This is a genomic window from Carnobacterium sp. AT7, assembly GCF_000171855.1.
Lineage (GTDB): Bacteria > Bacillota > Bacilli > Lactobacillales > Carnobacteriaceae > Carnobacterium_B > Carnobacterium_B jeotgali.
Map to the genome: position 1 here is coordinate 1 of NZ_ABHH01000016.1, position 57671 is coordinate 57671.

Annotated in this window: 54 protein-coding genes, 3 pseudogenes and 1 riboswitch (1 of these 58 running past the window's edge); of the genes and pseudogenes, 21 read left to right on the forward strand and 36 right to left on the reverse strand. The window is 35.0% G+C overall.

Going from position 1 to position 57671, the window contains the following annotated elements:
• On the reverse strand, window positions 1-549 hold a 549-nt coding region (locus CAT7_RS07235), incomplete at its 3' end, for a redox-sensing transcriptional repressor Rex (RefSeq protein WP_007723880.1).
• 318 nt (window positions 550-867) lie between these two features.
• Between CAT7_RS07235 and CAT7_RS07240 the strand changes: the two genes are divergently transcribed.
• Window positions 868-2814, forward strand: coding sequence for an ABC-F family ATP-binding cassette domain-containing protein (locus CAT7_RS07240; RefSeq protein ID WP_007723882.1), 1947 nt, complete (start codon window positions 868-870; stop codon window positions 2812-2814).
• A 297-nt stretch (window positions 2815-3111) separates the two neighbouring features.
• Here the strand turns inward: CAT7_RS07240 and tsaD are convergent, their stop codons facing one another.
• From tsaD to tsaB, 4 genes are read right to left on the reverse strand one after another with little or no spacing between them, the layout of a single operon-like run.
• Window positions 3112-4131 carry a tRNA (adenosine(37)-N6)-threonylcarbamoyltransferase complex transferase subunit TsaD gene (gene tsaD / locus CAT7_RS07245; protein WP_007723886.1) on the reverse strand — a complete coding sequence of 340 codons (1020 nt, stop codon included), beginning with the start codon at window positions 4129-4131 and terminating at the stop codon, window positions 3112-3114.
• A gap of 30 nt (window positions 4132-4161) precedes the next feature.
• Window positions 4162-4638: a ribosomal protein S18-alanine N-acetyltransferase gene (gene rimI / locus CAT7_RS07250; protein WP_007723888.1), complete on the reverse strand. Its 477-nt coding sequence runs from the start codon at window positions 4636-4638 to the stop codon at window positions 4162-4164.
• Window positions 4639-4649: 11 nt separating this feature from the next.
• Window positions 4650-5225 carry a ribosomal protein S18-alanine N-acetyltransferase gene (rimI, locus tag CAT7_RS07255; protein ID WP_007723890.1) on the reverse strand — a complete coding sequence of 192 codons (576 nt, stop codon included), beginning with the start codon at window positions 5223-5225 and terminating at the stop codon, window positions 4650-4652.
• Window positions 5209-5931, reverse strand: a complete 723-nt coding sequence (gene tsaB, locus CAT7_RS07260; protein WP_007723893.1) for a tRNA (adenosine(37)-N6)-threonylcarbamoyltransferase complex dimerization subunit type 1 TsaB — start codon at window positions 5929-5931, stop codon at window positions 5209-5211. The genes rimI (CAT7_RS07255) and tsaB overlap by 17 nt, the downstream gene beginning before the upstream one ends.
• Before the next feature lie 247 nt (window positions 5932-6178).
• Here tsaB and CAT7_RS07265 point away from each other — a divergent pair, with 247 nt between their 5' ends.
• A complete protein-coding gene (locus CAT7_RS07265) occupies window positions 6179-6376 on the forward strand; it encodes a CsbD family protein (RefSeq protein ID WP_007723895.1) in 198 nt (65 codons plus the stop codon).
• A gap of 83 nt (window positions 6377-6459) precedes the next feature.
• On the forward strand, window positions 6460-7209 hold the full coding sequence (locus CAT7_RS07270) for an NAD-dependent epimerase/dehydratase family protein (RefSeq protein WP_007723897.1): 750 nt from the start codon (window positions 6460-6462) through the stop codon (window positions 7207-7209).
• 321 nt (window positions 7210-7530) lie between these two features.
• On the opposite strand, the gene CAT7_RS07275 is transcribed toward CAT7_RS07270, so the two are convergent.
• Window positions 7531-8016, reverse strand: coding sequence for an AI-2E family transporter (locus tag CAT7_RS07275; protein ID WP_007723898.1), 486 nt, complete (start codon window positions 8014-8016; stop codon window positions 7531-7533).
• Between the two features lie 171 nt (window positions 8017-8187).
• Entirely contained in the window at window positions 8188-9648 is a 1461-nt protein-coding gene (locus CAT7_RS07280) for an NCS2 family permease (protein ID WP_007723899.1), read from the reverse strand.
• A gap of 164 nt (window positions 9649-9812) precedes the next feature.
• A riboswitch (purine riboswitch) is annotated at window positions 9813-9913 on the reverse strand.
• A 255-nt stretch (window positions 9914-10168) separates the two neighbouring features.
• Between CAT7_RS07280 and CAT7_RS07285 the strand changes: the two genes are divergently transcribed.
• Complete coding sequence (locus tag CAT7_RS07285; RefSeq protein WP_007723900.1) at window positions 10169-10396, forward strand: hypothetical protein; 228 nt, start codon at window positions 10169-10171, stop codon at window positions 10394-10396.
• A 149-nt stretch (window positions 10397-10545) separates the two neighbouring features.
• On the opposite strand, the gene gorA is transcribed toward CAT7_RS07285, so the two are convergent.
• From gorA to CAT7_RS12695, 5 genes and pseudogenes are all read right to left on the reverse strand, one after another.
• The gene (gene gorA / locus CAT7_RS07290; RefSeq protein ID WP_007723901.1) at window positions 10546-11898 is read right to left on the reverse strand and encodes a glutathione-disulfide reductase; all 1353 of its coding nucleotides are present in this window, start codon (window positions 11896-11898) and stop codon (window positions 10546-10548) included.
• Between the two features lie 163 nt (window positions 11899-12061).
• Complete coding sequence (locus CAT7_RS07295; RefSeq protein ID WP_007723902.1) at window positions 12062-13405, reverse strand: uracil-xanthine permease family protein; 1344 nt, start codon at window positions 13403-13405, stop codon at window positions 12062-12064.
• A gap of 70 nt (window positions 13406-13475) precedes the next feature.
• On the reverse strand, window positions 13476-14780 hold the full coding sequence (locus tag CAT7_RS07300; RefSeq protein ID WP_007723904.1) for a glycosyltransferase: 1305 nt from the start codon (window positions 14778-14780) through the stop codon (window positions 13476-13478).
• Window positions 14770-16815, reverse strand: coding sequence for a glycosyltransferase family 4 protein (locus tag CAT7_RS07305; protein ID WP_007723905.1), 2046 nt, complete (start codon window positions 16813-16815; stop codon window positions 14770-14772). Before CAT7_RS07305 ends, CAT7_RS07300 begins: the two co-directional genes overlap by 11 nt.
• Before the next feature lie 436 nt (window positions 16816-17251).
• Window positions 17252-17362: pseudogene (locus tag CAT7_RS12695) on the reverse strand (LicD family protein); the annotation flags it as partial.
• A 234-nt stretch (window positions 17363-17596) separates the two neighbouring features.
• On the opposite strand from CAT7_RS12695, the gene CAT7_RS07310 reads away from it, so the two are divergent.
• Genes CAT7_RS07310 through CAT7_RS07320 form a run of 3 tightly spaced genes read left to right on the forward strand, consistent with a single transcriptional unit; the run spans window position 17597 to window position 19482 of the window.
• A complete protein-coding gene (locus CAT7_RS07310; RefSeq protein ID WP_007723907.1) occupies window positions 17597-18172 on the forward strand; it encodes a chromate transporter in 576 nt (191 codons plus the stop codon).
• Window positions 18173-18742, forward strand: a complete 570-nt coding sequence (locus tag CAT7_RS07315) for a chromate transporter (RefSeq protein WP_007723909.1) — start codon at window positions 18173-18175, stop codon at window positions 18740-18742.
• A gap of 32 nt (window positions 18743-18774) precedes the next feature.
• Window positions 18775-19482, forward strand: a complete 708-nt coding sequence (locus CAT7_RS07320) for an MgtC/SapB family protein (protein WP_007723911.1) — start codon at window positions 18775-18777, stop codon at window positions 19480-19482.
• An 80-nt stretch (window positions 19483-19562) separates the two neighbouring features.
• Here the strand turns inward: CAT7_RS07320 and CAT7_RS07325 are convergent, their stop codons facing one another.
• From CAT7_RS07325 to CAT7_RS07340, 4 genes are all read right to left on the reverse strand, one after another.
• The gene (locus CAT7_RS07325; protein ID WP_007723915.1) at window positions 19563-22313 is read right to left on the reverse strand and encodes a YfhO family protein; all 2751 of its coding nucleotides are present in this window, start codon (window positions 22311-22313) and stop codon (window positions 19563-19565) included.
• A 5-nt stretch (window positions 22314-22318) separates the two neighbouring features.
• Window positions 22319-22726 carry a GtrA family protein gene (locus tag CAT7_RS07330; RefSeq protein WP_198008049.1) on the reverse strand — a complete coding sequence of 136 codons (408 nt, stop codon included), beginning with the start codon at window positions 22724-22726 and terminating at the stop codon, window positions 22319-22321.
• Between the two features lies 1 nt (window position 22727).
• A complete protein-coding gene (locus tag CAT7_RS07335) occupies window positions 22728-23729 on the reverse strand; it encodes a glycosyltransferase family 2 protein (protein WP_007723922.1) in 1002 nt (333 codons plus the stop codon).
• A gap of 217 nt (window positions 23730-23946) precedes the next feature.
• Window positions 23947-24732 (reverse strand): glucose-1-dehydrogenase, encoded by a 786-nt coding sequence (locus tag CAT7_RS07340; RefSeq protein ID WP_007723924.1) that lies wholly within the window; start codon window positions 24730-24732, stop codon window positions 23947-23949.
• A 203-nt stretch (window positions 24733-24935) separates the two neighbouring features.
• Here CAT7_RS07340 and gpmA point away from each other — a divergent pair, with 203 nt between their 5' ends.
• Window positions 24936-25622: a 2,3-diphosphoglycerate-dependent phosphoglycerate mutase gene (gpmA, locus tag CAT7_RS07345; protein WP_007723929.1), complete on the forward strand. Its 687-nt coding sequence runs from the start codon at window positions 24936-24938 to the stop codon at window positions 25620-25622.
• A 317-nt stretch (window positions 25623-25939) separates the two neighbouring features.
• On the opposite strand, the gene CAT7_RS07350 is transcribed toward gpmA, so the two are convergent.
• Complete coding sequence (locus CAT7_RS07350) at window positions 25940-26389, reverse strand: hypothetical protein (protein ID WP_007723933.1); 450 nt, start codon at window positions 26387-26389, stop codon at window positions 25940-25942.
• Between the two features lie 314 nt (window positions 26390-26703).
• On the opposite strand from CAT7_RS07350, the gene ndk reads away from it, so the two are divergent.
• Together ndk and CAT7_RS07360 are read left to right on the forward strand one after the other, a co-directional pair.
• Complete coding sequence (gene ndk, locus CAT7_RS07355) at window positions 26704-27105, forward strand: nucleoside-diphosphate kinase (RefSeq protein ID WP_007723936.1); 402 nt, start codon at window positions 26704-26706, stop codon at window positions 27103-27105.
• Between the two features lie 267 nt (window positions 27106-27372).
• Window positions 27373-27828, forward strand: a complete 456-nt coding sequence (locus CAT7_RS07360) for a hypothetical protein (RefSeq protein ID WP_007723938.1) — start codon at window positions 27373-27375, stop codon at window positions 27826-27828.
• Window positions 27829-27935: 107 nt separating this feature from the next.
• Here CAT7_RS07360 and CAT7_RS07365 read toward each other — a convergent pair whose 3' ends face one another.
• Entirely contained in the window at window positions 27936-29474 is a 1539-nt protein-coding gene (locus CAT7_RS07365; RefSeq protein ID WP_007723940.1) for an ATP-binding cassette domain-containing protein, read from the reverse strand.
• Window positions 29475-29902: 428 nt separating this feature from the next.
• Complete coding sequence (locus CAT7_RS07370; protein ID WP_007723941.1) at window positions 29903-30700, reverse strand: nucleotidyltransferase domain-containing protein; 798 nt, start codon at window positions 30698-30700, stop codon at window positions 29903-29905.
• Between the two features lie 513 nt (window positions 30701-31213).
• On the opposite strand from CAT7_RS07370, the gene CAT7_RS07380 reads away from it, so the two are divergent.
• A complete protein-coding gene (locus CAT7_RS07380; protein ID WP_035019510.1) occupies window positions 31214-31708 on the forward strand; it encodes a hypothetical protein in 495 nt (164 codons plus the stop codon).
• 155 nt (window positions 31709-31863) lie between these two features.
• On the opposite strand, the gene guaA is transcribed toward CAT7_RS07380, so the two are convergent.
• Window positions 31864-33414 carry a glutamine-hydrolyzing GMP synthase gene (guaA, locus tag CAT7_RS07385; RefSeq protein ID WP_007723943.1) on the reverse strand — a complete coding sequence of 517 codons (1551 nt, stop codon included), beginning with the start codon at window positions 33412-33414 and terminating at the stop codon, window positions 31864-31866.
• A 116-nt stretch (window positions 33415-33530) separates the two neighbouring features.
• Window positions 33531-34454, reverse strand: coding sequence for a type I pantothenate kinase (coaA, locus tag CAT7_RS07390; RefSeq protein ID WP_007723944.1), 924 nt, complete (start codon window positions 34452-34454; stop codon window positions 33531-33533).
• A gap of 216 nt (window positions 34455-34670) precedes the next feature.
• Between coaA and CAT7_RS07395 the strand changes: the two genes are divergently transcribed.
• The 6 genes from CAT7_RS07395 to fni are packed head-to-tail and all read left to right on the forward strand — an operon-like array spanning window position 34671 to window position 40503.
• Entirely contained in the window at window positions 34671-34916 is a 246-nt protein-coding gene (locus CAT7_RS07395) for a hypothetical protein (RefSeq protein WP_007723945.1), read from the forward strand.
• Between the two features lie 26 nt (window positions 34917-34942).
• Window positions 34943-36301, forward strand: a complete 1359-nt coding sequence (locus CAT7_RS07400) for a tripartite tricarboxylate transporter permease (protein ID WP_007723947.1) — start codon at window positions 34943-34945, stop codon at window positions 36299-36301.
• A 51-nt stretch (window positions 36302-36352) separates the two neighbouring features.
• Window positions 36353-37297: a mevalonate kinase gene (gene mvk / locus CAT7_RS07405; RefSeq protein ID WP_007723949.1), complete on the forward strand. Its 945-nt coding sequence runs from the start codon at window positions 36353-36355 to the stop codon at window positions 37295-37297.
• The gene (gene mvaD / locus CAT7_RS07410; RefSeq protein WP_029277856.1) at window positions 37290-38276 is read left to right on the forward strand and encodes a diphosphomevalonate decarboxylase; all 987 of its coding nucleotides are present in this window, start codon (window positions 37290-37292) and stop codon (window positions 38274-38276) included. The genes mvk and mvaD overlap by 8 nt, the downstream gene beginning before the upstream one ends.
• Before the next feature lie 43 nt (window positions 38277-38319).
• Window positions 38320-39396, forward strand: coding sequence for a phosphomevalonate kinase (locus CAT7_RS07415; protein WP_007723952.1), 1077 nt, complete (start codon window positions 38320-38322; stop codon window positions 39394-39396).
• A gap of 39 nt (window positions 39397-39435) precedes the next feature.
• On the forward strand, window positions 39436-40503 hold the full coding sequence (gene fni / locus CAT7_RS07420; protein WP_007723953.1) for a type 2 isopentenyl-diphosphate Delta-isomerase: 1068 nt from the start codon (window positions 39436-39438) through the stop codon (window positions 40501-40503).
• Window positions 40504-40616: 113 nt separating this feature from the next.
• Here the strand turns inward: fni and CAT7_RS07425 are convergent, their stop codons facing one another.
• The gene (locus CAT7_RS07425; protein ID WP_007723954.1) at window positions 40617-41201 is read right to left on the reverse strand and encodes a TetR family transcriptional regulator; all 585 of its coding nucleotides are present in this window, start codon (window positions 41199-41201) and stop codon (window positions 40617-40619) included.
• A gap of 166 nt (window positions 41202-41367) precedes the next feature.
• Here CAT7_RS07425 and CAT7_RS07430 point away from each other — a divergent pair, with 166 nt between their 5' ends.
• Window positions 41368-42414: an LLM class flavin-dependent oxidoreductase gene (locus CAT7_RS07430; protein ID WP_007723956.1), complete on the forward strand. Its 1047-nt coding sequence runs from the start codon at window positions 41368-41370 to the stop codon at window positions 42412-42414.
• A 1-nt stretch (window position 42415) separates the two neighbouring features.
• Window positions 42416-43072, forward strand: a complete 657-nt coding sequence (locus CAT7_RS07435) for an NADPH-dependent F420 reductase (protein ID WP_007723958.1) — start codon at window positions 42416-42418, stop codon at window positions 43070-43072.
• A gap of 203 nt (window positions 43073-43275) precedes the next feature.
• Here CAT7_RS07435 and CAT7_RS07440 read toward each other — a convergent pair whose 3' ends face one another.
• From CAT7_RS07440 to CAT7_RS07450, 3 genes are all read right to left on the reverse strand, one after another.
• Window positions 43276-44058, reverse strand: a complete 783-nt coding sequence (locus CAT7_RS07440; protein WP_007723960.1) for a GNAT family N-acetyltransferase — start codon at window positions 44056-44058, stop codon at window positions 43276-43278.
• Between the two features lie 105 nt (window positions 44059-44163).
• Window positions 44164-44487, reverse strand: coding sequence for an AzlD domain-containing protein (locus tag CAT7_RS07445; protein ID WP_007723962.1), 324 nt, complete (start codon window positions 44485-44487; stop codon window positions 44164-44166).
• On the reverse strand, window positions 44480-45199 hold the full coding sequence (locus tag CAT7_RS07450) for an AzlC family ABC transporter permease (RefSeq protein ID WP_007723963.1): 720 nt from the start codon (window positions 45197-45199) through the stop codon (window positions 44480-44482). Before CAT7_RS07450 ends, CAT7_RS07445 begins: the two co-directional genes overlap by 8 nt.
• A gap of 182 nt (window positions 45200-45381) precedes the next feature.
• On the opposite strand from CAT7_RS07450, the gene CAT7_RS07455 reads away from it, so the two are divergent.
• Window positions 45382-45591: a hypothetical protein gene (locus CAT7_RS07455; protein WP_007723965.1), complete on the forward strand. Its 210-nt coding sequence runs from the start codon at window positions 45382-45384 to the stop codon at window positions 45589-45591.
• A 51-nt stretch (window positions 45592-45642) separates the two neighbouring features.
• Here the strand turns inward: CAT7_RS07455 and CAT7_RS07460 are convergent, their stop codons facing one another.
• The 11 genes and pseudogenes from CAT7_RS07460 to CAT7_RS07515 all read right to left on the reverse strand — a co-directional run bounded on the left by CAT7_RS07460 (window position 45643) and on the right by CAT7_RS07515 (window position 57079).
• Window positions 45643-46944 (reverse strand): pyrimidine-nucleoside phosphorylase, encoded by a 1302-nt coding sequence (locus CAT7_RS07460; protein WP_007723967.1) that lies wholly within the window; start codon window positions 46942-46944, stop codon window positions 45643-45645.
• A 146-nt stretch (window positions 46945-47090) separates the two neighbouring features.
• Window positions 47091-47762 carry a ribose-5-phosphate isomerase RpiA gene (rpiA, locus tag CAT7_RS07465; protein ID WP_007723976.1) on the reverse strand — a complete coding sequence of 224 codons (672 nt, stop codon included), beginning with the start codon at window positions 47760-47762 and terminating at the stop codon, window positions 47091-47093.
• Between the two features lie 379 nt (window positions 47763-48141).
• Entirely contained in the window at window positions 48142-49215 is a 1074-nt protein-coding gene (locus CAT7_RS07470; protein WP_007723978.1) for an ABC transporter substrate-binding protein, read from the reverse strand.
• Window positions 49212-50045 carry an ABC transporter permease gene (locus CAT7_RS07475; protein ID WP_007723980.1) on the reverse strand — a complete coding sequence of 278 codons (834 nt, stop codon included), beginning with the start codon at window positions 50043-50045 and terminating at the stop codon, window positions 49212-49214. The genes CAT7_RS07470 and CAT7_RS07475 overlap by 4 nt, the downstream gene beginning before the upstream one ends.
• On the reverse strand, window positions 50042-50857 hold the full coding sequence (locus CAT7_RS07480) for an ABC transporter permease (protein ID WP_007723982.1): 816 nt from the start codon (window positions 50855-50857) through the stop codon (window positions 50042-50044). Before CAT7_RS07480 ends, CAT7_RS07475 begins: the two co-directional genes overlap by 4 nt.
• A 10-nt stretch (window positions 50858-50867) precedes the next feature.
• On the reverse strand, window positions 50868-51962 hold the full coding sequence (locus CAT7_RS07485; protein WP_007723984.1) for an ABC transporter ATP-binding protein: 1095 nt from the start codon (window positions 51960-51962) through the stop codon (window positions 50868-50870).
• A gap of 65 nt (window positions 51963-52027) precedes the next feature.
• Complete coding sequence (locus CAT7_RS07490) at window positions 52028-52570, reverse strand: helix-turn-helix domain-containing protein (RefSeq protein ID WP_007723985.1); 543 nt, start codon at window positions 52568-52570, stop codon at window positions 52028-52030.
• Window positions 52571-52829: 259 nt separating this feature from the next.
• Window positions 52830-53728, reverse strand: a pseudogene (gene murB / locus CAT7_RS07495) (UDP-N-acetylmuramate dehydrogenase).
• Window positions 53729-53974: 246 nt separating this feature from the next.
• A complete protein-coding gene (locus tag CAT7_RS07505) occupies window positions 53975-54646 on the reverse strand; it encodes a potassium channel family protein (protein WP_007723988.1) in 672 nt (223 codons plus the stop codon).
• 12 nt (window positions 54647-54658) lie between these two features.
• A complete protein-coding gene (locus tag CAT7_RS07510; RefSeq protein WP_007723989.1) occupies window positions 54659-56038 on the reverse strand; it encodes a TrkH family potassium uptake protein in 1380 nt (459 codons plus the stop codon).
• Between the two features lie 141 nt (window positions 56039-56179).
• The gene (locus CAT7_RS07515; protein WP_007723990.1) at window positions 56180-57079 is read right to left on the reverse strand and encodes a Gfo/Idh/MocA family protein; all 900 of its coding nucleotides are present in this window, start codon (window positions 57077-57079) and stop codon (window positions 56180-56182) included.
• A 408-nt stretch (window positions 57080-57487) separates the two neighbouring features.
• Between CAT7_RS07515 and CAT7_RS07520 the strand changes: the two are divergent.
• Window positions 57488-57671, forward strand: a pseudogene (locus tag CAT7_RS07520) (exodeoxyribonuclease III); its annotated part runs 421 nt beyond the window's last position; the annotation flags it as partial.

The following is a 57671-nucleotide window of genomic DNA, read 5'->3' on the forward strand; positions in this document are numbered from 1 at the left end:
TACAGAGATTCTAAAAGGTGTAAAGTTCAAAATCCCTCTTACATTTGCTTCAACTAATCGGTCAGTTGTTTCTTGTGCTACATTTGATGGAATCGTGATAATAACAATTTCAATTTGTTGAACTTTCAGTTGTTCAATCATATCATCCATATGGTAAATAGGAACACCACTTAAAATGGTACCTACGATTTCTTTATTTATATCAAACGCGGCACTGATCCGCATATTATTGCTTTGATGGAAGTTATAGTTCAATAAAGCATGTCCTAAGTTCCCTACTCCAATTAGAGCAACATTTGTTAAGCGATCTTGTTTAAGCGTTTTGCTGAAGAAGTTCATCAAATCCTCAACATCATAACCGTATCCTCTTTTTCCTAAAGCACCAAAATATGAAAAGTCTCTTCGAATTGTTGCACTATCTACTTTAATAGCCTCACTCAATTCAGTTGAAGAAACACGTACTTTTCCGGAATCGTGTAAGAATCGCAAATAGCGATAATAAATAGGCAATCGCCTAGCCGTTGCATTGGGTATTTTTTTTTCTACCATTCTTTTTCCTCCATCAGTTATAATCAAATTTCTTCAATTGATTTGCTGTTTCAAATTTCACAAGCAAACAATTATATATTTTCCTTCACAATCTTTTTTCAAGTGAACGGTATTATTATATCACTTCCCTATTATATTACTACCACTTTTTTTGTTTTTTTTATAATTTCATATACTTACTATTAGTTATATTACTAAAATTCACATGAATCCTTGTGAATTCACTTCTGAAAAGTTAGCCTATAATGGATAGTAATTTCCCTTGAACTAAATCTATGCTAAACTACTATTGAGAATGATGAAATGAGGACCAAGACTATGATTCTATTACAAGCACAACATGTTGCCCGTTATTTTGGAGCAGAAGTGTTGTTTGAAAATATTTATTTAGAAATTCAAGAAAACTCTCGTATCGCTTTAGTTGGAAGAAATGGTACAGGTAAATCGACTCTTTTAAAAATGATTGCAGATATCGAGCAACCTGACTATGGAAAAATTGTTAAAGGCAAACAAGTCACTATTGGGTATTTGGCTCAAAATACTGGTTTAGCCTCTGAAAGAACTATATGGGATGAAATGTTACTAGTTTTTGAACCTGTTATCCAACTTGAAAAAGATTTGCGTACTATTGAAAAACAACTTGGAGATCCAGAACTGCTTTCTAATGAAGAACTATACCACGCAACATTAAATCGCTATGATCAGATTCAGCACCGCTTTCGTGAGGAAAATGGCTTCGGATATCAATCTGAGATTCGTTCTGTCTTACATGGTTTTCGTTTTTATGAAGAAGATTATACTAAACAAATCAACCAACTTTCTGGTGGCCAAAAAACGCGATTAGCTTTAGCAAAATTATTGTTAGAAAAGAAAGACTTACTGATTCTTGATGAGCCAACAAACCATTTAGATATCGAAACATTAAGCTGGCTGGAAAGCTATTTGCAATCTTACAAAGGAGCATTGCTGATTGTTTCTCATGACCGTTACTTTTTAGACAAAGTCGTGAATGAAGTTTATGAGATTAGCCGTAAAAAGATTTCTCATTACAAAGGAAATTATTCAAGGTATTTAGATCTGAAAGCTGCACAACTTGAACAAGAATGGAAAGAATTCGAGAAACAACAAGGCGAAATTGCTAAATTAGAAGATTTCGTCAACCGTAACCTAGTCCGTGCATCAACAACGAAACGAGCGCAAAGCAGACGGAAACAGCTAGAAAAAATGGATCGGATTGATAAGCCTCAAGGAGACGAAAAATCAGCTCATTTTTCATTTAAATCAGAAAAAGAAAGCGGCAATATGGTATTGTCTTTAACTAACGGTGCAATTGGTTACGACGATACTATTTTATCTAGCCCTATTGCATTAGATGTGCGTAAATATGATTCTATTGCGTTAGTTGGACCAAATGGAATTGGAAAATCCACGTTATTAAAATCACTCATTGGACAACTTCCATTAATCCAAGGCGAAAAACAAATGGGTACAAATGTATTATTGGGTTATTATGATCAAGAACAATCTGATTTGAATTCAACTAAATCGGTTCTAGCAGAGCTTTGGGATGATCACTCAACTACTCCTGAAAAAGACATTCGTTCTATTTTGGGCAGTTTCTTATTTTCTGGAGCAGATGTTGAAAAATCAGTTTCATCCTTAAGTGGTGGTGAAAAAGCACGTTTGGCTTTAGCTAAACTGGCTATGAATAAAGACAATTTCCTCATGTTGGATGAGCCTACGAATCATCTAGACATCGACAGTAAAGAAGTATTGGAAAATGCTTTAATTGATTTTGATGGGACATTGTTGTTTGTCTCTCATGACCGTTACTTTATTAACCGAATAGCGACAACCATCATTGAACTCTCTGAAAATGGCAGTACTCTTTATTTAGGAGATTACGACTATTACATTGAGAAGAAAGCTGAACAAGAAGAGTTGCGTTTGATAGCTGAAGCTGAGACCGCAAAAACAGACAAAAGCGAACCCGTACCAACGATAAAAGCAAATCGAGAAATCAATAAAGAAGAGCAAAAATTGCTACGCCAATTGACGCGTCGAATTGAAGCGATTGAATCAGAAATGGAAGAATTTGAAACGATCATTACAAATTGTGAAACGCAATTAATTGATCCAGAAGTATTCGGAGATCATCTGCGCGTGCAAGAATTAAACGTAGAACTTAACGTTGCCCAAGAGAAATTGGACAATTTAGTTAATGAATGGGAAGAAAAAAGTCTACAATTAGAAGAATTGCAATAAAAGACAAAAAATTTTATTCAACAAATTCTATGGATGCTTTTAAAAAATTTCTTATGAAATAGACGGATTCGCTTGTATAGAGCCCTGGCACCGTCTTAAGCCTAAAGTCTTAAGATCTTTCAAACCTCAAACACAGCCTAATCGCTAGAGCGCTAATGCCGAGTCATTCGCATTGAATACTCAATAGGCTACAAGCAATTCTATTCCTCCAGAAATTCATTTTTTTACAAATGAACCCATCTATCAATCATAAAAATCAAAAAAAAGAAATTGGAATAATCCAATTTCTTTTTTGCTTTAATTAAAAGTTAATCCTGGTTTAGCATTCAACGCATAATCGGTGAATTGGTCTTTTTGGTATTGAATAAATGCGGCTGCTCCAATCATAGCTGCATTATCCCCGCAGAGCGACAAAGGCGGAATAATCATTTCTACATCTGGCAATTCTTCAGCCATTACTTTTGTAAAAGTATCACGCAACCCTTTATTTGCAGCTACTCCTCCTGCTAAAAGCAATTGTTTCACATCATATTCTTTAGCTGCTCTAAGCGTTTTTGAAACCAATACTTCAGTCACACTTGCTTGAAAACTAGCAGCTAAATTGATGTCATTTAAGGGTTCCCCTTTTTGGTTAGCATTATGAACAGTATTAATAAAAGAACTTTTTAGTCCGCTGAAACTAAAATCATAATTATCTTCTTTTAGCATCGCTCTTGGAAAATGATAGGTATCTTCTCCAAGGTGGGCCATCTCATCAATTTTCTTTCCACCTGGATAAGGCAAACCTAGTACTCGTCCAATTTTATCATAAGCTTCCCCAGCTGCATCGTCTCTGGTTTCCCCAATAATTGTGTAGTCACCATCTTCTTTCATATAAACCAGCTCAGTATGACCGCCACTAACGACAAGCGCTAGAAGTGGAAAAATAAGCGGTTTAACCAATCGATTGGCATAAATATGTCCTGCCATATGATTGACAGCAATCAACGGCAATTGGTGAGCATACGCAACAGCTTTCGCTGCATTAACCCCAATTAAAAGAGCGCCTACTAAACCTGGGCCTTGAGTAACCGCTACTGCAGATAAGTCATCATAGCCAACTTCAGCTTCCGTTAAAGCTTCTTCGATACATTGGGTAATTTGTTCAACATGGTGTCGGCTGGCAATTTCAGGAACAACACCGCCAAAACGCATATGGCTTTTTATTTGTGACGCAACTATATTTGAATGAACGATAGTTCCATCTTCAACTACAGCCACACTTGTTTCATCGCAACTCGATTCAACAGCTAAAATTAAATTTCTCTTTGCAGACATGCTTTTCACTCTTTCTCTAATGAACTCTTTTTATATGCTCAATTGCATAATCAAGGCATGGTCTACTGGACCATGGTAATAGTTTTTACGAACAGCAATCGTTTCAAAGCCTAGTTTTTTATATACAGTGATAGCCGCTTTATTTTGCTCTCGGACTTCTAAAAATAATTTCTTTATTTCTTTGGCTTTTAAATATTCTATAAAGGAGCGCAAAAACAACTGACCAATTCCTTGATTTTTAAATGGCGTCAAAATACCAAATGTTGTTATTTCGGCTTCATCAAAAAGCTGCGTATACCCGATGAATCCTATTTTTTTATTTTTGTGTAAAGCAATCCCATATTCATTATAAGTTCCTGTCAATTCACTCTTATAGATTTCAACAGACCACGGACTTCCATTTGGATAACTATTTTCAGCTAATTGATACAATTCCTGTTCGGTTAACGCTGAACTTTGATTAAACAAAAAAACAATTTCTCGATCTGTTGTACGCTGATTATCCATCCCTCAAACCCTCATATAAATTTACTCATTTCCAGTGCATCTTCTTTATCACCAGTATAGTAATCTATTTTTATTTTTCCTTTTTGAAACCCCAACTCAGCATAAAGGCGTTGCGCAGTGTCATTTGAAATGCGAACTTCTAAACTTATTTTTTGCATACCCTCATGCTCAGAAATTTTTTGTAGTTCAGAAATCAAGAACGTAGCGATTCCACGCTTTTGATAATTTGGAATAACAGCTACATTTGTAATATGCGTTTCTTTTTCTACTAACCAGGCACTAATAAACCCGATAGCCTTATTAGACTCCCGAACAATCAAATAAATAGCCCGGTTATTGGTTTTGATTTCCTGTTCTAGCGCTTTTTTATTCCAAGGCGTTTTACCATTGTAACAAAGTGTTTCTATTTCTAAAATATCTGAAATATCTGATACTGACGCAATTGATGCTTTCAAAAAAGAACCGTCATTCAACTGAATCATTTCTCGCTCTAGTCTTGTCCGTTTAGCTAAATTTCCGCTAAAAAAAGGGCGTATAAGCGAATCAATTTCTTCAATGCTAAACCACTGTTTAAATTTTCTCAACATACGCTTCCTCCAGTTGATCTGGATGTTCTTTGCGCCAATTTTCCTCCGCTTCTGCTAGTTTCAAGTAATCAGGCGTAAACGTGTGAGCATCCACAGGTTCTTCCTTTAATCCTAATAGGCCTAAAACACTTGCTTTTGGAAGGTGGTCTTTTAATGGAGCTTCATACACCCGGTTCATTAAATAACGTTCAAATGTGTCTTTAAATATAGCTTGATCTTCGCCAATCAATTCAAATGTTCCTTCTTTTTTACTTAAGTATTCAGCCCACTGTTCAGCCGAAATGTGTTTGTCTTCTTCGATTTGAATCAATTTCCCATTTTGCCATTGGTATAAACCCGTATAAATATTTTTTCGACGAGCATCAAATAAAGGTACAAGATAATGCGGTGAAGATTCACAGTTTCCAGCTAAGATTTTTAAACTAGAAATGCCTACTAATTCAACTCCCAGAGTCCAAGCCAACGTTTTGGCAACCGTGACACCAATTCGTAAACCTGTGTATGAGCCTGGCCCTTTAGCTACTACTATTCGATTTAGTTCACTGGATTGCCATTGTACATCCTTCATTAATTCATCAATAGCAGGCATCAAGCGTTCGCTATGATTACGTTTGATGTTTGTTGTGATTTCTCCTATAACTTTCTCATCATCTAATACCGCAATACTCATTGCTTGATTCGATGTATCTATTGCTAATACCTTCATGAAACGGCTCCTTTTTGTCCAACTTAATTCTAGCTTTATTTTAGCACATATCTCTTGAAAACTTAAATTCCTAATTTTTAATTAGTCTTATGAAAGCGTATTAGTTGATTTTTTATTTTTAAGAAGTTATGCTTTATTTGTAAGATAATTCTTATCACTTTTCCAAATACTCAACTCTATACGTGATGTATTTGGTCAGTTAAAATTATCGCCGTAAAAAAATCTAGTCTCATAGGAGGAATTGTTCATGGATAAAGATAACGGAATGAAAGATAAAGCTAAAGGTATTAAAGATAAAGTTGTCGGTGAAGCTAAAGACTCATACGGTGACGCAACAAACGACCACAGCAAACAAGCTGAAGGTAAAGCTCAAAAAGCTAAAGGCGAAGTAGAAAAAAAAGTCGGTAAAGTAAAAGACGATTTTAATGATAAGAACAATAAGTAAGAATTAACTTTGTTTCCCCCTAAAGAGTACTGCTAACGTGGTACTCTTTTTAACTTAATTTATTTTTTTAAGGAGGTAATCAGTTGGCTAAAATTTTAATTACTGGAGCGACTGGAACAATTGGAAAAGTCCTAACGTCTCATTTAAAAAACAACCATGAATTAACTTTAGTGGATATTGATTTTTCTGATTCTGACAAAGAACTTGTGGCAGGTACGGCCACAAAAGAATTGGATTTATCTGTTTTGGCTAATTGGAAAGGTTTATTGGACGGGATTGAATACGTCATCCAATTAGCTGGAGACCCTAGTCCAGATGCTGAATTTTACGACAGTCTTTTAGATTTGAATTACAAAATTCCTCATAATCTTTATATGGAAGCTTCAAAAAATGATTCTGTTAAACGAATTATTTTTGCCAGCTCAATTCATGCTGTTGATGCTTATCCACAAAATGTTCAAGTAGCTACCAATGACCCGGTTAGGCCTGCTGACTTATACGGTGTATCTAAAGTTTACCTAGAAGGTTTAGCAAGTCATTACGCTTTTACAACTGGTCTAGAATCGATTGGTCTTCGAATTGGAGACTTCAAAGAAAATGATAAGCCTGCTTTAGATGCACCAGAGGCCATGGCGAATTATTTATCTGGTAGAGATATGTGCCATCTTATTGACTGTTGTTTAACAGCTCAGTTGAAAGAACCTTTCTTATTAGCTAATGGCATTTCCAATAACACTTTTCCCCGTTTAGATATTGATCAAGCGAAAGTGGATATTGGTTACCATCCAAAAGATAACGGATTTAATATGTATGGGTATTTCAAGAATGATTAACTAAAGAAATGGCTTCGTTACTCCCTTATGAGAGAAACGAAGCCATTTCTTAATTAGGACGTGTTTGAAAACTACTAAGACGCATTGCGTCTGCTCAAATAGGAAACTGACTTCAAGTTGGCCGAATGAGGATTTATTGTGCCTACTCAAATAGAAATTGGTTTTGAGTTGATCGAATAAAGACTCATTGCTTCTATTCAAGTGGGAAACGACTTTGAGTGAGTCGAATGAGGGCTTATTGCGTCTACTCAAACAGATAACAATTTTGATTCGGCCTATCGCAGCTATTTTTCTCGTGATAAACTAGTTTTAAAACACCCCCTAATTTTCCCAATCATTGTACTCACTTTTCCGAATCATTTTCACTTCATAAATAGCTTTTATGACGATTGCTACTACTGCACCTATTAATGCTCCAAAAGGACCAAAAACAAGCATACAGACAACTGTTGAGATAAATGTGTACAGAGGTCTTACCCCTATTTCTCTACCTGTCACAAAAGGTTCAGCAATTTGGCGAATCACGGTAACAATGATATAGACCAAGCCTAATTGCCACGCAATAGTTGTATTTCCAATCAAGAAGTGAACAAGTGCCCAAGGAATCATGATAATTCCACTTCCTAAAATAGGGATAATATCGACTACTGCTACTCCTAGAGCTTTTATTCCCCAGTAATCCATTCCTATGATAAAAAATCCAATACATAATAGAATAAATGTTAATGCTGCTAATTTTAATTCTGCTTTGAAATAACCCTTGATCCCTTTTATCGACTTAACCAATATTTCTTTTACATCTTCCATTGTCATCCCTCCTTTTTCCATTTATTTATTTCTTTATTTCATTGTACGAGATTCATCATATTCTGTAATCCAACTTGAGTAGTATCTTTAATCATACAAAAAAATCCTATTAAACGCCAACAGTACGCTACTGCCGTTTGATAGGATTTCCTTCAGTTACTTTTTATTTTTTTAGATGAATGCCATGATTAAGAAATTCAAAACAAACAATAATGTTGAGACCCATAATACAGGATGAATATCTTTACTTTTCCCTTTGACTACTTTAACAATAACGTAGAAAATGAACCCAGCAGCGATACCATATGAAATGCTATAAGATAATCCCATAAAGATAGAAGCAAAGAATGCTGGAATAGCTTCTTCTAAATTGTCCCACTTGATTTCTAAGAATGAAGACATCATCATCACACCGACTAAGATTAAAGATGCAGACGTTGCTTGAGCAGGTACAAGTGCGACTAGTGGTGAGAATAAGCTTGTTAACAGGAATAACACAGCTACAACAACACTTGTTAAACCGGTTCTTCCGCCGGCGCCAATACCAGCTGCACTTTCAACAAAAGTCGTTGTGTTAGATGTTCCAAAAATAGCGCCTACAGAAGTTGCGATAGCATCTGCGAATAAAGCTTTATCCATTTTTGTTTTAAAACCAGTACTATTGTCTAATGCTTCTTCATCTTCTTTAGTAAAGATACCTGTTTTGCGGCCAGTTCCAATAAATGTTCCAATCGTATCAAATACATCTGACAAACTGAAAGCAAAAATAGTCATGATTACTAAAGGCAACCGTGACGCACTACTGAATAAAGAAATCATTCCTTCACTCCCAAATGCAGCACCAAAAGTCGTTCCTAGTTCTGTAAAAGCACTTCCTAAGGAATTAGCTGGGTTAGAAATGACTGAAACGTCTACTACACCCATTGGAATTCCAATAATCGTTGTAACAATGATACCAATCAGAATAGCTCCTCTTACATTTTTCACTAATAAAATGACAGTGATAATCAAACCAATCAAGGCTAATAATGATCCAGGACTTGTAAAATTCACTAATGCAGGAACAATCCCCCCACCAGTTACGACACTTGAAATACCATCCGAATAAGAAGCTGTTGCATCAAAAGGTGCATTATTAATCGTTTGGATATTACCTGGTTCAGAAGTGAACTGAAGGAATCCTGAGTTTTTAATTCCGATGTAAGCAACAAAAACACCAATTCCAGCACTAATCGCATGTTGCAGACTTTCAGGAATCGAACGAATAATCATTTTACGTATCTTTGTTACCGTAATTAATATATTAAACAGTCCACAAAGAAAGACCATTGCTAAAGCTTCTTGCCATGTAAAACCTAGTGCAAAGACAACTGTATAAGTAAAGAAAGCATTCAATCCCATACCTGGTGCCTGTGCATAAGGTACATTTGCAAATAATCCCATCACTAACGTTCCAATAGCCGCAGCAATCAAAGTTGATAAGAAAACAGCTTGTGAAGGCATCCCCGTTAAAGAAAGAATTGCCGGATTGACAAAAATAATATAAGACATTGCGAAGAAAGTCGTTAGTCCTGCTGTAATTTCAGTACCTACCGTCGTTCCATTTTCTTTTAATTTAAAAAACTTTTCCATTTTACTATATCCCCACTTTATTTATATTACAAAGTGAACCGTACTAGTTAAATCTACTGAGTTTCAGTCTTTCTACCTAACTGTTGGTAAAGCAATAATTACAAAAACAATATAAATAATCACAGTTATCCCAATGCATCTAATGTATCTCTAAATAAACTAAAATGAGTTTATTTAGAACCAATAGTCTGAACATTTACGGTGTTCGGTAGAAACTTAAAGCCCATATCGCTTAATTATATTCGGTTCTAAACATTGCAAGTTAATTATATAAGATGATTTTTTATAAAACAACCTTAAAATGTATATTACATTAAAAAAATCAGTTGATTGTTCGTGTTTTACTCGAAATTCGCTATTATATCACTATTTTGTTTAATTACCGTCATTTTTACTCTTATTTGTTTCTAATTCTCAACCGCTTTCTTTTTCCCATCACTTATTTTCAACAAGCGTTATCTTTTCTAATTTTTCTTTAAATACGTTACAATAGACTCAAACAATACAGGAGGGAATTATTATGGATTTCACACAGGTAAAAGGGTATAGTGAATTAGATTCAGGTCAAATCAGCTGGTTGACCAACGTTTATGCGCAACACATGGACACATTGGATGATCCTCCTAAATACACTAAAGAAAATATTGATGAAGTCCTATGGAATAATGAACTTCAAACAATGGATGTTCACTTTAACAATGGTGAAATTGTTCATTACAGCAGTAATGGAGATTGGCATTACGAATAAATTCGCTTAAAAAACGGCCACTTACTTTTGATGAAATAAATCATCAAAAGTAAGTGGCCGTTTTTTTATTAGAAACACCGCTCTTCTCAGACCAAAAAACATGAGGCTAGCGAAACTTGTTAGTTAATCTATTCGTCATACTGATTTAACTAAGTCATTGTAACGAATTCTTCAGCTCCAGTAGGGTGAATCGCTACTGTGTTGTCAAAATCAGCTTTTGTGGCACCCATTTTAATGGCTACTGCAAATCCTTGGACCATTTCGTCTAACCCTTTTCCAAGTCCATGCAAGCCAACAATTTTTTCGTTTCCTCCTTGGCAAACCAATTTCATATAAGTTTTTTGTCGGTTAGCTGTTATGGAACTATGCATAGAAGTAAAAGTAGATGTGTACACTTTGATATCTGCTTCTCCATACATTTCTTTAGCTTCTTCCTCAGACATACCAATCGTTCCAATTGGTGGATGACTAAAGATAACCGTTGGAATATTCGTGTAATCTAAAAATGAATTTGGTTTGTTATTAAATAAACGTTCAGAAAGTCGACGTCCTGCAGCTATAGCCACAGGCGTTAATTCAATATGTCCGGTCACATCTCCAATAGCATAAATATTTTTGGCCGTTGTATTTTGGTATTGGTCCACTGTAATGTATCCACCAGCATTTAATTCTACATCCGTTACTTCAAGGTTTAAGTTTTTTGTATTTGGTTGACGGCCAATCGCCCATATAAGTGTATCTGTTATATGAGTAGATCCGTCTTCAAAGTGGATCGTTAAAGTGCCGTCTTCATTTTTTATGACTTCTTTAGGAATAGAATGAGTATGCAAAGTTGCACCTTCTCTGGCCATTGTTTCAACCAGTCCTTCCACAATGATTGAATCAAAGTTCCGTAATGGAGCGTGCTTTCTAACAAATAAATGAGTATCTGAACCTAACCCATGTAACACACCTGCTAATTCAACAGCAATATAACCTGCACCAATAATCGCTACTCGTTCAGGTAATTCCGTTAATTCAAAGAATCCATCTGAATCAATTCCATATTCTGCACCAGGAATTTTTGGTAACTCAGGACGTCCGCCTGTTGCAATCAAAAAGTGATCAGCAGTTAGTTGCTCACCATTTACTTCAATCGTATGTGCATCAATAAATTTCGCGTATCCATTGATCAATTCAACGTTGTTGTTAGTTAAGTTTTTTTGATAAATCGTGTGTAGACGCGAAATATAATTTTCTCTATTTTTTACTAATTTTTCAAAATTCAATTGACTATCTTTGATTGTAATACCATAGTCTTCTGCATATAATTTCATATCATCTAGCATTTGAGCGCCATGCCACATAACTTTTTTAGGCACACACCCTACATTCACACACGTTCCACCAATAGCATTTCCTTCAATCAAAGCAACGCTTGCTCCATGCATTCCTGCACGGTTAGCAGAAGCAATCCCGCCACTTCCTCCACCAATTGCAATATAATCATAATGTTTACTCATTTTATAAATTCCTACTTTCTTCCATATGCTTACTTAAGTATAGCGAATTATTAGTCACAAAGAAAGGAGAAGCTTTTGCAAGATTCATTTGCTCGTGTAATTATTCTGCAAGATTCTTAACCTCTTCTTTAAAATGGATTTAATAAGTGAGCTGTTTATGCATTTATTTTTTAGTTGTTGCTACAGGATCTGCTGGCATAATAATATTCAAGATTAATGCTACTAAACAACTTATTACAATCGCTGATTCTCCAAATAAAATTGCTACTAAATCGGGTAAACCTGCCATCGCTTCAGGAACTTGAGTTAATCCTAATCCAAATACTAAAGAAAGACCAATGATTACTTTTGAACGATCTGTTAAAGGCTCTGCCGTTAATATACCAATTCCTGTTAGTGTAATTTGAGAAAAAATGATAATAGAAGCTCCACCAATAACTGCTTGTGGTAAAGTAGAAATCATCGCTCCAAACTTAGGGACTAACCCAGCAGCTATTAAAAAGACTGATCCAACCGCTACAATATAACGACTCATCAACTTAGTAAAAGAAATCATCCCAACATTTTGACTAAAAGAGGTGTTCGGTAAAGAATTGAACATAGCTGCTAATGCAGAAGTCACTCCATTTGCTATGATAGATCCAGATAGTTCTTTATCTGTTGGCTCTCTATCTGACCCACCCATCGTTATTGCGGTAACATCTCCAACTGTTTCTACTGCTGTAACGACAAACATAATCAACATAGGTGCGATAGCACCCCATTGAAACGTCAATGGGAAATAAAGAGGTTGAGGCAATGAAAACCAAGTTGCTTCTTTTATTGGACCAAATTCAACCATGTTAAGAGCAACCGCCACAATATATCCTATAACAATAGCAATTAAAATAGATGATGTTTTAGCCATACCTTTACCGAATTGATTTAAAATTAAAACTAAAAACATAACAAATAAAGAAACTGACCAATTTTTCATTGAGCCAAACGTTTCAGACCCATTTCCACCAGCCATAGCTTGAATACCTGTTGGGAGTAAGGATAAACCAATCGTCAACACGACTGTTCCCGTAACAACTTTTGGAAAAAATCGTCTTAAGGGTTGTAAAATAAATCCTAATCCTGCACAAAAGAGCCCACCAACGAATGTAGCTCCTAGTAAACCAGAGATACCGTATCCACTAGCGATTGAAATATTAGTTGGTAAAAAACCAAAACTAGTTCCCATTACAACAGGAAGCTTAGCCCCAACTTTCCAGATTGGGTAACACTGTATTAACGTCGCTACCCCAGCCATTACCATTGCACTTTGGACTAAAACGGTTAAATCTCTGCCGGAAATTCCAACTACTTTTGCTACAATTATTGGAACGGCTATATTACCTAAAAACATGGCGAAGATATGTTGCAACCCTAGCGGAACTGCTTCCCTCAATGGAGGAATACCATCTACATCATACTTGCTTCTATTAAAGGGTTTATTTCTCTTCATCGAAGAAAGAAAGTTCATTTAATCAGCTCCTAATTTATACTTATAACTCACGCCTGACTCCGTCGGATACCTTCAATTTTTTCTATTTTCAAATGTTTTCTACTAATTTTCCGACCGCAAAATCAGGTCCTCTATCTTTAGATACGTTGCTCCAATACGTTAGCTCTTTATGATCTTGACTTTTTAATTTTAAAAGAGCAGCTACCAATTTTTCTTCTGTAAACGTGTTCGGATCCAATATTTCAGCTAATTGTTTCTTTTCACAATCATAAGCAATATTAAATTGATCGCTTGAAAAAGGTAAAATAATCATTGGTTTGCCATAATAAAGTGCTTCAGTAAAGGTATTGCAACCTCCGTGAAAAATGACGCTATCCATATAAGGCATTAAAGCTTTTTGTGGAATAAATTCTTCAATAATAACAGAATCAGAGCGATATTCGTTTAATTTTCCAGCATTACTTCCTGCTGAAACAATCAAAAGTGAATCTGGATTAGCTTTCTTTGAGCCGATTATTAACTTTTCAAGTACATCCACTCGATTAGATAGAAATGTTCCTAGAGTAATTAATAGTCTATTCTTTTTATCTTTTATTTTGTTTTGCCACTCTTCATCGAGTGTCTCTTCTTCAAAGCAATTACCCATAAAAATTTTATTGGGTAACTGATTAGTATCTTCAATCGAGTCAAAATCAAAATAATTATAAAGGATTGCTTTATCTGAAACTAGACTAAACGCATTTTCTATTGGTTTACGATTGCTCGAACTTTCTTCTATCATTGTATTAAAAATTTTTGTAAATTCGTTTTGAGTTTTTCTTGAAACTTGTTTTAACTCGTGTAGCTGTTTTTGATTCACAGGTATTACAGAAGGCCAATCATTAGGGACACCATAGTTCTCATTCTTCATTGGAATCGTTCGTGGATGAGGTGGACAAAATGTTACAAAAGGAAGCTCTAAGGTATACAATCCTAAAGTAACTCCATAGGATAAAATATCCACCACATATAAATCTACCTCTAAAGAATCAGCTATTTTTTTGATTTTCGAAACGAGTTCCTCCGGTTTATAAAGCATGTCTTTTTTTCTATGCTTAGACTGTGTAATGAGCGTTTCGACAGCTCCTTCTCTGGTTGATTCAAAAAACTCATCTAATCTATCTTTTTCTGAATCAGGCTGGTTCGTGATTTCAGCTTTGCTAATATTTTTATTTTTACTGATATCTATTTCATAAAAAGATAAGTTTGCTTGTTCAACTTGATTTCTAAACTCACTGCTACACCCAAACGTTACCTCTTTCCCGATTTTTTTAAAACTCTTCGCAAGAACTAGTAAAGGCGTAAAATGAGAATAAAAAGGAGGACTTATAAAAAACAGATGATTAGCGTTCATTCACTTTGCTCCTTTCGAATGATAAATAAAACAATAAAAATTCTTTAGCTATTTCTTCCATAGAAAAACGGTCTTTGACGGTTTTTTCTCCAGCATCTTGTATTTTTTTAAAAGCTGCCGGATTATTTTTCAATCGCTGAATAATGAGTTCTGTTTCTTCAGAAATGGTTTGCCAATTGGAAGTATCAATTAAAAATCCATTGACATCATTCTCTAAATAACTTTTTACGCCTCCTCTTTCAGGTCCTAGCACCAAGAACTTTTGTGATAAGGCTTCTAGAATAGCTATTCCAAATTCTTCTTTTTTACTTGAACAAAGATAAATTTGTGGATAATTTTCTTGATGCTCCATAATTTCATTTTCAATCATTCTTATGTTTTCATTTGACAAAGCACCAATATGACAGAATTTATCTCTCAGATGTGGGTGTTCAGTGAAGTATTCTTCAAATGAATGAATCATTTTCATTTCTTCATTACTAGGATTCTCTATATCTCCACCAATCAGCAATAAGTTATACACATCTGAGATGCTCGAATTTCCCCATGCTTTTAACAATTCATCTTGAGATTTTAGCTGTTCTAACCTCCCTACATTTAAAATAATTGGTCGATCAAAAAATTCTTTTTTCAAATTGACTTCTTTTAATTCTTTGTTATGAGTTGATTTCTCATCACTATTTTTTGAATTCCCATCAACTTTTATTCCTTCACTAATCATCCACACGGTTTCTTTTTTATCTTCTTTAAGTAATTGTGGGAAATAAGATTCTAATTCTTTTCCCATTATATGATTACCTATTCCAACTATTTGATCACTTTCAAAAATTAATTCGTCACCTATCTTTATTTTATTTAATTTTTGAAAAAAGTCATTCGCATCAAAGGATTTTAATGTTCCATCGTTATTGATCATGTTTCGATGCGGATCCGGCGTTAAGGTGAAAACTAATTTTTTACCTAATTCCTTGCTTAAAAGTGCTACTGCTTTTGACGCATTATCTAAATAGCGAACATGAAAAATATCTGGTTCAATTTCTAATTTCTTTAAGAACCTATCAATTGCTCTTTTAATAAATTGTTCCTTTTTTAAATAAGGATCTTTAATTGTTTCATCGATATAGATAGGGACTCTCAGAAATAAATGGTTATCAGAGTAAAAATTCATCAGGGATTTATTATGGGACCATTCATTTGTAATTGTTAAGGTTACAACTAGAGAAACTTCTTTTGACTTAGACAACTCACTTCCTAGTGTCTTCAAAAATACCGCCATTCCACCATTATTGCCTTTTCCACTATTCTCAAAATCGCCATAGAACATTGATTGTAAAATTGTTAGCCCATTATGCTTAACGAGTTGTTCTCTATTGATGATAGCCATATAATCACTGAACAATTTTTTATTTGTTTGAAAAGGAATTAGACGTTCAATGTCTTCATAATTTAGTTTTTCTAGTGAATAAAGCTCTACCAATAAATCTATCAACTGAATTTTAATATTAATTGGATAATCTTCTTTCAGCCACTCATATATAATTGATTCAAATCCCTCTACTTTAAAATGATAAAGATAGTCTATTACTATCGAGAAAACATCCAACTGCTTTATGTGGTAGGTTACTAAATTTCCCACCATTTCTTTAGTCAATACGTCCCTACCACATTCAATACAACTATCTATTAAGGCATAAACAATTGCTCCATTTGTTTTCTCTTTAGACAACAGATTAATCACTTCTTTATCGAAACCTTCCTGAGTAAGAAGGTTATTGTTGTCCATAACTAACTTTACTAGATACCGATCTAGGTAGTCGTTTTGCCCTAAATAAGCAAGACCTTTAATCAGTTCACTCTCTTCTAGTTCTTTTTTTGTACTGAGTTGTATAATCTCTTTAAACGATTTTAAAAGGATTTCTAATTTTAAAGTATCCACAAGATTCTCTTCTTGATATTTCTTTAAAAAGAATAAAGGGAATGAAGAATTCTGTTCTTTCTCAAAATAATTATTCCTCAATTCGATAAACTTATTCATGGTTTACCACCTTTCTAAAAGAAATCGCATTCACCTTATTCATTCAACTACTGACATTTTTTCTGTTTCAAAACGATGTTTTTAACTAAACTCTTAGAAAATATTATAGCATAGTGCCATAGTAACCGTTAAAGAACCGACTTTGTTTATTCCTGTAGGGCCTGCCCAACTACCTAGTGAATCTAATAAAAACTTAGGAACTAATAATAAATGAATATTACCGTTCCTTAAGTTTTCGAAATTTGTTGTATCACATATTAAAATGATTTTTTTAGCGTAAATTCATCGAAGAATACGTTATATTTAATGCCATTGCTTTATCAGCAACCATTTTATTAATGGCTTTATAATAAAATAAATACGAAGCAGTCCCGAATAAGGCTGCTAACAAATAGGATAATTTTGTAAGGCATAACTTTCATTCAACTCTTTTTCACTAGCTTCCAAAAAAAACGATTGTACTCCTATCCATTAGCATATAAACATCACTATCGTCGTCACAAGGGATAAAACCGTTATGTCTGATTGCTCCAATTAAGATTCCTACGAAAAGCTGGTACTAGATTTTATATTTTTCACACAATTGATTAAACTATAATAGAATTTCTACCTGAATGTTTTGTGCCTCTTTAATGCCGACACTTAATCCGAGAATGTGAGTTCATTTTTTTTGCAAATGAAAGATAAGATGATTTTTCCCATTTTTTTCGATTTACAAATCATTCTTCATTTAAGATTGGATAAGGTATAATAGGATTGAATGATTTTTAGGAGGGATTTTTTGAAAAAAGATACATCTTTTTATTGGACACTATTTTTATCTACTTTTACATTAAGTGCTTTTACTTTTGGCGGTGGGTACGTAATCGTTCCACTGATGCAAAAACGTTTTGTAGCTGAATTAAAGTGGATTGATGAAGAAGAAATGCTTGATTTGGTAGCCATTGCTCAATCTTCTCCCGGCCCAATTGCCGTTAACGCTTCTATTATTATAGGGTACCGAATGGCTGGCATTCGAGGGGCACTTTTATCTGTAATCGGTACTTCTTTACCACCTTTAATCATTATTACAATCGTTTCCTATTTTTACTTAGCTTTTCGTGATAATCCTATTGTAAATGCTGTCTTATTTGGTATGCAGGCTGGCGTCGCCGCTGTTATCGTAAATGTGGTTATAAATATGGTTAAAGATATAACAAAAAACAAACTAATTTTGCCTATTGTCGTCATGATCTTATCGTTCATTGCAGCAGCATTTACTTCAATCAATATTGTCGTCATTTTGTTTATTTGTGGAGCTATAGGGGCTTACACGACCCATAAAGAGACACAAAAAACTAAAGGAGGACTAAAATAAATGATTTATTTGCAATTATTTTGGAGCTTCTTCCAAGTCGGTGCTTTAAGCTTTGGGGGCGGTTATGCCGCATTGCCATTGATTCAAGAACAAGTAATTGAGCAACACAATTGGTTGACAAGTACCGAGTATATTGATGTATTAACTATTTCACAAATGACTCCTGGACCGATTGCTTTGAACGCTTCAACTTTTGTTGGTACAAAAGTTGCTGGAATTCCTGGCTCCCTCGTTGCTACTCTAGGTTGTATCACACCTTCTGTTATCATTGTTTTGTTGTTAGCAGTTCTTTATTACAAATACAAAGGTCTCTCTTTAGTACAAGGAGTCATCAAAGGGTTGCGCCCAGCTGTAGTCGCTTTAATTGCTTCTGCTGGATTGTCAATTTTATTAACGGCTTTGTTTAATAAAGATACTCTTCCAATTCAATGGGCTGAATTAGATTTAATTTCTTTAGTTCTATTTATGATAGGTTTAGTTTTGTTACGAAAAACCAAAATTGGTCCTATCTATGTCATGTTAGCAGCTGGTCTGGCTAGATTAATCATTTATGGTTTAACGACTCTTTAGATCAAATTGTTTTCCAGAAAGCAGGTGTCTATATGTTTGAATTGGAATATAGCGAAATTTTTCTTCGCTTGATAATGTCTGTTGTGTTTGGAAGTACTATTGGATATGAACGTGAAATAAAAGGCCATGATGCTGGTTTACGAACACATATATTGGTCTGTGTGGGTGCATGTATTATTACTTTAGTTCAGTTGCAAGTAACTTACAGCACGGTTGAAATGGCATTAAGTGAATCAGATTTAACGCAAGTTTTAAATACAGATATGACACGGATGCCAGCTCAAATCATTAGTGGTATTGGATTTTTAGGCGCTGGTACGATTATCGTAACGAAAAAAAGTGTGACAGGATTAACCACGGCTGCTTCTATTTGGACTGTTGCTGGTTTAGGTATAGCGGTAGGAATGGGAAGCTATTTTCTAGCTTTAATCGGATGTTTGATTATCTTACTCGTTTTACGTGTCATAAAAAAAGTATTTCGTGTTCAAAGTTCGAAAAGAATTGAAATTTATTATACAAACCGTGAAGAAACTAAAAAGTTTTTGACCCGTTACTTTGCCAATATGAGCATTAATGTCCTTGGTTTAGATTACAGCGTAGATACAAATAACGTAGAAAAAAATAGTTACATCAACCTTTATACACTTAGTTTGCCAGACACTATTTCCATTTCTTCAGTAGTAGAAGATCTTTCTGAATTTGAACATATTCGTCGAATTCATACATTAAGAGAAAATTAATTGTAAAATTTTCAAAAAAAGAACAAAAGTGAAAACTCACTTTTGTTCTTTTTTTACGCTATAAAATTGACGGTGTCTCTCTAGTGTTTATTCAAAAACAACTGGTTAATCACTACTAAACCAATTCCTACTAAAGAAAGTATGGCTCCTAGAACTAAAAATGGCGGTTGATACGTAAAGGTAACTTCTGAATTTCCAGCTGCTAGCGGAAGTCCAATGAAGCCTTCATTAACTATAAGCGTTTCAACCTTCTCTCCATTCACTGTTGCTTTCCACCCCTTAGTATAAGGAATCGTTGTGGATAAAATAGACGGTTCACTCATTGTAATTGAGCCGTTAACTTTTTTATTATTAAAAGTATCAATGTTTAATTGATTGTCTCTTTTTTCCGCAACTCTAGCTGAATACTCTTCATCTAATGGAACAATAAAGACTGTAATATCTTTCAAAGCATATTTTCCTGCTTTAGAAAATTGAAGGGTGAGTGTATCATCTGTGCTGTCTTCATCTTGGTATCCCATATTAAACAACATTTTTGATCGCTTAATGTAAGAGCTAAAACTTAGCACATCGGATTGGCGGATGGATTTTTTCCGTTCGCCTAATGCTACTCTAGCCGTAAAACTTGTTGGCGTTCCAGTAAGTGGATCACTCACGCTTGGTGTGAAATCCAATCCTTCCAAGTATACGTAGACTTCAGCATTTCTTAGAATAGTGGGGTCCTCTAATAACAACTCAACTTCTCCATTCTCTTCTTTTACCGTTATCCCGTCTTTTTCGACGCTAACGTTGCTTTGATTCTTTGGACTTATTTGGACTTCTTTACTTTCAACATTTAACGGTTGGGCAAATACGGTTAAGTCCACTGGATCCACTTCTTTTTCATCTATAACAACACCATAAGATAAGAATTGTTCTTTTTCAATAGGATTCATCTTTTCAAATGATTCATACGTTAAATAAGTGGCATTAGCATAAGCAAATGGGAAATAATTTTGAGTTTCAGCTACACTAAAAGTTGAACTTTTATCGGATAGTTCTTCCACTACTTCATATCCATATGGAAGATAGGCTTCATTTTTTTTCTCTGTCAGAATGTAACGGATACCTAAAAAATTATTGGCAATTTGACGGTCGTCGAAGCCATTTCTTAAAGGTTGGATCAGTTGAAATTGACTTGTTTCTAATTGTCGGGCAAAATTTGAAATATATCCATTTGATACCGATAAATAAGAATTCAGTCCCATTTTTTCTAAGATGATCAGTTGGTTTTTCACATGGTTATCTTTACTTGTCACTCCGATTCGAGAAATATCATCATCTTTTGGCAGTTCCTGCTCAAGCCCATCAAAAGTTGATAAATACTCTTCATCTATTGTTCCATAGTCAACGGATAACTCGATTGAATTTTGTCCCCAGGGATAATAGTAATCCATTGCATTGTAGCCTAAATTCACCATAATGAGGACCAGCAAAGAAGCAGAATAAAGCCATTTAGAGCGGATTGTCAGCGTCCTTTTGTCCTGTTGTGTATTTTCTACGACTACTATCAGCCACATCATGCCTGCAAAGATCAATGGAGTGATAAAAGCTGTTCTAAATTCGGTAAACTGAACCATTACAACAATTGCTCCACTGTAAATTAGGAGCATCCAGCCCATAGCTGTATACTCGTTTTTCTTTAATTTGAACCGATTATTGTAAAGCATAGCAGCTCCTAAAGAACTAAACAAAGGGATGGCAAACGTCCATCGATTGTATGGACCTGCAAAGCCGTTCATAATAGAACCAAATACTGGCAATACTAACATTACTGCAAACAAACCTAGACTAGCTGAAATAAAGCCGAATTTTTTTCGTTTTATCCAAAGCATAGGAAGCAATAATAATGCAAAAGAAGAGAATCCAAATACCGTCCATAGGTACCGTTCAGAAATAAATAAATTTAGAATCAAAGACCAATAGTACTTAACAGGGTAAACAAGCAGTCCACTGGCAAACTTTCCAGGTTCTCTTGAAGACTGTAGGAATCCCCCTACAATCGGGACAAATAAAGCACATGAGAGCAATAACCCAATCAAATAAGAATAAACGGCTTTCCAAACATAATTCAGTAAATGTTTGATGGGTTTCTTTCCATAAAGATGAAAATACCGTATAACAGCATAAATAAAAATCAGTACACTCAACATATAAAAGAAATAGAAATTGCTGCACGCACTGAGAAATATGATTGCAATAAAGAATGTGTTTGATTCATTGTGCAGAATCTTTTCGATCCCAATGCACAATAACGGGAAAAATAGCATCGGCATGAGGAAAAATGGATGCCTCGTGACATTTAAAACAACATAAAAAGCAAAGGTATACATCACTGTACCGACTAAAGCACCCGAGCTGCCGACTTGCATCCTGCGACAATAAAATAAAAAGGCAACTCCTATAGCGTAAACACGTAGCAATACCAACACATGGTAAGCAAGTTCAGTCATACTTGCGGGAAACAGCAACCCAAGATAAACAAACGGATCCCCGACCACATAATACCCATAAGCACTTAGTACATCTGCTCCCATACCGTTTGTCCAGTCCCAAAAGGGGAAACCAGCTGCTGGGTCTGCAAAATAATCTTTGATTATAGTCAGGTAATCTTTAAAAATTAAATAGTGCTGTGAAAATCCATCACCTTCCCAGATAAATGATTTTTGCAACACTACAAAGTAACTATAAATACCAATAATCATAATTAAAAATAATCCAGTAAAGAGAGCAAAAGTTTGTTTAGTGATTTTTTTTTCTTCAAATAAATTTCTGCCAAGGTTTTTTAGCACTTACTTCACTTCCCTTGTTTGAAAATAAAAAATTTACTAAAGACATAGTTCAAAGCAACAACAATGAATTGTGTAATGATTTTTGCCAAATTAGCATCTATATCTAGTCCATCAACCAGAAGCCACATGCTTCCCATATCAAATACAGCCGATAATAAACGAAAAGACACAAATAAACTAAATTCTTTCAGCCATAATTGAAAAGTTGGTGTTTCTGATTTAAACACATATTTTTTATTGGTAAAAAAGGCAAATAAAATTGAAACAATAATGGCAATGGCATTTGCAACTAAGTAATGCGCTCCAAAAATAGAATCAAATAAATAAAATACAACAATATTAACCGCGGTCGTTAGGCCGCCAAAAATTAAATAACCAATTACTTCTTTGTATTTGCTGATGAGTTTTTTTATCTTAGTCATTTCTACCGTCCATCTCTTTCTTTAATTCTTTTGTTTCATCGGAATCTGTTTTACCTTTTTCACTTTCATTTTCTGAATACTCTTGGATAAAGTAAACTGGCCGTTCCTTCGTTTCAACAAAAACGCGCCCTAAATATTCACCAATGATTCCAAGTGAAATGAGTTGAATACCACCTAAAAATAAAATACCCGCAATTAAGGATGGGTATCCCGCTACTGTTGTTCCAAATAAAGCCGTTTTTATAATTTCAATAGCTAAGTAGATAAAGGCAAATATTGAGATGATGCAGCCAATAATTGACCAGATTCTTAAAGGAATCGTACTATAAGAAGTTATTCCGTTCAATGCTAAATTCATTAAAGCCGAAATTTTCCATTTTGTTTCTCCAGCCGCTCTAGCTTCTGCTATATACGAAATTTCTTTCTTTTTAAATCCTATCCAGCCATACATTCCTTTGGTATATCGCTCATGTTCTCTCAGTTGTCTTAAAGCTTCAACACATTTTTTATCCAATAATCTAAAGTCTCCAGCTTGAGGATAAACTTTTACTTTAGCTACTTTTTGCAACACGCGGTAGTACATATTAGACGTCCATTTTTTTAACCATTTTTCTCCTTGCCGTTCTTTTCGAACAGCGTAGACGTCATCATAACCTTCTTCCCACCAATGGATCATTTCAGCGAATGTTTCTGGCGGTTGCTGTAAATCAGCATCTATAATGATTAGCGCGTCTCCATTAGCATAATCAAATCCTGCTAACATGGCTGTTTCTTTGCCAAAATTGCGTGACAAATCAACATATTGTACGCGTGGGTCTTTTTGCTTGAACGCTTTTATTTGTTCAAGTGTTCGGTCTTTACTGCCGTCGTTCACAAATAGAAATTCAAATGTATATTGAGATAACTCTCCACAAACCGCATCTAATTTTTTGTACATTTTGTCAATAACTGCCTCTTCATTATAAGCAGGAATCAATATTGTAATAGTTTTCATTCAATCTAACCTTTCATTACCATCCTTCGAACTTTGTCAGGCTTATGTTCGTTTCCTATCCAGTATATCTTACAAGAAAATAGACGTCTAATTTTGACACTTTAAATGAGAATATTCTCTTAAATCGCTATACGTATGCGGTTTCATTTCATAAAGATAGAAAAAAACGGAGTAGAAAGCCTGCTCCGAATAAAAAGTATTCTTTTTTTTAAGCTCTTTAACCTTCTCCTTTTTCGAATGAAGGGTATAAAGACATACCTCCATCAACAAATAGCGTAATACCAGTTACGTAGCTCGACTCATCAGAAGCTAACCAAGCTGCTGCAGCTGCAACTTCTTCTGGTTTTCCGATGTAATCTAGTGGGATCATTTTTAACGTCGCTGCTTTTTGTTTTTCATCTTCAAATTTTTCAGCATTGATAGGTGTATTGATTGCTCCAGGAGCAATGCTATTGACGCGTATTCCTTTATGAGCATATTCTAGGGCAATTGTTTCATTGAATCCTTTCACTCCGGCTTTACTAGCTGAGTAGTGGGCAAATGTTGGCCATGGAATACGTTCATGTACTGAAGACAGATTAATGATATTTCCTTTTTTATCGTGCTCTAAGAAATGATTCAAGGCTGCTTTAGATCCTAGAAAAACACCGGTCAAGTTCACATCAATTACTTTATTCCAGTCTTCTAAAGTTAACTCGTGTGTTGGAACTTGATTCTCCATACCCGCATTATTAATCCATAAATCTAACTCACCAAAATTAGAAATCGCCGCATCTAGCAAAGTTTGTATGCCTTCTTCACTGCTTACATCTGCTTGCACTGCAACAGCTTCTCCACCAATTTTTTTCAATTCTGCTACCGTTTCTTCGGCACCCTCTTTATCGCTGTGGTAATTGATTACAACTTTCATTTTTTCTTCAGATAATCGTCTAGCAATCGCATTTCCGATTCCTTTTGAGCCGCCTGTAACGACTGCAACTTTTCCTTTTAAATCGTTGTACATCTAACTCCTCCTATTATTTTCATTTAATAAAAGCTACATTAAGTATAGCTCACCAAAAATACAGCGTCTATTTTCGACACTCAGCCTCACCATTAACCTGATTTAATCGTTCAGCTTATTATTCGCTTTTAAACAAAACAAGAGTAAAATGTAAACTAAAGAGGATTCATGTACACCATTAATTACAGGAAGTAGGGATTAAATTGAAACTTATTTTTGTGCGACACGGATTGAGTGAATGGAACAAGTTAAATCAATTTACCGGATGGATGGATGCTGATTTAAGTGAGCAAGGGTACGAAGAAGCTCGCAAAGCCGGACAAAAAATCAAAAAAGCAGGAATTGAATTTGATTTTGCTTTCACATCGGTCTTAAAAAGAGCCATTAAGACTTGCCACATCTTATTAGAAGAATCAGATCAATTGTGGGTTCCAGAAGTAAAATCATGGCGCTTGAATGAACGCCATTATGGAGCTTTGCAAGGGTTAAATAAACAGGCTACTGTTGAAAAATTTGGCCCGGAACAAGTTCAAATTTGGCGCCGTTCTTATGATACTTTACCGCCATTATTGAAACCAGATGATCCTAATTCCGCTTTAAATGATCGTCGTTATGCGAATCTTCAAAAAAGAACCATTCCAATGGGTGAAAGTTTAAAAGTCACTTTAGAACGTGTGATTCCTTTTTGGGAAGATCACATTGCACCAGCCATTCTAGATAACAAAACGGTACTCATTGCTGCTCATGGAAACTCCATTCGAGCTTTAATCAAGTATTTAGAAGAAATACCAGATGATGAAATCACGGCATTAGAAATTCCAACAGGTCAACCACTCGTTTATGAACTGAATGAAGAATTGGCTGTAACTAAAAAATATTATTTAGACTAGGGTGTGTTTTAAAACTAGTTTATCTCGAGAAAAATAGCTGCGGTAGGCCGAATCAAAATCGTTATCTGTTTGAGTAGACGTAATAAGTCCTCATTCGACTCACTCAAAGTCGTTTTTCATTTGAGTAGACGCAGCGAGTCTTTATTCGATTAACTCAAAACCAATTTCTATTTGAGTATGCACAATAAGTCTTTATTCGACCAACTTGAAGTCAGTTTCTATTTGAGCAGACTCAATGAATCTTAGTAGTTTTCAAACACGTCCTAATCAAAAAGTCATCCCTTACGAAAAGAGATGACTTTTTTGCTTTTTTCTATCTAGTTTTTTTGAGCAACACTTGCTCTGCATTTTTCTACTTCAGCTAACGCTTTTTCTAAATGATTCTTATGCCATTTGGTTCCTGTAGCTAGTTTATTTATTTTTAAAGGCAGAATTTGTTCACCGGCTGTAAAGGTTACCTTGTGTAGCAGCATATTTTTTCCTACTTCCACCGAATCTAATTCTTCAAACGGGATGATAAGCGGTTCTTTCTTGTAATCCATTTTACCTGTTACTTTATGAACGGGCAATAAAATAACTTTATCTTGCTCCATACATAACACAAAGTAAGACCCTTTTAACAACTGAGCATAAGCTCCAAATACCAATAAGGAACCTGTAGAAGGCATGATTTGTGCCCATACAGCTGTACTCTCTGTCATTGGATTCAATAAACTATTGGCATCTAAGTACGCTATTATCTCTTTTTCTGATAACATTAATCCCATCTTGTTCCCTCCCTTTTATCATTTAACAGACTACTTTAAAAATCTATTAAATCCTTTTCGATTTTAAAAATGCGTTCAACAAACTAGCCCACCAAACTAATCTGTCTTTGAGATATAACTAAATTCAGTATAACATTCCGTATTATCGATCACTATTTTTAACTATCGGTACTAGATGAGTCTATCCTCACACTCATATGGGATGAAAAAAAGGCTGTTTGATATTTTCTGCTTATTAAAGTGCAGTCTTCTACACTAAAGAAGTCCGGCATGTTAAAATCATACTAACTAAACTTTTCAGGGGGATGAGTAACATGTTAGAAAAAACGCTTGTATTAATTAAACCAGATGCTGTTGAACGAAATTTAATCGGAAATATTTTAGTAGAATATGAAAGAAATGGTCTGAAGGTCCTAGATATGAAATTAATCCATGCCACTACAGCATTGGCAGAGCAACATTATGCAGAACATAAAGGAAAACCTTTTTTTAACCGCCTAGTTTCTTATCTTACAAGAAGTCCATTAGTTGCTCTTATTTTGGAAGGCGAAAATGTTATCAGCCGCGTTCGAACTTTAAATGGAACAACAGATCCTGAAACCTCCCAAGACAATACGATTCGTGCGTTGTACGCTCTTAGTATGTCTGAAAATGCTGTACACGCTTCTGACTCGAAAGAAAGTTCAGTTCGAGAACGTGCCATTTGGTTTAGCTAAAAGCTGTTCTCACTAAAAGAATCTTTTTTAGTGTGGAACAATTGGGGCTGTGAGAACAAACTAAATTTCTTCCGGAATGAATCCTTTACAGGACTACAAGCAATCTTTATTCCTTCAGCATTTCATGGCATAAGGAGTCCCTAATCATTCTGAGCAAACCTTGGTTTTTCATCATTATTTAGTTTGCCAAATTATTAAAAAATAACTCATTTATTTAACTCCTCTTTATTGTATACTTAAGAAAAGCTCTACTATGGGAGGAAAAAAATGAAAAAGACTTTTTTATTTTTGATGAGTTCTCTGTTTTTAAGTGCTTGCACAACAACCAGTACCTTACATACATTTTCAATTGATGCCCGAACAAAAGATGTTGCTCTGGAAAACTTAGTGATTGTATCCAATGGTGCTGAATTATACATTCAGCCAACCTATCAACTATTTGCTATTGAACATACAAATAGCGACCCTGTTGATTTAGTTAAACAAGCTAGCTTTGGTCTATATGATGAAGAAGATACTCTTTTTTACTCAGTCAATATGGGCTCAAATCAAGCAGGCGTTCTTGACACACGCACTAATCCATTAGAAGGTGATTTAGTTGGTTTTACTGTACCTTCTAAAAATATAGAAACTGGAAAAAATATTAGTATTGAATTTACATATGAGAAAAACAATCAAGAAATTACAAAAAAAGTAGAGGTCGCTCTTCAAGAAAGCAAATAATACGACATTTATAGCCTAAAGAACAGGGAAATTACTGTTCTTTAGGCTATAATTCTTCGCTATTAAAAAATAAAATGGTGTATAAAATTAGCTTTGTTTATAAAAATCTATTCCATCTCTACCCTAACCAAACCATCTTTTTTCAATTCATACACTTGATCGCAGACTTCTTTTAAAAACATCCGATCATGGGAAATAGTAATGATGGAACCACCAAAGTTTTTGAATAGTTTCCGCAGTTCTGGTTGAGAGAGCGGCGAAAAATTACGTGTCGGTTCATCTAAAAGCAATACATTCTGTCCTGATAAATCGATTTTCAATAATAACAACTTGGCTTGCTGTCCTCCTGATAGTGACTGGATTGGATGATGCATTTCATCTGTCGTAAAACGCATGCTTCCTAAATAAGTCATCACTTGAGTGCGTTCTTCACTGTCTCCAGTTTTACTCAGAAATTCAACCGGTGTTTCACCCATCAGCAAATACTCAGCATAATTTTGCGGCATGTATCCAGCTGCAATATCTGTACGCTGACTTAGTTCTGTCCATAATTGCTTCAGCAGTGTGCTTTTACCTACCCCGTTTTGCCCGATGATTCCTATCTTTTGAGGAGACTTCACTAGCAGATTCAGTGAGTGTGCTAAAACTTTATCTCCTAGCTTCACACTCTTATCTTCCAAATGAAGAATGGTTTTGTTTGTAGGAAGAGATTTGGTATTTGAAAATTTTACTAAAATAGCATCTGCTCTTAATGGAATCTCTTCAAAGTTTTCCTTTTCGCGTTCAAATCTTTTACCCATTGATTTTACTGCATGCATTTTCTTTTTTAATAACCTTGCTCCAGACGGATCCTGTCTTGAAATGGCTCCTTGTGCATGATGGACACTGCTTTCAACTTGTCGGTACTTGTCCATTTGTTTTTGGTGTTCTTCTCGTTGCTTGTTGGCAACTTGAGATTGGTGTTCATAGCGTGCTTCTTTTTGTTCAATGTATTCTTTATAAGATAACTTGGACACAGTCGCGACGGGTACTGTCTTATGCCTTAATAGCTCAATCTGAATGACTTTGGTCGCTGTCGCAGCAAGCAGAGATTCGTCATGCGAGATAAAAATAATCGTTAGTGGTGTAGCTTTTATAAAGTGCTCTAACCATTTGACTGTATCAAGATCCAAGTCATTAGAAGGCTCATCAAGCAATAGCAAATCAGGATCTGTTGAGAGTGCTTTTAGTAGCTGAACTTTGATTTTTTCGCCACCAGATAAACTGCCTAATGTTTGCGAACTGGTTAACCGATCAGCATCAAATCCAAGTTGTCCCACTAATTGATAGAGCATTTGGTAGTCGATGTCCATAGCATCAGCTTGACTGAAAAAGTACTGATCAACAGTATACTCCATATATTCTTGCGGTAAGGATTGCGGCAAATAAACGGTGCGACTGAACTGGTTAATCAATTCCCCTTCTGCTTGAATATAAGATTCAATACTTTTATCTTCAAGAATCCATTTTAATAAGGTTGACTTACCATTTCCTTCTTCACCGATAATGGCTACTTTTTCTCCAGGATTGACTGTAAAACTCAAGTCCTTGATGATTTCTTTTAAATCCATTAAGTGGTGCAAGGTCAAATTTCTCACTTGTAACATGCTGATTCCTCCTATCTAATAAATAAAAATGACCGCCAACAAGTTTCTGCAGACGGTCAGTCAGTTTCAATTAAACAGATAGAATCCTAGCGTACCTATAGATGGCAACTCTATTCCCGATTCAAAAAGTTGTTTAAATGATGTATCTAAAAAAACCGTTGCAAAGAAACCCACCCTATTGGCAGAAAAAGTTTCTTCTTCAATTACGATTTGTTTTAGATAGTGTACATTTAAGCACAACCTTTCGATTTGTTAGGTGTATTATAGCAAGTATAGGTATTTTGTACAATAATTATATCGCTTTAAATAAGTATATGTACTGAAGTTGCTTCTAATGATATCATCTTATATACAATAATATTATTCTTTAAGAAATACTAGTTTCTTAGAGATTTTTTTGTGAAAAATTGTACTTATAGCCTTCCACCTTAAAGAACTTTTGAAGTTATCATAATGAACTGTTTTTTATTAAAAGATAAATGGTAGTGATTTGAAATCTGTTCAATAGATTTCAAAGTTTCCTTATTAATAGATTTCATAAAACTCTCAATTTCTTCAATTAAAACTGGAGTGCATTTGTCTAAATATTTCAATTGAAATTTTGTTAATTTAGATCTATTTCCCTCATACTTACTCCAGTCACCCAATGAATTTGGTTGATATCCTAGTTCAACATACCAAAAAGCAACTAGAATATTTTTTAATATCACGGTACATGATTCACAGTAGTTGTACTCCTTACGTTCTTTTCGACGATATAATTCATGGTAAAAGGCAAAATACTTTGATAGTAATTCATCAAATTCGTTTTGTGTAATGCGATAGACTAATTCTTTAGCTTTATTTTTTAATTCGTTTAAAAATCCTTCTTTATCAAAGATAATAAATATGTTTTGCAACCAAATATTGGGCATTAAATCTGATTTATAATACACAAAAATATCTAACTTAATAAAGTTGTTAAAATGAATGACAGCATAAGAAGTTGTTCTTGTTTCTATAAACATTATTTCACTAAGATCATCCAAAAAGAGTTGAATAAATTCTTTTTTCAAATATGAATCATTAAGCAAAATTCTCAAATCGATATCTGAAAAAGGGTCTTCACTTTTTGCAGCTATCGATCCTCCAAGAAATATACCCTCTATTCCTGAAAAACTCGAGACTTTTTCTATCAATACGTTTAAAAGATCGTGTCTATTTTTCGCAAGCTCTCCTTCATTCATGACCTAACCTCACTTAACTTTTTTATAAGAATTATAGTATATCAACTGTAAGTTGTGAACATTCCATTCCTTCATATACTATTTCGTCTAACTCGTATGTATCCAGCAAAAGGATTCTGGTTATTCTCATAACTTTCCAGCTTTTTCTCTTTTTGTTTACTATCAAAAAGAAAAAACTTTTCATCGTCATTAATATTTAAGACATTCAAAATATTATCAAAAATATTATGTATATCTTTTTTTAGCGTACCTAGTTTTACCAAATCATTAATAGTTTGAATCGTTTCTTTGATACTCCGAGAGATTTGTTATGAATACGACCGTTTTTTATTTATACTAATATTATAAAACTATTTAAAGCAACAGACTAGCCAAATAATTTTAACAACAACTATATTTAAATACTGTTATATTCAGTTTGTGGTTGAATGTTAAAATTCTTATATAAATATTTCTTTAGATATATAGTTAAAAGTTAAAACTAATGGATTTTATAAAATTGGAGGAAATACTTTGGTGAATAAATTTGATGAGTTCCTAAAAATAACTACTTTGTTAAATGAAGCAAATATAACACCTCTGCTTATGGGGTCTTTAGGACTTGAGTATTTGACCCAGAAAAATTGGGATGCACGAGATGTAGATATACACGTTCCTGGTGATCCTAGAGGATGGGAAGCTCCAGATAATTTCCGTATTTACAATTGGACTATTATTTGTACTATCATAAAAAAATTAGGCTATCAGCTGATTGATCTCCATGAACATGAATTTAGTAATGGAGTGTTTAGTGTTGAGTTTGGCGTACTAGATACTTTACCAAAATCAACAGGTATACCTCTTGATAAGTTAGAACTAAAGAACGAGCATCAAGTAAATTTTTTCTTACCTTCAGAAGAACAATACTTAAAAATATATACATCTTCTTTTCAAGATAATTATAGAGCTGAAAAAAATAATTATAAAGATCTCAATAAAATTCAATATTTAAGATCAATTGTATATTGATAGGTCTATTAGAATGAGATTCACACATATCTTTATGATTTATAAGTATTATGCATAAAGAAAAATGGATGACTTAAAAAAAATTATCTATCCATACAAACAAGTAAAAAAAGCTGGGAAACATTGTTAAACAATGTTTCCCAGCTTTTTGCTTTTTATTCCCACTCAATAGTTGATGGTGGCTTGCTCGTAATGTCATACACGATACGGTTAACGTGTTTCACTTCATTTACGATACGGACAGAGATTTTTTGCAAGATATCCCATGGGATGCGGGCAAAGTCACTTGTCATACCATCAATAGAAGTAACAGCACGGATTCCGATAGTGTAGTCATACGTACGTCCATCTCCCATAACTCCGACGCTGCGGAATCCAGGAAGAACGGTGAAGTATTGCCAGATGTCACGGTCAAGACCTGCAGCAGCAATTTCTTCTCTTAAGATGTAGTCACTATCGCGAACGATTTCTAGTTTTTCTTCAGTAATTTCACCGATTACACGAATTCCTAAACCAGGACCTGGGAATGGTTGGCGCCAAACAAGACTTTCAGGCATTCCTAATTGAATTCCTAATTCACGAACTTCATCTTTAAATAACGTATTCAAAGGTTCAATCAGTTTGAATTGCATATTTTCAGGAAGTCCACCTACATTATGATGTGATTTAATTGTTTGAGCAGTATCTGTTCCACTTTCAATCACGTCAGTGTACAGCGTTCCTTGTGCTAAGAAATTAACGCCGTCAAGTTTGGTTGCTTCATCATCAAAAACATAGACAAATTCGTTTCCGATAATTTTACGTTTTGTTTCTGGATCGCTCACACCAGCTAATTTAGCCATAAAACGTTCTTTCGCATCTACACGAATGATATTCAAGCCAAATTTACCAACTAAACTTTCCATTACTTGTTCGCTCTCGCCTTTACGCAATAGACCGTGGTCAACAAAGATACATGTCAATTGATCGCCGATTGCTTTTTGTAAAAGCACACCAACCACACTTGAGTCTACTCCGCCTGATAAACCTAGCAATACTTTCTTATCGCCAACTGTTTCGCGAATAATTGCAATTTCAGATTCGATGAAATCAGCAATACTCCAATTTCCTTCACATTCACAGATATCGAAAGTGAAGTTTTTTAACATGTCGTTTCCATGTTCTGAATGACGTACTTCAGGGTGAAATTGAACAGCATGGAAATTCTTTTTGGGGTTAAACATTGAAGCAATTGGACAATGTGGACTAGTTGCTGAAACAACAAAACCTTCTGGAACTTGAGTAACCAAATCTCCATGGCTCATCCAAACTGTTTCATTCTCAGCTAATGAATTAAATAAAGGAGCTTTTTGATCATTGATCGCAATGCTTGCTTTACCGTATTCTCTATTCTCACTACCTTCAACTTTTCCGCCTAAAGCAGTGGTCATTAGTTGCATACCGTAACAAATACCTAAGATAGGAATACCCATATTAAAAATTTCAGGATCAACTGAAAAAGATCCTTCATCATAAACACTCATAGGACCACCTGAGAAGATGATTCCTTTAGCATTCATTCCTCTTAGTTCTTCAGCAGTCACCTTATGTGACAACAACTCAGAATAAACACCAAATTCGCGGATACGTCGTGTAATGAGTTGGTTATATTGACTTCCAAAATCTAGTACTATCATTTTTTCAACGCTTGTTAAATCTGTAACCATTACCACACAGTCCACCCCAATTTATTATTTTTATATCTATTTTCACCTATATTTTTTCATTTTACCGGCTATTTCACTATTGGTCAACCGCGTAGTGAATGAATGCCTTTTCTACTCTAATACTTTTTTAATAAAATTTGGTCGATGTAATGATTTTCAGTTTTATGGATAATCAACTCTGCTCGATTTTTAGTAGGCAAAATGAACTCTTTTAAATTTTCTAAATTCACTGTTTTCCAAACTCCACGAGCCATTTCAAATGCCTCTTCTCGGTCTCCTTCAGCATAAGAAGAATAATAGTTTCCTGGTTGTTTGAATGCGGTACCTAATAATAGACCGAATCGTTGCAAATACCACTTTTCAATTAGTTCAGCATCGGCATCTACGAAAATGGAAAAATCAAAAAAATCACTGATGTAGATTTGCTGATTTGCAGGCAGTTGCAGTACATTAATGCCCTCGACAATTAAAATATCGGGCTGTTCTAGAACATGCTCTTCACCTTCGATGATGTCATAATATTCATGAGAATACACTGGAGAAACAACTGATGTTTTGCCATTTTTTACATCTCCCAAAAAAGAGATGAGTCGGTTCATATCGTAACTTTCTGGAAATCCTTTACGGTTCATAATGTCTTTTTCCAAAAGTATCTTATTAGGATACAAAAAACCGTCTGTTGTAATTAACTCAACTGATTTTTCTTTATACACTCTTGATAACATAGTCTGTAATAACCTTGCTGTGGTGCTTTTCCCAACAGCCACACTACCCGCAATTCCAATAATGTAAGGTTTATGAATAATATCTTTTTTTAAGAACTTATTTTTTCCATCTTGTAGCTGTTCGTAATTTTTTAAATAGGTATCTAATATATGGACTATTGGTATGTAAACATCTTCAACATCGGTAATAGAAATTTGGTCATTTAAGCCTTTTAACTCTTCTAATTCTATTGAAGACAATGATGTAATACTATCCGTATTGAATTTTTTCCATTCTTCACGTTCAATGATATGAAATGTGGCAGACTCTTTCATGTGTTTTCAAGACCCCCGTGTTCCTAGACTACCGAATTATTGTACCAAATATCGCTATCTTTTTATAGTTTTTCTTCTTTCATTAGTGAATAAACGCCTACCTTAAAAGAAACTTAACTAGCCATCTATCTTATCTATAGTGTAAAATATAGTCTGGTATAAATTTATTTTTTTTTAATCAACTGTAACAACTAAAAATGCACAAAGGAGAACGTTATGAAAAAGGGTAAACAAGAAAAAATTGAAATTTGGGGAGACGTAGTTGAATTAAGAGACTTAATCATTGCGATCCTTTTATCCAGCGGTTCTACTATGGGAGCTTATTTTTTAGCACCTAGCGACGACAAGACAAAACAACTCTTTTTTGGTTTGGCTGGTGCAGTTATTGGATTTATTCTTTCGACAGTTTTTACTAAGCCTAAAAGAATCATTACGATAGATAACGAAAAAGAGAACAATTAAGAACAAGTATTGGAGAGAACAAAAATATGGAATTGTTAGTGTTGGTTCAAATGGTCATAGCTGCTCTTGCAGCAATTGTTTTATATACTTTTATTGGTTTCATCCCTGGTACCGATGAAACATCGGTTTTAATGCCGGTTACGTTAGCTATTATTCTGGCTGGAACAGAGCCTGTTGTTGTCTTAACTTTTTTTATCGCAGCCATTGTTACGTTAAATCTTACGAATTCAATGCCTACTGCTTTAGTTGGGCTTCCCGGAGGTGTTCTTTCTAGCCCTATGATTGAACATGCGTTATACTTGAAAAATCGTGGCATGTCCGAGATCACCATTAAAAAAATGGCCGCTGGAGCCTTGATAGGAACCTTAATATCCGTTCCGATTGCTTTATTATTAGCAGAGTTATTAACGCCTTTTGCTGAAATTATTCAACCTTATTCGTCTCTTTTATTTGTAATTGGAGCTATTTTCCTTTCTTTAATAGGAAAGAATAAAATTTTATCTCTAGTGAGCATTCTTCCTTTGGCTATGCTTTTCCAAGGTTTTCGTCATTTATATTGGGGCATTGGCGTTGTACCGAAAGACGTCAATATTACAACATCCTTCTTTTTAGGCATTACGATTGGTCCTTTAATCATTTCGATTCTGTCACTGCTAAATAAAACGAGTCGCGAAAAAATGTTGACCGATGACTTTAAAAGAATTGCGTTACCAAAAAAGACGACTACTCATCAAACAATTAATCCTTTTAAACTATTGTCTAAAAGCGAACTTAAAGCCGCATCTTTTTCAGCTTTGATTTCAAATTTTCTTTTTGTCTTAAGTCCAGTGGGGCTAATTATTTTATTTGGCGAATTTGTTTCAAATAAAAAAAAGGATCCCGTTGAAAAAGCTTCTACAGCTATTATTACAATGAGTGCTTTAGCCCAATCGACTTATCTTTCTGGAATAATTATTCCGTTGATTGCATTGGGTATCCCTTTGTCACCAACAGCAATTGGTCCTGGAAGTCCTTTGTTCAACGCCCCACCCGTTTTTACCGTTGATCATAACTTGCACCATATATTGAGTAGAAGTGATTTTACGTTTGCCATCTTGATTGGATCAATTCTAGCTGCACTTATCAGTTATTTTGTAATCAATCGCTATGCTGGAACAATTTCACAATTTGTTTTACAAAAAATTCCTCATGAAGCTATTTTAGGATTATTCATTTCTTTCATTTTACTGTTAGCTTATATGGATGCTGGGTTAATTAATATTTTCGGCGTTCTTTTGATTGGTATTACAAGCGGAACATTGAATAAGATGGGCATGAATTATGGCGTCCAGTTTATGACACTATATGCAGCCCCATGGTTAGTTGAAAAAATTGCTCAATTCTAATTTGCTACACGTTAATTCAATCAATTTATTATGAAATAAAGGAGTTACAACATGATTAATATTAATCAATCTGCAACAGGAACAGCTAATGGAAAGATTATTTTAATGGGAGAACACTCTGTGGTTTATGGAGAACCTGCCATTGCTATCCCTTTTCCTGCAACACGCGTTGAAGTGGCCGTTACATCTGTTGAAGGTCCGGTTCAACTAGATTGTGTTTATTACCAAGGAAACTTATCTGCAGCACCTAAGCAGTTAGCAAACCTGATAGCCGTTGTCGAGTCAACCCTTAATGAACTAAATCAAGACTTAAAAAATTTCAAATTGACTATCGATAGTACGGTTCCGGTTGAACGTGGTATGGGTTCAAGTGCCGCAGTAGCTATTGCGATGGTTCGTGCTTTATTCGCTTATTTTTCGACAAACCTAACGAATGATGTTCTATTAGCGTTAGCAAATGTCTCTGAAACAATTGCTCATGGAAATCCAAGCGGTTTAGATGCGGCTATGACGAGTGGCAAACAGCCACTCTATTATATAAAAGGAGAGCCTTTTGTCCCCTTTCCATTATCAATGTCTGCCTATTTAATTGTGGCAGATACGGGTTTAAAAGGTCAAACAAGAGATGCAGTTGCAAGCATTGCTCAATTAAATCAAGAAAACCCAAAACTAACGATGGATGCCATTCATCAATTGGGTGCTCTAGCCAAACAGGCTAAACTTGCAATTGAAGCCAATATTCCTGTAACATTAGGTCTGGTTATGGATTCAGCTCATGAAAAACTTTCTTTTTTAGGTGTAAGCAATGACACACTGAATCATCTAGTGAAAACTGCTCGAACAAATGGAGCACTCGGAGCGAAACTAACTGGCGGCGGTCGCGGAGGCTGCATGATTGCTTTAGCAGCTGATAAAGATACAGCTACACGTATTTCAGCTGCTTTATTAGCTGCCGGCGCTGTAAATACATGGACACACCCATTAGGAGATGACTAAATTGAGCGACACGAGAAAAGTACGCGCGTATACAAATATTGCGTTAATTAAATATTGGGGAAAGAGAGACGATAAACTTATCTTACCCACCAGCAGTAGCCTATCCCTTACTTTAGATGCTTTTTACACTGAAACAGCTGTATCATTTGATGAATCGTTAGAAAAAGATACTTTTTACTTAGATGACAACCTTCAAGATGAAGCTGCTACTCTAAAAGTTAGCCGTTTTTTAAATTTATTTAGAGAACAAGCAGATTTAAAAGCACCGGCACTTATTAAAAGCACTAACTATGTTCCAACAGCTGCTGGGTTAGCTTCTTCCGCTTCTGGAATGGCTGCTTTAGCTGGAGCCGCTAATTTAGCGTCCGGTTTAAATTTAACACCTCAAGAACTTTCTATTTTTGCAAGACAAGGTTCTGGATCAGCTTCTCGTAGTGTTTATGGCGGATTTGTAGAATGGCAAAAAGGGACCTCTTCAGTGGATTCTTATGCTGTCAAAGTAGATAACGCTGATTGGGATATCGGTATGGTTGTGGTCGTCGTGAATAAAAATCAAAAAGAACTTTCTAGTCGTGAAGGTATGAAACAAACTGTTGCAACATCCCCTTTTTATGCAGGATGGATTGAAAGTACCGCTGTTGACCTTGTGAATATAAAAAAAGCCATTGGTCAACGTGACTTTGAACAAGTCGGAGAAATCACAGAAAGCAATGGCATGAAAATGCACGGAACCATGTTAGGCGCTAATCCTCCAATTTCTTATTGGGAACCAGATAGTGTTTTAGCAATGCAATTAGTAAGAAAATTGCGCAAACAAGGTATTCCTTGTTACTTTACAATGGATGCTGGTCCAAATGTTAAAGTCCTTTGCCGTCTTTCTGATAGTAAAGAAATCAAAACAGCCTTTTTAAATTACTTTAGTGAAGAGCAACTCATTGTTTCTGGTCCCGGAAGTGACTTAAAAGAAATTACTTTCTAACACATTTTAAAACAAGGTTTTATTACTTAGGAGGAATTACAGTATGATTGAAGCTTCTGCGCCTGGTAAGCTATATATTGCGGGAGAATACGCCGTTGTTGAACCTGGATATCCAGCTATCTTAGTAGCTGTTGATCAATTTATCACCGTCTCACTTGAAAAATCTGAACGCGTTGGAAGCATCACTTCTTTCCAATATGGGAATCTTCCTATTTTATGGAAACGTGAAAATGACCGTCTAGTACTTGATAAACGGGAAAATCCCTTTCACTATATTTTAGCTGCTATTCGGGTGACCGAAGAATATGCGAAAGAACAAGGAAAGGAATTATCTTTTTATCACTTAACTGTTGATAGTGAATTGGATAGCTCACAAGGAAAAAAATATGGCTTAGGTTCTAGTGCCGCCGTTACGGTCGCTACGGTTCATGCATTATGTCGTTTTTATAAACTCACTGATAGTAAGAATGTTATTTTTAAATTGGCTGCTCTAGCTCATTTATCGGTTAAGAGTAATGGCTCATGTGGTGATGTTGCTGCCAGTGTTTATGGCGGATGGCTAGCCTTTACAACGTTTGATCCGGCATGGGTACTGGATCAAAAAGAACACAATACCGTAAAAGAATTAGTTGAAATGGATTGGCCTCACTTATCTTTTACGCCACTATCTCCGCCAAAAGATTTACGTTTAGTTATCGGTTGGACAGGTTCACCAGCATCTACTTCTCATTTGGTGGATGAAGTCACCAATAAACGCAGTCAAGATGCAATGGCTTATGACATCTTTTTAGAAAAAAGTAAAGAATGCGTCAATGCAATGATTACCGCTTTTCAAGAAGGAAATGTCACTGAGATACAGCGCCAAATTAGAAAAAATCGTCAACTTTTGCTTCAAATGAGTCAAGATACCTCTGTTACGATTGAAACGCCTGCTTTGACAAAACTATGCGAAATGGCAGAAAAGTTCAAAGGTGCTGCTAAATCTTCTGGCGCTGGTGGCGGAGATTGCGGGATTGTTATTTTTAATCGTAAAGAAGGCTTATTATCACTCATTACCGATTGGGAAAAAGAAGGCATTATCAATCTTCCCTTGCATGTCTATCAGAAAACAGATCTTTAATCCCTTTTCTATGGATAAAGATTTTTGGAGGGTCACATTATGAAACCAATGAATAATCGAAAAAATGAACATGTATCATTAGCAGAAAAATTTGCTAAAGAAAACAGAAAGTCTGATTTTGATTCTTTCCGTTTCGTTCACCATTCTTTTCCTGAAATGAAAGTTTCCGATGCCACTCTTTCTACTTCATTTGCTACATTAGATATGGCATTTCCTTTTTATATTAATGCTATTACAGGGGGAAGCCCTTGGACAAAAAAGGTGAATGAAAAGCTAGCGTTGATTGCTCGAGAAACTGGGATTGCTATGGCAACTGGTTCCATTAGCGCTGCTCTTAAAGACCCTACTGTTAAAGACAGTTTTACGATTGTAAGAGAGATTAATCCTACTGGCAAAGTTTTTGCTAATCTTGGGACCGGTCAAACATTGGAAAATGCAAAAAAAGCTGTTGAGTTGGTTCAAGCGGATGCCTTACAAATCCATGTGAATTCTCCGCAAGAAATTGTTATGCCAGAAGGCGATCGCGATTTTTCCAATTGGTTAACTGAATTAGAAAAAATTGTTCACCATGTCTCTGTACCCGTTATTGTTAAAGAAGTTGGATTTGGCATGAGCCGCGAAACCATCCAACAATTGACTTCGATTGGCGTACAGACCATTGATATCAGCGGCCAAGGTGGGACAAACTTTGCCCAGATTGAAAACTATCGCCGGGACAGCGATAAATATGATTATTTAGAAGGTTGGGGACAATCCACCGTTATCTCATTAGTGGAAGCACAACCTTACGTTAATCAGGTTGAAATACTTGCCTCAGGAGGTATCCGTAATCCTTTAGATATCATTAAATCCTTGTCTTTAGGGGCACGTGCTGTTGGCATTTCTGGCCTCTTCTTGCATATGGCTCTAAGAGATGGTGTAGAAACTACTATTTTAGAAATAGAGGCTTGGAAAAAACAGCTTGTTTCGATCATGACACTACTAGGAAAAAAATCAATCAAAGACTTAACTCAAACAGATGTGATTTTATTAGGAGACGTAAAAGATTGGTGTGACGCTCGCCACATTGATGCATCGCTTTTTGCTAATCGTTCTTCAATAAAATAGCTCAACCTATACAGTACTCATTAATAATAAAAATGCATTCCCACTATTGGATAACTATTCCAGTAGTTTTGGGAATGCATTTTTCGTATTCTTTAGTTATTTTTATTTTTCACTTAATTTTGACTAACAAAATTATGAAAGAGCTTTTCATAATTTTCTTCAAATTCAGTATAGTACTGTTCAGGAGATTGTTGCTTTGAGCGTTTCCATTCATACGCTAATCCAATCACGGACCAACTAATAATCGCTGCAAAAGACTCTAGTTGTCGGGCATCTTCTTTTGGGTAAGTGGCTTGAATGGCTGTCAAGATTGTTTGTGCCACTTCATCTCGTAAAACCTGACTCGTATATAAAGCCAGTTCTTCAATGTAGCTTTTTTGGCAGATAGTAGCCAAATTGGTGTGGAAACCCGTTAGAATCAAATAGATTTTTTTAATAAATTCAGGCGAGAATTCCTCTTGATCAATTGAATTCTCTCGTATTTGTACCAACAGTGTTTCTTCCACCATGGTATCTAATAATTGATACTTATCCGTATAATAATTATAAAATGTAGCTCGATTAATTTCAGCTGCATTAGAAATATCAGATACACGAATGGCCTCAAAACTCTTGTGATTCAGTAGTTCTTTGAATGAATCCATAATTAATTTTTGTGTTCGAATAGTTCGAATATCAGTGTTCTCCGTAGTAGTCATAGTGGATGCTCCTCGTATTTATAATTGATATCTATTATGAAATATACAACACTTCTACAGTATTGTTGATTGTATATTTCTTCAACGTTCGTTACAATGAGTATATACGACAGACGTTGTAAATGCAACAAGGGTTGTTTAAAAAATAACGAACGGAGTGTTATTAATGACTATAGATAAACTAAAATTTGGTTTAGATACGTTTGGTGACGTAGCGCGTGACAGCAAAACAGGAGAACGCATTACTTATGAAGAGTCCATTCGAAATATGGTAGAGGAAGGAAAATTAGCTGAACAGGTGGGCATAGATATCTTAGCTTTAGGCGAGCATCACAGAGAAGAATATTCGATTTCAAGTCCAGAAATTATTTTAGCAGCATTGGCTACAGTGACTAGTAAGATTACTTTAGGAACGGGTGTGACTGTCTTGAGTTCGGATGACCCTATCCGGTTGTATCAACGCTTTGCGACTTTAGATGCCCTCTCAAATGGACGTTCGCAAATCATGTTAGGGAGAGGGTCATTTACTGAATCCTATGGTTTGTTTGGTTATGACTTAAAAGAATACGATGAATTATTTGAAGAAAAAATTGCTTTATTCGATGAACTAATCAAAGGTGGTCCTATCTCTTGGCAAGGAAAGCACACTCCTACACTTAAACAGGTCGAAGTGTATCCGAAAATGACCGAACGTAAAATGGATGTACACGTCGGTGTTGGTGGAACACCAGAGTCTGTTATTCGCGCTGCAAGATACGGTTATCCACTCATGTTAGCAATTATTGGTGGACAACCCACTCGATTTAAACCCTATATTGATTTATACAGGAAAGCGGTCGAACAATTTGGTCAACCACTCCATCCTGTGGGCATGCATTCGCCAGGAATCATTGCGGATACCGATGAAGAAGCTAGAGAACTAGCTATGAAGTATTTAGTACCTGCAATGAATAAAACAGGATTAGAACGTGGTTGGTCTCCGATGACACAAGAACGCTTTGATTATGAAGTAAATCAAGGATCTTATTACATTGGAAGTCCAGAAACAGTCGCACAAAAAATGGCTCGTGTTATTAAAGATATGGGCATTGAACGCTTTGACCTCATTTATGGAATGGGCGGTTTTACACAAGAAGAACGATTTAAAACAATCGAATTATATGGAAAAGTTGTTATTCCTCGCATAAAAGAATTATTGAAAGAAGGAAACTAAATTGACTAAACCAATTATAGGAATTATTGGTGCAGGTAAATTAGGTACGACTCTAGGGAAACTGTTGGTCGAGGCTGGCTATCCTGTCCTCGTTTCTGGGTCCCAATCTGCTGATAAAATTCAATTAACAATTGATATCTTAGTACCAGGAGCCGAATCGTTAACCACTGAAGAAGTAAGTAAGCGAGCGGATATTGTTGTGTTGGCCCTTCCTCTAAGTAACTATCATCAAATTGATACACAATATTTAGAGCATAAATTACTAATTGATGCGATGAACTATTGGTGGGAAATAGATGGGCTTGAAGAGGTATATTCTGATGCTGAGCAGTCTTCATCTGAAAGAGTTCAAGCGTATTTTAAAAATAGTACGGTTATCAAAGCCTTTAATCATATGGGTTACCATAACTTGGGTGATGATGCCCGTCCGAACACGCATGAAGATAGAAAAGTAATTTTAATCGCTGGTGATCAGGTGGATGCTGTAAGTAAAGTTGAAACGATTGTTGATCATATTGGATTTACACCACTACACATCGGTGAACTTAAAACTGGCATCATCTTAGAATCAGGATCCCCTTTGTTTGGCGCAAGTCTAGGTTTAGAAAAAGTGCAAGAACAGTTAAAAATAAGTCTAAAAGAAATCGCTAATACCTAGTGCTTCTTAATCAGATTCAAATTTCGTTTACTGTTTAATGCATAAAAGTTCTTATAGCTGCCTAGCCATGTGCTACCACTAAGATAGCTATTCAAAAAGAAAACACCATTTTCATCTCTTGAAAATGGTGTTTTTTTCGCTATCAAGGCTGAGAGCAACTTATAGCCTCAATCCTTTCTTTTTGTATCTTTTTTGTTCTCGTTTTACACTTTGCTTTTTAGCATAATCCACTTTTGAGTGTCTTTAAAGCCTAAGTGTTGATACACTCGACCAGCTTCAGGATTAGAATAAAATAAACAAGCCGTTTTTTTCTTTTGGATACAAGTATTTACTAACGCAGCCGTTATAGCTGTTGCATAACCTTTCTCACGGTAATTTTGAATTGTTCCGACAGCAACGATCATCGCTGAAAGTTTTGTTTCAATAGCAATTCTTCCCGTTGAAACGATTTTACCCGTTTCATCTTTGATCACTTGAATAGCATTTGAATCCCGGTCCAATTCATTTGTAATTTCTTCGATTGTTTGTTGCTTCATCATCCCAATTTCTTTTAAACAATCGAGGTATAATGAAATATCTTTTTTGTCTAAAGGAACTACTTCTTGAATTATGGGGCTTTCCATTGCTAGTTCCTTGCATTCAGCTAAATAGGTTTCTTCTTTTTCATAGTCTTCAAATTCTTCTTCATATTGGGCAATAACTTCCTCACTACCGGATATATAATGAGGTGTTAAACTTTGAATCAAAGGTAAAAAGGTATCAAATCCTTCAAATTCGTTTCCATGGATAGGCATTACGTTTTCTTTATAACGAACCAACACACCACTAATTTCATCTTTACTATCTACATAAGCCCAAACATCTAAATCAAAATGCTCAAATCCGTATGTTTCAATATCGCCAATAGCAAATAAATTCACACTTGGCTCGTTATATAAGAAATTTAATAGATCTTCACGCTTATTTTCATCACATTTGTAAATCATTTTCTTTCTTCCTCCCAAGTGACAACCTTTATCCATTTAGTATACTTTTTTTTAAAAAAAATTGTATCTTTTTGCACTTTATTTGACCAGTTAATTGTGAGTATCTTAAACCAAATAAACCATTAGAGTAATCGCACTAATTCCCAGCACCATAGACCATAAAAGATTTTTTGTTTTATATGCCACGTAAAAAACAATAACTGAAGGAATCAGTTTTATATTGGTTACGGGATCTATGGTGAACTGATTTTTCCAAAAGAAAATATCCGAAAAAATTAAAGCTGAAAATATAGATACAGGTATAAATGACATCCATTTTGAAACTTTCTCTGGTATAGTTCGGTTATTTAAAACCAGCATGGGTAAAACTCGAGGCAGATAGGTGACTACCGCCATACCCAAAATCAGTTGGATGTGTTGACTAGTCATATTCTATCCCCTCTTTTCGTGTGTATTCTTTTCTATTCGTAAAATAGTCATCTATAAAATAGCCTATAAAAGAAGCTACTACTGCAGCAATCACTAATGCAATAGTGTGTTGTAAAAGAATCGTGAAGATAATCGCTAATACTCCTGCAGTCAATCCTACAAAAACATACAGCTTAGATGCAAATTGACTAACAAGTAGACTAATAAACATAGCTATCAAAACATAGTTGATGATTGTTGTATCAATAACCCAAGCACTTCCAACTAACGCACCAACAAAAGTACTAATTGACCATGTTGCATAAGCCAATGAGTTTGTTGCTAGTGCTTTATTTGCAGTCCATTCATGATTTTTAAATTGATTGTAATTGATAGCAAATGATTCGTCCGCAAGGGTATGGCTAAAAAAAAGTGTGAACGGTAAAGAAGGCTTTTTAATAAGTCCAGACATACTCGAACTCATTAATAAATGACGCAAATTCAAAAAGAATGTCATTGTTATAATTGCTGAGACTGATGCTCCCATACTTACCATTGAAGCAGCCATAAATTGAGCAGCTCCTCCAAATACGAGTAAACTCATAGCTAAAATAGTTATTGCATTTAATCCTGCATCGTATAAAACCATGCCCCCAGCTAAACCTAGTGGTACATAACTAATGATGACTGGATACATTACTTTCAATCCATCCAACCAATCTTGTTTTTTCATCTTTACCCTCCTAAACGAACATGTAACAGCTATTATATCACATTGTTAATTCTTTTTACGTTTATTTTGTATTTCAAATACTAAATAAAAAAACAACTTATTTTCACTCATTTCCATTGTAACTTGGGCTTAATTTTGCTACTGTAAACCTATTGAACTGCTTATGAAAGGAGTTATTGTCTGTGTTAAAAAGAATCGTTTTCAGCTCTTTTTTTATCAGTATTCTTTATTTTTTGGTGTACGCGTTTGTTCCGGCACTTAAAAATGCTGTTTATAGTGGTGGGTTTTGGGCTGTTTTACATGCATTGATGGGTATTATTTTGATTGTCGGTGTCTTTGGTATCATTTTATTCACCTTTCACTATTTATTTTCAGATCCTAATAAAAATTAAAAAAAGAGTGTTGAGAAAAAATCTCAACACTCTTTTTGTCTTTTCAGTTGATTAATCTATGATTACTTCATGGATTAATGGAATAGGCGTAGCTGAATCTGCTATTGTAATACCTTCCCAGATTTTTTGTTCTACTTCTGGTACTTCTTCTTTATTTGTGTGAATTGTTAATAACGCTTCACCTTTTTTAACAGCGTCGCCGACTTTTTTATGCAAAACAATCCCTACTGCTAAATCAATTTCACTTTCTTTTGTAGCACGTCCTGCTCCTAACATCATAGCCGCGATTCCTAATTCATCTGCTATGATTTCAGAAACAAAGCCATCTTTATTTGCTAAAACATCGATTTGATAATCTGCTTTAGGCAATAATTCCGGATTATCAATCACACTGATATCTCCACCTTGAGAAGCGATAAACGTTTTGAATTTTTCTAATGCTTTTCCATTTTCAATGGACTCTTCTAATAATGATCTTGCTTCATCTAAATCTTTTCCAATACCTGCTAAATGAACCATTTGACTTCCTAACGTTAAACACAAGTCCAATAAGTCAGCTGGACCTTTACCATTTAATGTATCAATAGCTTCTTTAACTTCTAACGCATTTCCGATAGCGAAACCTAGTGGTTGACTCATGTCAGAAATAACAGCCATCGTATTGCGTCCTACACGGTTCCCAATTTGAACCATTGCATGAGCTAACAGTCTCGCATCTTCAGTTGTCTTCATAAATGCCCCTGCTCCAGTTTTCACATCTAAAACAATTGCATCCGCTCCAGCAGCAATTTTTTTACTCATAATTGAACTTGCAATCAATGGAATCGAATCAACTGTTCCCGTTACATCTCTTAAGGCATACAATTTTTTATCCGCTGGTGTTAAGTTTCCAGATTGCCCAATAACGGCTACTTTATTTTCATTTACTAACTCAATAAATTTTTCTTGTGTCAATTCTACATGGAAACCTGGAATTGATTCTAGTTTATCGATTGTTCCACCAGTGTGACCTAAGCCACGCCCACTCATTTTGGCAATTGGAACACCTAGACTTGCTACTAAAGGTGCTAAAACAAGAGTTGTAGTATCGCCTACTCCACCCGTTGAATGTTTGTCTACCTTTACGCCTTTAATCGCTGATAGGTCAATTTCTTCTCCAGAATGAACAATACTCATCGTTAAATCGCTTTTTTCGCGGTCATCCATATCTTTGAAATAGATAGCCATTAACATTGCACTCATTTGGTACTCTGGAATCTCTCCAGCAGTATATTCTTTAATCATTGTTTGGATTTCTTCAGTTGTTAATGCTTTGCCTTGTTGTTTTTTTGTAATTAAATCGACCATTCTCATTTATCATATACCCCTTTTTAATTTTAATTGATTTGCTAAGTTTACCACATTTGCAGAAAAAACGCTTTCACAACTTAATCATTCTAACGCTTACCTAATCAATACCAAATCTTTTAGCCATTGAAACTCTTTAGTTTAGTTGATTATCAGCGTGCTTCTATAATTTCAAGTCCTGTATTACGCCCTACAATAATAGTATTTACTCGGTCCAAAAATAAGCCGTGTTCCATAACTCCTGTTAAACCATCTAACCAAGTCGCTAACGAATGTGGATCTTCAATTTTAGTCATATGCAAATCAATAATATAATGACCACCATCTGTTAAATAATTTCCCCCAACATCATTTTTTCTCATAGTTGGTTGAAACCCTTTTTCTTCAAAAATGCGCACTAACTGTTGGCTACCATAAGGCATGACTTCTATCGGCAGTGGAAATGCACCTAACGTTTCCACCATTTTGCTCTCATCAACAATCCAAATTACTTTTTTAGAATAATCTGCAACGATTTTTTCAAATAACAGAGCTCCACCGCCACCTTTTACTCCTTGATACTTAGAATCAATTTCATCTGCTCCGTCAATCGTTAAATCAACCGATTCCACTTCATCAATGGTTTTCAGTGGAATGCCTAATTTTTCTGCTTGCTCTTTTGTTCGAGTTGAAGTTGTCACTCCGGTAATAGTCAAACCTTCTTTAACTCGCTTTCCTAAAGCTTCAACCATGTAGTAAGCCGTTGATCCAGTTCCTAATCCTACAACCATACCGTCTTTCACATATTCTGCTGCTTTTTCTCCAACTAGTTGTTTTAAATTCATTTTTCTACTCCTTCTGCTTCATGTCTTTATTCTCTATTAGTATAGCATAATACCTGTTTTATAGAGCCTAATCTAGCAAAAAATTAATTACAAAATGGATTGTTTAATCGTCACTAATTACCAGCCCATTCTCTCTTTAAAAAAAACAAAACCCACTGGAAATTAGTCAGTGGGTTTTGTTGAGTAGATTCTAAGAAGCTTCGTAGACCGTTTGGCATCCTTTAATTGAGCTGCATATCTTTCAGGGTCTCTTCGCATCCTTTTAGTTGAGCTGCGTTCGACAGACTCTCGGAAAAAACGTAATCTCTTCGAGGATGAAACATCCTCTGCGATATTTCTTATTTTTCTGTCAAGCCTGAACGTCGAACTCCGCATCCTATTATTTTCTGTGCATTTTGAATTCTAGGAAGTAGTCATTATATACACCAATGTACTTAGATCCTAGATCTTCGTATACTTCTAGATTTTTCATAGTTTCTTCATTCGGGTAAAATTGTTCATCTTCGGTTATTTCAGCTGGTAGAATTTTCATTGCTTCTTTATTAGGCGTGGAATAACCAACGTATTCTGCATTTTGAGCCGCATTCTCTGGCTCTAGCATGAAGTTGATAAAAGCGTAGGCCGCTTCAAAATTCTTAGCTGTTTTTGGAATAACAAAATTATCAAACCATAAGTTAGAACCTTCGCTTGGTATCACGTAATGAAGATTTTCATTTTCGTATAACATTTCAGAGGCTTCTCCAGAAAAAGTAACCGCTACTGAAGCTTCTTCTTGGATCATATACATTTTGATTTCATCCGCAACAATCGCTTTTACGTTAGGGGTCAAACCGCTTAGTTTTTTAGCCGCTGCAGCTAATTGATCATCCTCTTTTGAATTCAAAGAATTCCCTTCGCTATCTAACGCCAAACCAATAATTTCTCTAGCGCCATCAATTAGCATCACTTCATTTTTCAACTCTGGATTCCACAGATCATCCCAATGCTGAATAGCATCCTCTTCCACAAATTTGTCATTATAAATGATTCCTAGAGTACCCCAAAAGTAAGGAATTGAGAACTGATTGCTTGGGTCAAATGACTGATTTAGGAATTGAGCATCAATATTAGCAAGGCCTTTTATTTTTGAATGATCCAATTCAATTAATAAATCCTCATCAATCATTCGTTCAATCATGTATTCACTGGGAACAGCTAAATCGTAATTCGTCCCACCTTGTTCAATTTTTGTATACATGGCTTCGTTAGAATCGAATGTTTCATAAGTTACTCTATAACCCGTTTCATCTTCAAATTTCGTGATAAGTTCTGGATCAATGTAGTCGCCCCAGTTGTATAAATTCAAACTATTTTCTCCTGTGATCCCTTTAGCTTTTTCCAACTGATCAGCACCAATGTATAAACCGGCACAAATTAATAGAATAGCTAAAATCATACTTATTAATTTTTTCATCGCATGCTCACCGCCTCAGCATGTTGTCGTTTTTTATTTTTTTGTTTTTTTGTCATATTGTGTTGTTGAATAAAGTAATAACCAATTACAAGAATCAAGGCAAAGACAAACATTAAGGCACTTAAAGCATTAATCTCTAAGCTAACACCTTGACGAGCTCTTGAATAAATTTCTACTGCTAATGTTGTAAAGCCATTTCCGGTCACAAAGAATGTTACGGCAAAATCATCTAATGAATACGTAAATGCCATGAAATAACCTGCTAAAATACCAGGAGTGATACTTGGCAAGATAACTTTTAACAGCACTTGCCAAGTATTTGCACCAAGATCTCGAGCTGCTTTGATCATTGTGTCGTTCATTTCTTGTAATTTTGGCAAAACCATTAAGACGACAATCGGAATACTAAAAGCAACGTGTGATAATAAAACAGACACAAAGCCTAAACGAAACCCAATAAAAGTAAACAAAATTAAGAAACTAGCTCCAATAATAACATCTGGTGAAACCAATAAAATATTATTGAAACTCAATACAGCATTTCTTGTTTCCCTTTTTTTTACAAAATAAATTCCAATAGCACCAAATGTTCCAATGGTAGTGGCTATTAAAGAAGACAACAACGCAACTAAAAGAGTGTTCAAGACGATACCGATTAACCGCGTGTCTTCAAATACTGCTGCATAATTATCTAAAGTAAATCCAGTAAAACTGGTCATTGTTCCGCCATCATTAAACGAATAAAAAATTAAAAAGGCAATTGGCGCATACAAAACGATAAAGATAAAGATGAGGTACAAATTAGACCACTTAAATCGCTGTTTTTTCATTTATGAGCCACCCCTTTCTTTTTCTTTTCTCCTGTAAAGAGCATGATAAGAATCATAGCAATAATTAATACCACTCCAATAGTTGAACCCATACCCCAGTTTTGTGTTACTAAGAAATGTTGTTCAATAGCTGTGCCTAACGTGATAACACGATTTCCACCAATTAAACGAGTTAACATAAATAGGGATAACGATGGAATAAAGACTGCTTGAACGCCACTTTTAACGCCAGTCAGTGTTAATGGAAAGATAACTCTTCTAAATGTTTCAAAATTATTTGCACCTAAATCACGACTGGCTCTAATGAATGAAGGATTCATTTCTTCAAGAGCATTAAAAATAGGCAGAATCATAAAGGGGATTTCAATATAAGTCGCTACAGCTAAGAAGCTGAAATCAGTAAATAAAATTTGTTGTCTGCCTATTCCTACAAATGCAAGAAAGTCGTTCACTGTTCCATTTGCACTAAAAATCCCAATAAACGCATAAGCTTTCAATAATAAATTGATCCAAGTTGGCAATATAATCAACAAGAGCCATAACTGTTTGTGCTTCGTTTTATTCAGCAAATACGCTGTCGGATAGCTAATGAGTAAAGTAAATAAAGTAATCAAGAATGCATACCAAAATGAATTTAAAGTCATTCTAAGGTATGTACCCGATTGAAAATAAGCTTGGTAGTTGTCTAGTGTAAATTGTCCATCAACAGTGAAAAATGATTGATAGACAATCAAGACTAAAGGTGCGACAACAAACAATAGGAGCCAAAAAGTATAGGGTATAAAATAAAATACATTCGATTTTTTCGTCATTTTTCTCCCCCTATTCCTCTTCGTAGCTTTCAAGACGAGCATCAAAGTCTTGTTCAGTTTCGTTAAATCGCATAACGTGGATGTCTTCTGGTTCAAAGTACAAACCTACTTCTGTTCCAACAATCGCTTTTTTAGTCGAATGAACCATCCATTCGTTATTGTCGCGGTCATATCCAATAATTTCATAATGCACGCCACGGAATAATTGAGTATCCACTTTAACTGTCAATTTTCCTTTTTCTACCGTCGTTAAGGCTAAATCTTCTGGACGCAAAACAATTTCAACCTTTTCATTCGGCTTCATTCCCGCATCAACACATTCAAAGGTATGTCCAACAAACGAAACTTCATAATCTTGGACCATTGTTCCTTTAACGATATTGCTTTCGCCAATAAAATCTGCCACATAACGATTAATTGGTTCATCGTAAATATCTACTGGCGTACCACTTTGGATAATTTTCCCATTTTTCATAACGAAAATTTCATCACTCATAGCTAAGGCTTCCTCTTGATCATGCGTAACGAAAACAAATGTGATACCTAAACGTTGTTGCAGTTCGCGCAATTCATATTGCATTTCTGTTCTCAATTTCAAATCTAGTGCTGATAAAGGCTCATCTAACAATAAAACTTCCGGTTCATTTACTAATGCACGTGCAATAGCAACTCTTTGACGTTGTCCACCCGACATTTCACTAATAGCACGATCTTCATAGCCCGATAATTGAACCATTTTTAAAATATTTTCTACTTTCTCTTTGATGATCTTTTTGTCTAGTTTCTTGATTCTTAACCCAAAAGCTACATTTTCAAAAACATTCATATGTGGAAATAGCGCATAGTCTTGGAAAACCGTATTTACTTTGCGTTTATTAGCAGGGATATCATTAACCTTTTTTCCATCTAACGTAATCGTTCCTTCTGAAGTTTCAGTAAAGCCCGCAATCAAATTTAGAATCGTTGTTTTCCCACAACCAGATGGCCCAAGCAAAGTATAAAATTTTCCTCGTTCAATCTCAAAATTAATATTCTTTAAAACTGGCTCGTCATCATCGTATTGTTTTTTTACATTTTCAAATGTAATAATCGCATTGTTTGTCATTTTTTTGCTCCCTTATAATGAATTTTTTTGACTTTCGTTCTTGTTGTCTCTGTTTAGTTGATTAATCAAAGATAAGAATCGGTAACTACCAATAGCAATAAACTTTCTTCATTGCTGTGATTAATGATTTGGTGCTTCTGGGTAGCATGAAAATAAATAGATTCCCCTTTTTTAGCAAAATACCGTTTAAGTCCTATTTCGACACAAATTTCTCCTTCTAATACATACCCAAACGTCTCAGCTAATGATGGTCCAAATTCTTTAAATTGCCCATTAGTAGTCAATTTTAAAAAAACCGGCTCCATTTCATTTTCATTCGATTCTGGAACAAGCCATTTGATCTCGTATCCTTTTTCATCGTCTTCATAGACAGTTATCTCATCTTTAGTGTAAACGACACGCTGCTCTTCTTGTTTTTCATCAAAGAAGTCTTTTGGACTACACCCCAAAACTTCTAAAATATCAAAAAAGACTTCCATTGAAGGAACACTTAAATCTCTTTCAACTTGAGAAATGTATCCTTTGCTCAAATTGGTTCGTTCAGCTAATTCTTCTTGTGTCAGATTCTTTTGGATTCTTAAATTTTTAATCTGGTTCCCAATTTCCATACAAACTCTCCTTCGAGTTTCCTTGTTTACTATCAGTAAACCAAAGCTCACTATTGTTTACGCTTAGTAAACATAATGTTTACTACAACCTTTTATATTATAAATCCTTTTGAATAAAAAGCAACAAAAAGAATCGCATTCCATTCAAACTGGATGCGATTCTATGTGCTCCCTAAATCTCTTTGATTAAATTCCACCCATTCAGCTGTGCTACCTAAAAAAAACTCTAGAAGATTTCGCTTCTAGAGTTTTCAACTCATTAGTCTTCTCCAATGATTCTTACTTCAGGTACAAGCTTAACACCATTCTTTTCAAAAATAACTTCTTGAATATGATGAATCAATTCGATGTAATCTGTTGCTGTTGCTTGATTGATGTTTACAATAAAGCCGGCATGTTTCATTGAAATTTGAGCGCCACCCCATATCTTCCCTTGTAAACCAGCTTCTTGAATCAATTTACCAGTAAAATACCCAGCCGGACGTTTAAAAACACTTCCACATGAAGGATACTCCAAAGGTTGCTTAGATTCTCTTAACAAGGTTAATTCATCCATTCTTTCTTTTATATCTACAGAATGGCCTTTTTTCAATTGGAAAACGACTTCCAAGACGATATCTTGGATTTCTTGGATACGACTATGTCGGTAACTAAATTCTAGTTCTTGATTATCAAATGTTTTTACTTCACCATCACGTGTTAATACCGTAACTGATTCAATAACTTCACTCACTTCACCATCATAAGCACCGGCATTCATATAAACTGCTCCACCAATACTTCCAGGGATGCCGCACGCAAATTCTAATCCCGTCAACTCAGCTTCATAAGCTGCATAAGATGTATCAATTAATCGTGCTCCACTTTGGACAGTTATTTTTTTCTTCTCAATTTTTATCTGTTTCATTTCCGTTAATATCATGACAATTCCATGTATCCCGCTGTCTTTGACAATCAAATTACTGGCATTTCCTAAAACCGTTAAAGGCAAGTTTTCTTTTTTGCCCACAGGACAACGTCTTTAACTTCTTCTGCTGAATTTGGAAAAACTAACATATCAGCTGGTCCACCTGTTTTAGTATACGTGTAAAGTGACAAAGGTTCATTTTCTTTTATGTTCAAATTCGGGAATTGATTCTTAAACTCTTCAAATAACATAGTATTTAATACCCTTTCGTATAAGTTGAGCCTACTGCTCTACCTTTTATTAATCGATCTAGCCTACTTACTATACTTAGTTTAACATGCTAGGTTTCTTTTTTATAGTTTCGTTTAGCTTTCTGTCAAAAGATTTAGTACTTTCTTAACATAACCTTTGTTCAAAAAAAGGTCTGGGAAAATTCTCCCAGGCCTGTTTGATTTGAACTCATTTTTCAGCTAACCATAAGTCGCTACATCATTTTCTTATTTTAATTTATTCAAGTAATCATAACGTTCAAATATTTCTGACTCAGCTATTCCTACAAGAACGGTTCCTTCTTCGATCCGGTAATCTGGACCAAAAGAAACATCCATTCGTTTTTGATTCACTTTTCTGATTCCAATAATATTGATTTCATATTTTTGGCGTAAATCTAACTCATCAAACGTTTTACCAATCCAACGAACTGGCGGTTTGAATTCAATAACAGCGTAATCTTCATCTAAATCTACAATATCCGTAATGTGTCTTCTTAAAACATTTTTTGCTACACGCGTTCCAGCTTCTTTTTCAGGACGTATTACTTTGGTAGCACCAATTTCATAAAGAACTTCCATAAACGACTTGTTTTTAGCTTTTGCAATAATCGAAGGAACACCTAATTTTTTGCAGTTCATAATAGCTAGAACACTAGCTTCTAAACTCGTTCCAGTTGCTACAACCACTACATCGCAATTATCTAAACCGATGCTACGCAAAAAATTCAAATCTGTAATATTTCCTTGTATTGCTTTTGTTACATAAGGTTCGACACGTTCAACATTATCCATATCTAAATCAACTGCAATAACCTCACAGTCAAATTCATTTAATTCTTTAGCAATTGACGATCCAAAGACACCTAGGCCTAATACGCCGATTGTTCTTACTGCCATATTCAAGTTCTCCTATCCAATTAAAATTGTTGTCTTTGCATACAACTGATCTTTTGTTTTTCTACTTTTCCGACTCAAACTTAATAAAATGGTGATCGGTCCAATTCTACCCACGAACATTAAAATCATCAATACAACCTGACTAATATGAGATAACTCTGGTGTCAAATTAACACTAACACCCACTGTTGCCAATGCAGATACTGCTTCAAACAATAAATATAAGAAAGGTTGGTCTTCAACTAACATTAAAATGCTCACACCTGCCAATAGGAAGAGTGTAAAGGTTGCAATAACAACGATTGCACGACGAATAAGTTCTATCGGAATTGTATGATGAGCATAGTTAACGTGTTTTTGACCTTTGATTTCACTGATAATTAATAAAACAACTAGTGCAAATGTTGTCGTCTTAATCCCACCCGCAGCTCCACCTGGAGACCCGCCAATAAACATTGTGCCGATAAAAAATAATAATGAAAAAGGTTTTACTAATTCAAAATCAATTGTCGCAAAACCGGCTGTTCTCATCGTTACTGTTTGGAAGAAAGAAGTTAATACTTTCTCACCAAACGTGAAGTTGCCGATTGAATTAGGATTATTCCACTCTACCGCTAAGAAAACAAGAGTTCCAACTACAATCAACCCCAAGGTCATATTGATAGCTAAGCGCGTATGAATTTTCAACATCCGGTAAGATCTTTTCCAACCACTTTTGCATTTATTTTTAATAATAGATTGAACATTATGAGTCACATCAAACCAAACGGAGAAACCAATCCCGCCTAAAATAATCAACGTCGTGACCACCAAATTTATCAAGGGATCATGAACATATTCTTGCAGGCTGTAAGCACCTATGTTATCAAAACCTGCATTGCAAAATGCTGAAACAGCAATAAATAAAGAAACAAAAAGACCGCTAGCATATCCAAATTCCGGGATAAATCTAATTGACAAAAGAAGCATTCCCGTGCCTTCTATAATGGCAGTATATTTAATAATGGAGGCTAGATAAATTTTAAAATCTCCTAGTTCATCTCTGTTAAGAGATTCTTTCACAGCAATAGTATCCGAGAAACTCATTTTCCTTCCCATTCGCATGAGAAAGGTCGCTAATATGGTCATTAAACCAATTCCACCAATTTGCATGAGAACAATACAGACTATTTGTCCAAATACCGTAAAAGATGTGGCTACGGGTAATGTAAATAAACCCGTTACACATACCATGGATACTGCTGTAAATAAATTATCAAAATAAGTTGTTTCTGAACTTTCAAGATTGCTAAAAGGAAGCGTCAATAAAAGCGATCCTATGAAGATAACAGTTGCAAAGCTAATGACTATTTTAACAGCTGGAGGTAATCTCCTGAGCCTTTTTAAAAACATCGTTTTCTCCTCATTCTTTCTTAAATTCTGGCATACGAATGTATTATATTCTTTCTAAAATAAAAGTAAAGAAAATTCGATTTTTTCTAAAAAAATAAGATTGGCTTCCGCCAATCTTATGCTTATAATAACACTAGTTTATTAGACATAATCTGCTACAATCAGTTGACAGATGCGGTGGCTTTCCAGAGAGGATTCCATGCTCACAGGATTCACTTGGTTTTCAAATCCTTCTATTGTATCACGAATCAACGGAGCAAAACCTCTTTTTTCAAGAGTTTGATCCCAATCACTAAAATTGATGACTTGTTTTTTTCCAGCAGTTTCAATTTCGTAATCGGTTAAATTTGTTACTCGATGAGTACCTGTTGGCGATTGAACTTCTGCTGTTTCGAAGTTCGCACCTGAGTTATAATTCATTGTGGCAATACACTCTGTGTGTTTTGTAGTAAGATGCAACACACATGTTTTCAAATCACCGTTTTCTTCTTTTATGCTGAAGTTTGTTTGAATAACGGGTTCATCCAATAAGAATAAAGCGGTATCAACTACATGAATAAACAAATCATAAATGGCATATTTCACACTACCCGAACTGTTAGGTTTTGTTTTTTGGACAAAGACCATACTTTTGTTAGGAACTTCTTTCAATTTTTTAATCATCGGTGCAAATCTACGATTAAATCCTGTAACAAGTAAAACATTTTTTTCTTCAGCTAGTTGCATCAATGTTTTTACTTCATCAAGATCTTCACTGATTGGTTTATCAACATACACATGGATGCCTTTTTCAATACATTGTCTGATTAGAGCTTCATGAGTATGCGTTGCTGTATGTATAAAAACGGCTTCAACTCCACTCATAAGTAACTCTTCAACAGAAGAATACAAATTAGAAATTCGATATTTTCCACCGATTTTTGCTAACTTTTCTTGATCACGTGTAAATAAATGCCATTCTATTGTTTTATCCATAGCCATCATAACCGGCAAATAAGCCTTTTGAGAAATATTTCCTAAACCAATAATTCCAATTTTCATTTTTAAAACCTTCTCTCTTTTTTCTTTTTCACTACATATCCTATCATATTTCATACGAGAATACTCTTTTTAAAGGCTTTTCGTCAAATAGTGTGGATGCTTCAAAAAATTCTTATGGAATAGACTGATTTGCTTGTAAGAGCCCTGGTACGGTCTTAAGCCTAAAGTCTTAATATCTTTCAAGCATCAAACACAGCCTACTCGCTAAAGCATTAAAGCTGAGTCATTCGCATTGAATACTTAATCGGGCTACAAGCAATCCTATTCCTCCAGAATGTTAAGCATGAACTAAATTAATCTACCCACACTAAAAAGTATAGAGACTTTTTAAAATGCGAGATAGTTTACTATTTTTTTATCTTTTGTACAATAAAGATAAGATGTTACTTATTTAGGAGGAACAAGCTAATGAAATTTATCTCATGGAATGTTAATGGATTGCGTGCCATTATAAAAAAAGGCTTTATGGATATTTTCAATGAATTAGATGCTGATTTCTTTTGTCTGCAAGAAACCAAGCTCCAAGAAGGACAGATTGAGTTTAAAGTTCCAGGCTATTATGATTACTGGAATTATGCAGAGAAAAAAGGCT

Coding starts and splice junctions, on each gene's coding strand:
- CAT7_RS07240 (WP_007723882.1), top strand. CDS start 868: ATGATTCTATTACAAGCACAACATGTTGCCCGTTATTTTGGAGCAGAA.
- tsaD (WP_007723886.1), bottom strand. CDS start 4,131: ATGTCTGCAAAGAGAAATTTAATTTTAGCTGTTGAATCGAGTTGCGAT.
- rimI (WP_007723888.1), bottom strand. CDS start 4,638: ATGGATAATCAGCGTACAACAGATCGAGAAATTGTTTTTTTGTTTAAT.
- rimI (WP_007723890.1), bottom strand. CDS start 5,225: ATGTTGAGAAAATTTAAACAGTGGTTTAGCATTGAAGAAATTGATTCG.
- tsaB (WP_007723893.1), bottom strand. CDS start 5,931: ATGAAGGTATTAGCAATAGATACATCGAATCAAGCAATGAGTATTGCG.
- CAT7_RS07265 (WP_007723895.1), top strand. CDS start 6,179: ATGGATAAAGATAACGGAATGAAAGATAAAGCTAAAGGTATTAAAGAT.
- CAT7_RS07275 (WP_007723898.1), bottom strand. CDS start 8,016: ATGGAAGATGTAAAAGAAATATTGGTTAAGTCGATAAAAGGGATCAAG.
- CAT7_RS07280 (WP_007723899.1), bottom strand. CDS start 9,648: ATGGAAAAGTTTTTTAAATTAAAAGAAAATGGAACGACGGTAGGTACT.
- CAT7_RS07285 (WP_007723900.1), top strand. CDS start 10,169: ATGGATTTCACACAGGTAAAAGGGTATAGTGAATTAGATTCAGGTCAA.
- gorA (WP_007723901.1), bottom strand. CDS start 11,898: ATGAGTAAACATTATGATTATATTGCAATTGGTGGAGGAAGTGGCGGG.
- CAT7_RS07295 (WP_007723902.1), bottom strand. CDS start 13,405: ATGAACTTTCTTTCTTCGATGAAGAGAAATAAACCCTTTAATAGAAGC.
- CAT7_RS07300 (WP_007723904.1), bottom strand. CDS start 14,780: ATGAACGCTAATCATCTGTTTTTTATAAGTCCTCCTTTTTATTCTCAT.
- CAT7_RS07305 (WP_007723905.1), bottom strand. CDS start 16,815: ATGAATAAGTTTATCGAATTGAGGAATAATTATTTTGAGAAAGAACAG.
- CAT7_RS07315 (WP_007723909.1), top strand. CDS start 18,173: ATGATTTATTTGCAATTATTTTGGAGCTTCTTCCAAGTCGGTGCTTTA.
- CAT7_RS07320 (WP_007723911.1), top strand. CDS start 18,775: ATGTTTGAATTGGAATATAGCGAAATTTTTCTTCGCTTGATAATGTCT.
- CAT7_RS07335 (WP_007723922.1), bottom strand. CDS start 23,729: ATGAAAACTATTACAATATTGATTCCTGCTTATAATGAAGAGGCAGTT.
- CAT7_RS07340 (WP_007723924.1), bottom strand. CDS start 24,732: ATGTACAACGATTTAAAAGGAAAAGTTGCAGTCGTTACAGGCGGCTCA.
- CAT7_RS07350 (WP_007723933.1), bottom strand. CDS start 26,389: ATGGGATTAATGTTATCAGAAAAAGAGATAATAGCGTACTTAGATGCC.
- ndk (WP_007723936.1), top strand. CDS start 26,704: ATGTTAGAAAAAACGCTTGTATTAATTAAACCAGATGCTGTTGAACGA.
- CAT7_RS07360 (WP_007723938.1), top strand. CDS start 27,373: ATGAAAAAGACTTTTTTATTTTTGATGAGTTCTCTGTTTTTAAGTGCT.
- CAT7_RS07365 (WP_007723940.1), bottom strand. CDS start 29,474: ATGTTACAAGTGAGAAATTTGACCTTGCACCACTTAATGGATTTAAAA.
- CAT7_RS07370 (WP_007723941.1), bottom strand. CDS start 30,700: ATGAATGAAGGAGAGCTTGCGAAAAATAGACACGATCTTTTAAACGTA.
- guaA (WP_007723943.1), bottom strand. CDS start 33,414: ATGGTTACAGATTTAACAAGCGTTGAAAAAATGATAGTACTAGATTTT.
- coaA (WP_007723944.1), bottom strand. CDS start 34,454: ATGAAAGAGTCTGCCACATTTCATATCATTGAACGTGAAGAATGGAAA.
- CAT7_RS07395 (WP_007723945.1), top strand. CDS start 34,671: ATGAAAAAGGGTAAACAAGAAAAAATTGAAATTTGGGGAGACGTAGTT.
- CAT7_RS07400 (WP_007723947.1), top strand. CDS start 34,943: ATGGAATTGTTAGTGTTGGTTCAAATGGTCATAGCTGCTCTTGCAGCA.
- mvk (WP_007723949.1), top strand. CDS start 36,353: ATGATTAATATTAATCAATCTGCAACAGGAACAGCTAATGGAAAGATT.
- mvaD (WP_029277856.1), top strand. CDS start 37,290: ATGACTAAATTGAGCGACACGAGAAAAGTACGCGCGTATACAAATATT.
- CAT7_RS07415 (WP_007723952.1), top strand. CDS start 38,320: ATGATTGAAGCTTCTGCGCCTGGTAAGCTATATATTGCGGGAGAATAC.
- fni (WP_007723953.1), top strand. CDS start 39,436: ATGAAACCAATGAATAATCGAAAAAATGAACATGTATCATTAGCAGAA.
- CAT7_RS07425 (WP_007723954.1), bottom strand. CDS start 41,201: ATGACTACTACGGAGAACACTGATATTCGAACTATTCGAACACAAAAA.
- CAT7_RS07430 (WP_007723956.1), top strand. CDS start 41,368: ATGACTATAGATAAACTAAAATTTGGTTTAGATACGTTTGGTGACGTA.
- CAT7_RS07440 (WP_007723960.1), bottom strand. CDS start 44,058: ATGATTTACAAATGTGATGAAAATAAGCGTGAAGATCTATTAAATTTC.
- CAT7_RS07445 (WP_007723962.1), bottom strand. CDS start 44,487: ATGACTAGTCAACACATCCAACTGATTTTGGGTATGGCGGTAGTCACC.
- CAT7_RS07450 (WP_007723963.1), bottom strand. CDS start 45,199: ATGAAAAAACAAGATTGGTTGGATGGATTGAAAGTAATGTATCCAGTC.
- CAT7_RS07460 (WP_007723967.1), bottom strand. CDS start 46,944: ATGAGAATGGTCGATTTAATTACAAAAAAACAACAAGGCAAAGCATTA.
- rpiA (WP_007723976.1), bottom strand. CDS start 47,762: ATGAATTTAAAACAACTAGTTGGAGAAAAAGCAGCAGAATATGTGAAA.
- CAT7_RS07470 (WP_007723978.1), bottom strand. CDS start 49,215: ATGAAAAAATTAATAAGTATGATTTTAGCTATTCTATTAATTTGTGCC.
- CAT7_RS07475 (WP_007723980.1), bottom strand. CDS start 50,045: ATGAAAAAACAGCGATTTAAGTGGTCTAATTTGTACCTCATCTTTATC.
- CAT7_RS07480 (WP_007723982.1), bottom strand. CDS start 50,857: ATGACGAAAAAATCGAATGTATTTTATTTTATACCCTATACTTTTTGG.
- CAT7_RS07485 (WP_007723984.1), bottom strand. CDS start 51,962: ATGACAAACAATGCGATTATTACATTTGAAAATGTAAAAAAACAATAC.
- CAT7_RS07490 (WP_007723985.1), bottom strand. CDS start 52,570: ATGGAAATTGGGAACCAGATTAAAAATTTAAGAATCCAAAAGAATCTG.
- CAT7_RS07505 (WP_007723988.1), bottom strand. CDS start 54,646: ATGGCAGTAAGAACAATCGGCGTATTAGGCCTAGGTGTCTTTGGATCG.
- CAT7_RS07510 (WP_007723989.1), bottom strand. CDS start 56,038: ATGTTTTTAAAAAGGCTCAGGAGATTACCTCCAGCTGTTAAAATAGTC.
- CAT7_RS07515 (WP_007723990.1), bottom strand. CDS start 57,079: ATGAAAATTGGAATTATTGGTTTAGGAAATATTTCTCAAAAGGCTTAT.